The 57,671-nt window shown below is 41.0% G+C and carries 46 protein-coding genes and 2 pseudogenes (2 of these 48 running past the window's edge); 10 read left to right on the top strand and 38 right to left on the bottom strand.

The window, feature by feature from the left end:
• Both RVY80_RS01980 and RVY80_RS01985 read left to right on the top strand, forming a co-directional pair.
• Nucleotides 1–41, top strand: partial view of a glutathione peroxidase gene (locus tag RVY80_RS01980; protein ID WP_295190964.1) — the 3' end only. It extends 361 nt beyond the left edge of the window; 41 of the gene's 402 nt are visible here — the last part of the coding sequence; its start codon lies beyond the left edge, outside the window; it ends in the stop codon at nt 39–41.
• Nucleotides 42–144: 103 nt separating this feature from the next.
• Nucleotides 145–393 (top strand): hypothetical protein, encoded by a 249-nt coding sequence (locus tag RVY80_RS01985; RefSeq protein WP_295190921.1) that lies wholly within the window; start codon nt 145–147, stop codon nt 391–393.
• 162 nt (nt 394–555) lie between these two features.
• Here RVY80_RS01985 and RVY80_RS01990 read toward each other — a convergent pair whose 3' ends face one another.
• The 14 genes and pseudogenes from RVY80_RS01990 to RVY80_RS02055 all read right to left on the bottom strand — a co-directional run bounded on the left by RVY80_RS01990 (nt 556) and on the right by RVY80_RS02055 (nt 14,966).
• Nucleotides 556–2,475 (bottom strand): heavy metal translocating P-type ATPase, encoded by a 1,920-nt coding sequence (locus RVY80_RS01990; RefSeq protein WP_317329455.1) that lies wholly within the window; start codon nt 2,473–2,475, stop codon nt 556–558.
• A 321-nt stretch (nt 2,476–2,796) separates the two neighbouring features.
• Nucleotides 2,797–3,060 (bottom strand): annotated as a pseudogene (locus RVY80_RS01995) (ArsC/Spx/MgsR family protein); the annotation flags it as partial.
• Entirely contained in the window at nt 2,967–3,671 is a 705-nt protein-coding gene (locus RVY80_RS02000; RefSeq protein WP_411040692.1) for an ATP-binding protein, read from the bottom strand. The gene RVY80_RS02000 and the pseudogene RVY80_RS01995, both read right to left, overlap by 94 nt.
• On the bottom strand, nt 3,668–4,672 hold the full coding sequence (locus RVY80_RS02005) for an RluA family pseudouridine synthase (protein ID WP_295193137.1): 1,005 nt from the start codon (nt 4,670–4,672) through the stop codon (nt 3,668–3,670). Before RVY80_RS02005 ends, RVY80_RS02000 begins: the two co-directional genes overlap by 4 nt.
• Before the next feature lie 45 nt (nt 4,673–4,717).
• Nucleotides 4,718–5,980 carry a GNAT family N-acetyltransferase gene (locus RVY80_RS02010; RefSeq protein ID WP_295190937.1) on the bottom strand — a complete coding sequence of 421 codons (1,263 nt, stop codon included), beginning with the start codon at nt 5,978–5,980 and terminating at the stop codon, nt 4,718–4,720.
• A gap of 244 nt (nt 5,981–6,224) precedes the next feature.
• Nucleotides 6,225–7,142 (bottom strand): DUF2156 domain-containing protein, encoded by a 918-nt coding sequence (locus tag RVY80_RS02015; RefSeq protein ID WP_317329570.1) that lies wholly within the window; start codon nt 7,140–7,142, stop codon nt 6,225–6,227.
• A gap of 119 nt (nt 7,143–7,261) precedes the next feature.
• Nucleotides 7,262–8,389, bottom strand: coding sequence for an efflux RND transporter periplasmic adaptor subunit (locus RVY80_RS02020; protein ID WP_317329457.1), 1,128 nt, complete (start codon nt 8,387–8,389; stop codon nt 7,262–7,264).
• 130 nt (nt 8,390–8,519) lie between these two features.
• Complete coding sequence (locus RVY80_RS02025) at nt 8,520–9,905, bottom strand: sensor histidine kinase (protein ID WP_317329458.1); 1,386 nt, start codon at nt 9,903–9,905, stop codon at nt 8,520–8,522.
• A complete protein-coding gene (locus RVY80_RS02030) occupies nt 9,902–10,594 on the bottom strand; it encodes a response regulator transcription factor (RefSeq protein ID WP_295190945.1) in 693 nt (230 codons plus the stop codon). The genes RVY80_RS02025 and RVY80_RS02030 overlap by 4 nt, the downstream gene beginning before the upstream one ends.
• Before the next feature lie 246 nt (nt 10,595–10,840).
• The gene (locus RVY80_RS02035) at nt 10,841–11,473 is read right to left on the bottom strand and encodes a PhoU domain-containing protein (protein ID WP_295190949.1); all 633 of its coding nucleotides are present in this window, start codon (nt 11,471–11,473) and stop codon (nt 10,841–10,843) included.
• 17 nt (nt 11,474–11,490) lie between these two features.
• Nucleotides 11,491–12,240, bottom strand: coding sequence for a phosphate ABC transporter ATP-binding protein PstB (gene pstB / locus RVY80_RS02040; protein WP_295190952.1), 750 nt, complete (start codon nt 12,238–12,240; stop codon nt 11,491–11,493).
• Nucleotides 12,241–12,243: 3 nt separating this feature from the next.
• Nucleotides 12,244–13,113 (bottom strand): phosphate ABC transporter permease PstA, encoded by an 870-nt coding sequence (pstA, locus tag RVY80_RS02045; RefSeq protein WP_295190954.1) that lies wholly within the window; start codon nt 13,111–13,113, stop codon nt 12,244–12,246.
• Nucleotides 13,106–14,002: a phosphate ABC transporter permease subunit PstC gene (gene pstC, locus RVY80_RS02050; protein ID WP_295190956.1), complete on the bottom strand. Its 897-nt coding sequence runs from the start codon at nt 14,000–14,002 to the stop codon at nt 13,106–13,108. The genes pstA and pstC overlap by 8 nt, the downstream gene beginning before the upstream one ends.
• A 76-nt stretch (nt 14,003–14,078) precedes the next feature.
• Nucleotides 14,079–14,966: a phosphate ABC transporter substrate-binding protein gene (locus RVY80_RS02055; protein ID WP_317329460.1), complete on the bottom strand. Its 888-nt coding sequence runs from the start codon at nt 14,964–14,966 to the stop codon at nt 14,079–14,081.
• 440 nt (nt 14,967–15,406) lie between these two features.
• Here RVY80_RS02055 and RVY80_RS02060 point away from each other — a divergent pair, with 440 nt between their 5' ends.
• Nucleotides 15,407–16,042 carry a hypothetical protein gene (locus RVY80_RS02060; protein ID WP_317329461.1) on the top strand — a complete coding sequence of 212 codons (636 nt, stop codon included), beginning with the start codon at nt 15,407–15,409 and terminating at the stop codon, nt 16,040–16,042.
• A gap of 282 nt (nt 16,043–16,324) precedes the next feature.
• On the opposite strand, the pseudogene RVY80_RS02065 reads toward RVY80_RS02060, so the two are convergent.
• The 6 genes and pseudogenes from RVY80_RS02065 to gltB form a co-directional block, all read right to left on the bottom strand.
• Nucleotides 16,325–16,741, bottom strand: a pseudogene (locus tag RVY80_RS02065) (S-layer homology domain-containing protein); the annotation flags it as partial.
• 293 nt (nt 16,742–17,034) lie between these two features.
• A complete protein-coding gene (locus RVY80_RS02070; protein ID WP_310746431.1) occupies nt 17,035–18,465 on the bottom strand; it encodes a [FeFe] hydrogenase, group A in 1,431 nt (476 codons plus the stop codon).
• A gap of 283 nt (nt 18,466–18,748) precedes the next feature.
• A complete protein-coding gene (locus RVY80_RS02075) occupies nt 18,749–19,408 on the bottom strand; it encodes a tetratricopeptide repeat protein (RefSeq protein ID WP_317329462.1) in 660 nt (219 codons plus the stop codon).
• A gap of 189 nt (nt 19,409–19,597) precedes the next feature.
• Nucleotides 19,598–20,680 (bottom strand): autotransporter outer membrane beta-barrel domain-containing protein, encoded by a 1,083-nt coding sequence (locus RVY80_RS02080; protein WP_317329463.1) that lies wholly within the window; start codon nt 20,678–20,680, stop codon nt 19,598–19,600.
• 43 nt (nt 20,681–20,723) lie between these two features.
• Nucleotides 20,724–20,900 (bottom strand): hypothetical protein, encoded by a 177-nt coding sequence (locus RVY80_RS02085; RefSeq protein WP_317329465.1) that lies wholly within the window; start codon nt 20,898–20,900, stop codon nt 20,724–20,726.
• 605 nt (nt 20,901–21,505) lie between these two features.
• Nucleotides 21,506–26,086, bottom strand: a complete 4,581-nt coding sequence (gltB, locus tag RVY80_RS02090) for a glutamate synthase large subunit (protein WP_317329571.1) — start codon at nt 26,084–26,086, stop codon at nt 21,506–21,508.
• Between the two features lie 476 nt (nt 26,087–26,562).
• Here gltB and RVY80_RS02095 point away from each other — a divergent pair, with 476 nt between their 5' ends.
• A complete protein-coding gene (locus tag RVY80_RS02095; protein WP_295190662.1) occupies nt 26,563–27,135 on the top strand; it encodes a nitroreductase family protein in 573 nt (190 codons plus the stop codon).
• Between the two features lie 80 nt (nt 27,136–27,215).
• On the opposite strand, the gene hemQ is transcribed toward RVY80_RS02095, so the two are convergent.
• The 6 genes from hemQ to RVY80_RS02125 all read right to left on the bottom strand — a co-directional run bounded on the left by hemQ (nt 27,216) and on the right by RVY80_RS02125 (nt 36,153).
• Nucleotides 27,216–28,058: a hydrogen peroxide-dependent heme synthase gene (gene hemQ / locus RVY80_RS02100; RefSeq protein ID WP_295190659.1), complete on the bottom strand. Its 843-nt coding sequence runs from the start codon at nt 28,056–28,058 to the stop codon at nt 27,216–27,218.
• Complete coding sequence (hemG, locus tag RVY80_RS02105) at nt 28,058–29,602, bottom strand: protoporphyrinogen oxidase (RefSeq protein WP_317329467.1); 1,545 nt, start codon at nt 29,600–29,602, stop codon at nt 28,058–28,060. Before hemG ends, hemQ begins: the two co-directional genes overlap by 1 nt.
• A complete protein-coding gene (locus RVY80_RS02110) occupies nt 29,599–30,807 on the bottom strand; it encodes a ferrochelatase (RefSeq protein ID WP_317329469.1) in 1,209 nt (402 codons plus the stop codon). The genes hemG and RVY80_RS02110 overlap by 4 nt, the downstream gene beginning before the upstream one ends.
• Complete coding sequence (hemE, locus tag RVY80_RS02115; RefSeq protein ID WP_317329471.1) at nt 30,807–31,847, bottom strand: uroporphyrinogen decarboxylase; 1,041 nt, start codon at nt 31,845–31,847, stop codon at nt 30,807–30,809. The genes RVY80_RS02110 and hemE overlap by 1 nt, the downstream gene beginning before the upstream one ends.
• A gap of 87 nt (nt 31,848–31,934) precedes the next feature.
• Nucleotides 31,935–34,886: an ATP-binding protein gene (locus tag RVY80_RS02120; RefSeq protein ID WP_317329472.1), complete on the bottom strand. Its 2,952-nt coding sequence runs from the start codon at nt 34,884–34,886 to the stop codon at nt 31,935–31,937.
• Nucleotides 34,876–36,153 (bottom strand): metallophosphoesterase family protein, encoded by a 1,278-nt coding sequence (locus tag RVY80_RS02125; RefSeq protein ID WP_317329473.1) that lies wholly within the window; start codon nt 36,151–36,153, stop codon nt 34,876–34,878. Before RVY80_RS02125 ends, RVY80_RS02120 begins: the two co-directional genes overlap by 11 nt.
• 505 nt (nt 36,154–36,658) lie before the next feature.
• Between RVY80_RS02125 and bioB the strand changes: the two genes are divergently transcribed.
• Complete coding sequence (bioB, locus tag RVY80_RS02130) at nt 36,659–37,693, top strand: biotin synthase BioB (protein WP_295190641.1); 1,035 nt, start codon at nt 36,659–36,661, stop codon at nt 37,691–37,693.
• A 350-nt stretch (nt 37,694–38,043) separates the two neighbouring features.
• Here bioB and RVY80_RS02135 read toward each other — a convergent pair whose 3' ends face one another.
• From RVY80_RS02135 to pta, 5 genes are all read right to left on the bottom strand, one after another.
• Entirely contained in the window at nt 38,044–39,351 is a 1,308-nt protein-coding gene (locus tag RVY80_RS02135) for a DUF445 family protein (RefSeq protein ID WP_317329572.1), read from the bottom strand.
• A 77-nt stretch (nt 39,352–39,428) separates the two neighbouring features.
• On the bottom strand, nt 39,429–40,664 hold the full coding sequence (locus tag RVY80_RS02140; RefSeq protein WP_317329474.1) for a DUF445 family protein: 1,236 nt from the start codon (nt 40,662–40,664) through the stop codon (nt 39,429–39,431).
• Complete coding sequence (locus tag RVY80_RS02145; protein ID WP_295190635.1) at nt 40,657–41,424, bottom strand: MBL fold metallo-hydrolase; 768 nt, start codon at nt 41,422–41,424, stop codon at nt 40,657–40,659. The genes RVY80_RS02140 and RVY80_RS02145 overlap by 8 nt, the downstream gene beginning before the upstream one ends.
• Nucleotides 41,425–41,767: 343 nt before the next feature.
• Nucleotides 41,768–42,496 (bottom strand): hypothetical protein, encoded by a 729-nt coding sequence (locus RVY80_RS02150; protein WP_317329477.1) that lies wholly within the window; start codon nt 42,494–42,496, stop codon nt 41,768–41,770.
• A 189-nt stretch (nt 42,497–42,685) separates the two neighbouring features.
• A complete protein-coding gene (pta, locus tag RVY80_RS02155) occupies nt 42,686–43,684 on the bottom strand; it encodes a phosphate acetyltransferase (protein ID WP_295191342.1) in 999 nt (332 codons plus the stop codon).
• A gap of 250 nt (nt 43,685–43,934) precedes the next feature.
• Here pta and RVY80_RS02160 point away from each other — a divergent pair, with 250 nt between their 5' ends.
• Nucleotides 43,935–44,612, top strand: a complete 678-nt coding sequence (locus tag RVY80_RS02160) for a lactate utilization protein (protein ID WP_317329479.1) — start codon at nt 43,935–43,937, stop codon at nt 44,610–44,612.
• A gap of 95 nt (nt 44,613–44,707) precedes the next feature.
• Here RVY80_RS02160 and RVY80_RS02165 read toward each other — a convergent pair whose 3' ends face one another.
• The 7 genes from RVY80_RS02165 to RVY80_RS02195 form a co-directional block, all read right to left on the bottom strand.
• Nucleotides 44,708–46,111 (bottom strand): GntP family permease, encoded by a 1,404-nt coding sequence (locus tag RVY80_RS02165; RefSeq protein ID WP_317329480.1) that lies wholly within the window; start codon nt 46,109–46,111, stop codon nt 44,708–44,710.
• Nucleotides 46,112–46,264: 153 nt separating this feature from the next.
• The gene (locus RVY80_RS02170) at nt 46,265–47,404 is read right to left on the bottom strand and encodes an acyl-CoA dehydrogenase family protein (protein ID WP_295191348.1); all 1,140 of its coding nucleotides are present in this window, start codon (nt 47,402–47,404) and stop codon (nt 46,265–46,267) included.
• A 60-nt stretch (nt 47,405–47,464) separates the two neighbouring features.
• Entirely contained in the window at nt 47,465–48,244 is a 780-nt protein-coding gene (locus RVY80_RS02175) for an enoyl-CoA hydratase-related protein (protein WP_295191335.1), read from the bottom strand.
• 63 nt (nt 48,245–48,307) lie between these two features.
• Entirely contained in the window at nt 48,308–48,724 is a 417-nt protein-coding gene (locus RVY80_RS02180; protein ID WP_295191332.1) for a MaoC family dehydratase, read from the bottom strand.
• A 1-nt stretch (nt 48,725) separates the two neighbouring features.
• On the bottom strand, nt 48,726–50,282 hold the full coding sequence (locus RVY80_RS02185) for an acyl CoA:acetate/3-ketoacid CoA transferase (protein WP_317329481.1): 1,557 nt from the start codon (nt 50,280–50,282) through the stop codon (nt 48,726–48,728).
• Nucleotides 50,283–50,332: 50 nt separating this feature from the next.
• Nucleotides 50,333–51,286, bottom strand: coding sequence for a 3-hydroxyacyl-CoA dehydrogenase family protein (locus RVY80_RS02190; protein ID WP_295191325.1), 954 nt, complete (start codon nt 51,284–51,286; stop codon nt 50,333–50,335).
• A gap of 131 nt (nt 51,287–51,417) precedes the next feature.
• A complete protein-coding gene (locus tag RVY80_RS02195) occupies nt 51,418–52,782 on the bottom strand; it encodes a short-chain fatty acid transporter (protein WP_295191322.1) in 1,365 nt (454 codons plus the stop codon).
• Nucleotides 52,783–53,371: 589 nt separating this feature from the next.
• Between RVY80_RS02195 and RVY80_RS02200 the strand changes: the two genes are divergently transcribed.
• The 4 genes from RVY80_RS02200 to RVY80_RS02215 form a co-directional block, all read left to right on the top strand.
• The gene (locus tag RVY80_RS02200; RefSeq protein WP_317329482.1) at nt 53,372–54,307 is read left to right on the top strand and encodes a LysR family transcriptional regulator; all 936 of its coding nucleotides are present in this window, start codon (nt 53,372–53,374) and stop codon (nt 54,305–54,307) included.
• Nucleotides 54,308–54,440: 133 nt separating this feature from the next.
• On the top strand, nt 54,441–55,844 hold the full coding sequence (locus RVY80_RS02205) for an FAD-binding oxidoreductase (protein ID WP_295191317.1): 1,404 nt from the start codon (nt 54,441–54,443) through the stop codon (nt 55,842–55,844).
• A 123-nt stretch (nt 55,845–55,967) separates the two neighbouring features.
• The gene (locus tag RVY80_RS02210; protein WP_295191314.1) at nt 55,968–56,750 is read left to right on the top strand and encodes an electron transfer flavoprotein subunit beta/FixA family protein; all 783 of its coding nucleotides are present in this window, start codon (nt 55,968–55,970) and stop codon (nt 56,748–56,750) included.
• 24 nt (nt 56,751–56,774) lie between these two features.
• Nucleotides 56,775–57,671, top strand: partial view of an electron transfer flavoprotein subunit alpha/FixB family protein gene (locus RVY80_RS02215; RefSeq protein WP_310746243.1) — the 5' portion only. Its footprint extends 21 nt past the window's final position; only the first 897 of its 918 coding nucleotides appear in the window; the start codon lies at nt 56,775–56,777; its stop codon lies beyond the right edge, outside the window.

Here is a 57,671-nt window from a genome sequence, read left to right on the forward strand (position 1 = left end):
AAGAAATGGAGTCTGCTATCGAAAAATTATTGGCTGAATAATGTATAGCTAAATTTAGTATCCCCAATAGGCTATGATGGAATTGCGCAAGCTATCTATGATAATGCTGGAGAAGATGCTGCGCATGGTGGCAAATATTCTGCTATGCTAGGTGCTGGTCCAGACGATAAAGATAAATTCTTAGCCCTTGTGAAAAACTTCTATCGTCAAGAAGCACAAGCGGGAGAAACACTCACAAAAATGGCAGATCAAATCCGCGCCACAGGCGAAGAAGGCTCAGCTGAAATCGCTGATGAAATTTTGGAAACAATTCCAGAAGAAATCATGCACGCTAAACGTCTTGAAAAAGCCTTCGAAGCACACGGCATTCAATTCGATAAAATCGAATGCTAACATCCAACTATTTTTAACAATATATGAAGCAATCCCGTAGTACTGATGCATCTAGGCTCATTACTACGGGATATTTTTATGTGTATTTGATTATTTGTCACACTCAGTATACTCTAACTACTGATGACAATATCAAGCTGTTCCTTTTCGATAGACTCTTGTTTAAATTTTCGCGAGCTGTGGCGTGTTTTGAGACAATTCATAAGCTCCATAGTTATTCACTCCTTTATATGTCCATTTTAACAAAAGAGCGGAATTAGCCACAACTAGTAAACTGCCTGCATTATGAACCAAAGCACCTACTATTGGATTCAAGGTACCCACGATAGCGAGCACGATAGCCACAAAATTTAAAATCAAAGAGAAGGCCAAGTTGATTTTGATAGTTTTCATGGTACGTTTAGACAATGCCACCATATGAGGCAATTCTTTCACCGCATCATTCACCAATACGATATCTGCCGCATCCACTGCTACATCACTACCGATACCTCCCATAGCGATACCTACGTCAGATTTTTTAAGGGCTGGCGCATCATTCACACCATCGCCAATCATAGCGACCACTTCTTTTTTCGCTTGTAGTTCTTCAATGTGAGACATTTTGTCCTCTGGTAAGCAATTAGCTACCACATGACTAATGTGCAAACGACTAGCAATAGTTTTCGCTGTATTTTGGTTATCTCCGGTTAATAATACTGGCGTAACGCCGATATTATCTAACTCATCGATGACAGCGCGACTTTCATCACGAACCTTGTCAGCAAGTGCAAGGTAACCTTCAAGGACACCATTCACAGCCACGTATACGATGGAGGAACCTTGATCAAGGTAGCGATTAATCCGTTCTGCTACAGATTCGGATACAGCGATAGATTCTACGTTCATCAACGTTTCGTTACCAGCGATAACACGTTGACCGTTAATAGTAGCAGATAAACCTTTACCAGAAATCATTTTGAAATCGGATACATCGGATAATGCATCAGTATGGTTTTCACGGTAGCCTTTCACAATAGCCTTGCCCAATGGATGTTCAGAGCGTTGTTCTGCAGAGGCCACGAGGTTATAGAGACTTTCATTAGAAAGGGCTCCTACAGATTCGATACCAGATACAGTTGGCACACCATATGTTAATGTACCAGTTTTATCAAATGTCATTGTTGTTACCTCTGCAAGGCGTTCCATGATGTTACCACGACGAACGAGGAAGCCATGGTGGCTGGCATTACTGATACCCGCCATAATCGCTGCTGGTGTGGCAAGCACCAACGCACATGGACAGAACACAACAAGGATTGTTACGGAACGAATAATTTCGCCAGTTACAATATACGTACAAATAGCTGCGAGCAATGCAATCACAACAATCCATGTAGCCCAACGGTCTGCGATACCAACGATATTGGCGTTACCTGGATCTACGGATTGCACAAGTTTAATCATACGTTGAATGGAACTATCTTCACCTTGTTTTGTGGCACGCATATCGAACGCGCCGAATTGGTTAACTGTACCAGAGGATACGTCGTCGCCCACCATTTTATCAACCGGTAGGGATTCCCCAGTCATAACGGATTGGTCGATAGCCGTTTCGCCCACTGTAATCACGCCGTCCACGGGAATGGATTCACCTGGCAGCACGCGAATGATATCGCCTACCTCAACGTGTTCCGCCGGAATCACTTCTTCTTGATTATTGCGCACCACACGAGCTGTGGTCGGTGTCAATTTCACAAGACGTTCAATACCTGCTTGCGCTTTAGACACAGTCATTTCCTCTAGCATGGAACCGACTTGCATGATGAAAGCAACCTCTGCAGCTGCAAAGGTTTCGCCAATAGTTACAGCTGCGATGAGCGCCAAGGATACCAGCAAATCAGCCTTAACGTCGAAATCTTCCCACAACGCTTGAGCTGCACCAATAATAATTGGTAACCCACACAATACAATGGTGATCCATGCAAAATCAAAGCCATATAATGTAATATCCAATAGACTCAGTACGACACCAACGCCACCAAGAAACAACATAATATTATCCCTATTGACCCATTCAGGCCAAGATTTAGTGAATTTCATAATGATTACCTCCAATTTTTCTCTATATTGAAACCCTTATTACGACTACCTTTATAACAGCCAACTATATTCTCATTTTTGCGATATATTCTTAGTTAACATGTCCTGATTGTAATATCTGCTATATACCAATAGGGGTATATGTTTATTTAACTTAAATATACCCACATGGGTATCCCCTGTCAACTAAAAAATATTAATTCACCTAGAAATTACACGAATTGTGGAAACATGATTATGTATTCATATGAAATCAAAAAAAGAGTAGCAACTCATTACGAGTCACTACTCAATACATTCAAAAATGATAGAATTATCAGTTTACAGTTTTAATGTTTCTTTCCACTCAGCTTCTTTAAAACCTACCAAGACAATATCATCTAAGATCAAAATAGGGCGTTTTACCAACATACCGTTAGTAGCTAACAAGGCTACTTTTTCCTCTTCGCTCAATGTAGGCAATTTATCTTTCAATTGCTCTGCACGGTAAATCAAACCAGAGGTATTAAAGAACTTTTCAATCTTTTTACCGCTCTTTGGATACCAAGTTGCGATTTCTTCAGCTGTTGGATTTTCTTCCTTGATAATACATTATCTCGAACGATAAAATCGCATTCTAGCTTGCCAATTCGTCCAACGCTGACAGAGTAATCTTTGGACCGCAGATAGGTGTAGACAATATTTTCTAATGCTGGTCCATAATTAATTCGATTATCAGTGTTCATGACAAAATAAAACGATGTGTCTGAAAGATAATATTTTTTCTCCCCAGATAATGAGCGCTTGGACTTCATATCAAATCGGTTACATTGATAAAGAATTTTAGATGCTGTAAGTATATCAATATATCTAGCAATAGTTTGTCGTTTTACATTAAGTCCTGTGTTAGCAAGTGCTTTCTGGAGACTTTGACTGCTAAAGGTTGCACCAAAATTATTAATGATAAAGTCTCGCAAACGTTCAAACAACTCTATATTTCGTATCTGCACACGCCGTTTTATATCCTTCTCAAATATTTCTTTCACAACGGAAGTAACATAGGTCCGCTTATCTGCTATGGAGTCATATAAAACGGTTCGAGGAAATCCACCTTCATTAAGGTAATTATTGAGTTCTATCGCCATATTATATTCTACAGGTTTATTGTAGAATTGTTTCATTCCCAGATACTCTTCAAAATTTAAAGGAAGTATCATGGTAAAACCCACGTATTTTTCTTCTCTCGCCCAAAATTCTCAGGCAATTCTGCTTTCACAGAAATAACCTCAGTTTGACCAAAAGGCACAAACTGTAGTTCATAGGCATGCAAACATTGACGTGTATACGGTTTCTCGCGACGGCCGTACATCGCATCGCCGACCACAGGATGGCCGATATGGGCCATATGAACACGGATTTGATGTGTGCGACCCGTTGGAATAGTGAACTCAATATAGGTCGCATTAGCTGGAATCACAGGAACGGACCCGCGATCTGCTGTACCATCCACTGCGGAATCCACAGTACCACTTGAACTAGTGCCCACCGCTGCCTTGTCGGCGACTTCACATTTACCGCTCTCATCAAGCACTCGATACCGCGTCTGGGCCGCTTGTCCAAATTCATCCACACAACGACGATTATCATGTATAGGATCTACACCGATTGGCTCGTTTATCGTTTCCCAATCGGTATTCGTCAATTCACCTTGAACAAATCCACGGTATACACGAGCGATGTGACCTTGTTGCATTTGCTCCGAATAATATTGTTGAGCTTCCTTTGTTTTACCAAATAGAATACAGCCAGAGGTATCGCGATCAAGTCGATGAGCAGGACGAATCTTATGAACTACGCCTTTTTTTGCATAATAGCCAGCCACAAAGTTACTCAATGTATGCTCTTTCGTCTGTCCTGTAGGGTGGACGAGCATGAATGGTGGTTTATTAATGACCAAGGTATGTTTATCTTCATAAATCACGTCGATAGGGCCTTTTTCAACGGTCATGCCGTAGTCCTTATCCTGCGGTAATTGCACGGTCAGCACATCTCCCACCTTGAGAGGTCGTTTGGAATGGGCCACGCGACTATTCACCTTCACGCGCTTTTTGCGAAATAGACCTTGGATGTCACGACTAGACAGTTTGAATCGTCCCTTCACATAGGCCGACACGGTGAGGTCCGTTTTTTCTTTAATTGTATAGGTTTTCCAACTCATAATAGCGCCTCCTCGGCACCGCATAAATCATAGTCTGAGACCGATTTACCACCATTCATTAATATATGTATTTTGTTTTGGATACACCAAATCCAAATAATCGAGCCATTCTTGACCACCTTGGATTTTTTCCTCGAAGGCCAATTCGTTAGCACTCACAGCGCCCATGAGCAATAGGCTGAGCGCGCCTACCTCGATATATACATCGCTAGTTCCTTCACTGGAATCAGAGATTTTTTTCACCTTCGGCGTACCGCCATTCACTCCGAGCAAGCGCATCAAATCGTCCTTGTTTTGCACGTCTGCAATATCAAGAGCGGCGCTTGCACCGCCGAGGGTAATTTCATAGATGCCCTCGTTCCACGCGCACAATTCGTCGCGCACCGCGAGGGTGAAAGTAATTTCCATCATCGCTGCATCAGCGTCCACCGGAATGGATTCAACCGCCGTTTGCACATCTACAATACGGCTCATCATATATGGCATCGTTGTGTGGCCTGTCTTGCCATTCGGATGGAAGCGATAGCCCACATCATGAAGTCCCTCGTTCCAACGGATGCTTTCACCTTGGGAACGATGATTGTACAAATAGTTGAGCATAGATTTTTGTCCACGACGGGATATATATACTAGCTCAGATACCATAATTTCAGGCGCGCCAAGACGGTACACGCAATACGCCTCGATATCCCCCACCTCATTGCGAGCTACGGCTACGTTCACGCCCTCTGCAAAGAAGCTGCCAAGCAAGCGTTTCCATTCCGTTTCGCCACGCACCGCATAGCCAGAAAGACCTGTTGTATATTCATCGTATACAGGCGCAAGCAACGTCCATTGTTCCACGCTGTTAAGCAAGCCGAAATGCAAGGAACGGTCCGTCATAGGGCGCAACTCGTCAAGAGGCAGAGTTTGCACCCATTGATGAGCGTACAATTCCCAACCATACTGTTGGTAGAAAGCAGCCTTAGACGGCATCAAAATAGTAATACCTTGATCGCGCTGTTTCAATTCCTCAAGGGAACTCAACAACAACGCACCGCCGATACCGCCACGACGAGCGGCAGGATGTGTGGCCACGCCAATCATGTAGCTCGTTGGGATGGTTGTTCCACGGACGTTTAAATCGTACTGGCGAAGGTGAACAGTGCTGAGCAATTGACCTTCCTCGATACCTACCATCGTATTTTCTGGCTCGTAGCAATTTTCAAAATAATATTGGAAAAATGGATCTTCTTTTGGTTCAAAACAATAGGCCCATAAAGAGGATACTTCTTCCGTATCCGTCGGGATGGCTAGTCTAAATTCCATAATTATGTCCTTTCTAGATATAAGGTAATACATTGCACGTCTTGTATTCCTTGGATAAAACGTTGTGCCCATAGCATGAGTTCAGTCCTACGCGAGAGGCATTCTCCTTTACTTAGCAAACGAGCACCCCGCAGGGTGCTCAATGTAATACTGTATTCTCGCCGGCATCATAGCCTGCCACCACTAGGGCAGATGATACGCAGCCAATACTGCCGCCGGCGCTATTGAAACACCAACTCATTCATTATTTACCGCCAGTAGCGTTATCTTCTTCGTTTGCGTACACCGCATCGTATTTTTCAGCGAAGTGATCTGGATTATAGGATTCTTTCGCTTGGCGAAGACCAGGTAACCCCATGTCTTCTTCGCGATTGATAAATTCTACATCAGCAAACGTATGACGAATAAATTCGTTGTTGATTGCTTGATACAAACCACGAATGTCAGGATTTGCTTTTTCAATGTGAATCAACGCTACTTTGTCATTCAACTTTTCGCCGATACTAAAGGCCTCAACGCGACCGAATAATTTAATAGCGCCACCTTGCAATCCCAATGCATCCCAGTTATCAAATAACAAATTAATAGCTACCAACTCATCTTCGATACCTTCTTCGTGATGTGTTTCCACCCAGCTAGCTGCTGTTTCACGACACAATGGAATGATGTCTTCCGTAATCGGCACATATTCGTAGTTGGAATATTGCATGCGGAATTGGTTCAAATGGTTTTTCTTTTGACGGAACTTTTTACCAGAGAGATTAATCAAATCCTCGGATTTGTAAATATACTCGAAATTGTCGCGGTCGGATGTGAATGCATAACGACCTGGGCACAATTCCTCCATGCGCTTTTTCATCAAGGAACTAATCCCTTTGAAACGGAATGGTAAATTGTTTTCCACAAACCATTCTTTCGCACGAAGCAACCCGTCTAGGAATTTCGCATCTTTCCCTGCGAATGGTGGCAATAGGAATGGCTCGCGTTTACCGCCGCCTTGGATGTACAATACACCTTTTTCCTCAGCCCAACGGATACCGTATGGATCCTGCCACATGTACAATGTTGTGAAGCAATTGTCAGATGCTTCGTAATGATGTTGTTCAAAATATTTGTCGATTAACGGTTTATCCGATAATTCAAAACGTTTAAATTCTAAAATAGTACTCTCCTCCTATGGCTTATAAATCAAATGCTACTTTTCTATCTATGGACTCAGCCTCATGTTTTACCAGTGCTGATATCTACAAAATTATGATTGGTGAAAGTGACAAAACACTATCACTGTGTAACCTCTACCTTTTCTCCTAGTTCAAACACGCCGGAAGTCGTGATAACTTGTTCTCCTTCGTTCAAACCAGACAAAATGGCAGTATACTCATCTACAGTTTCACCCGTTTCGATAACACGTACATCTACGGTGTTGTCCTTAGTGACAACATACACGTATTTACCATCTTGATTTTCGTGAACTACCGATTTTGGAATAGACAACATCGATGCATTCACGTTGGATTCGATGAGTAATGTATAGAACTCACCAGGTTTGATGAAGCCTTGTTCGTTATTGAAACTTGCTTTTACCAACACACTTGGTGTACCTGCTGGTTGCGTTGTATCCACATAGGTTAATTCACCAGGGATGATTTGATCCCCCACCTTGAGGGATACTTTCATAGAGGATTTCGCCTCAGGCGCCGCCAATTTCAATGCCGCATCTTGAGGGATACTCAAGGACGCTACCACTGGGCTAGCCTGTTGAATCAACATGAAAGGACGATCTGCGATGGCCATTTTTCGGTCCTCATTATAAATCGTCGCCACAGTACCTGCGATAGGCGCTGTGATTTGAGCGGAATTAATTTGTGTTTGCACTTGTGCAATGGCCGCCTGAATGGCGCCGATTTGTGCACTACTAGCACCGCTCGTTGTGCCACCCGTCGTTACCGTAGAGGCTTGTGCACGGGAGGCAATGACATTGTATTCCTTTTGTGTAATAATGCCCGCATCACGCATTTGTTGTGCTTGTGCAAGTTGGGCACTATCTACAGAGGCTGCCACAGTCGTAGTCGTTTGCGCCGACACAGTCGTTGCAGCCTCCATCAATTGTTGATTTAATTGCTCTAATTGTTGTTGCTGTGCGGACATATCCATGACCGCTACGATTTGGCCTTGTGTGACCTGATCGCCAGTTTTTACCATGTAACTGGACACCTGCCCAGATACCGTTGTTGTAATGGTCGCCTTGTTAAGAGCCGACACATTCGCATCTGCGCTAATTTGGATTGGCATATCCCGATACGCTACAGATAACACGGCCACCTTGCTAGTGCCACACCCTGCCACAACGAGCACGAGGCCCATCATTAGGAGCATCAGTGGCCATAGCCATTGTTTATGTTGTTTCATTAATTCTCATCTCCACATCATTTGGATAGATAATTTTCAATATCTCATTATATCAAATATTGGGTATAAATTCCATTAAAAAAGCTAGAATCACATCTCCCACAAGAGGTGTAATTCTAGCTTTTATTCATTATTTAAATGGAATCTCCACGGTAAACGTTGTGCCATGGCCTTCTTCGCTAGCCACTTCGATAGTGCCTTTATGGACGTCTACGATGTGTTTTACGAGGGCTAGGCCTACGCCTGTACCGGAGACCTTCGCATTATTACGGCTTGGATCGACGCGGTAAAATCTTTCAAAGATTCGATTCACCTTATCCGCTGGAATACCGATACCTACATCTGTGAGAACCATCTTTGCCATACCACCATCTTGAGATAGTGTTAAATTAATCGCATTAGCATCGCCTGGTTTGCTATATTTAACAGCGTTATCCAATAGGTTCACTGCCATTTCGAGAAGCAATGATGGATGGCCTTCCACTTGTGGAATATCCCCAGCAATAGCAAATGTCACTTGATTTTGTTTGACTTGGTCCTTCGTTTCCAAAATTTTCCAAGCTTGTTGCCACACGGATTTAGCATCTACGGCAGTGAGCAAATCACCCCACATATCCGCTTCAATTTCAGAGAGATGGAGAATGCTTTCTATGGTACCCAACATGCGTTGTGAGGCATTATAAATTTTTTCTCCAAGGCTCAAAGATTCTTCAACGGAATTAACGTAGCCAGCCTTTAACAGTTCTGCATAACCACTAATAGTAGTAAGCGGTGTTTTTAATTCGTGTGCAATATTCGCCGAAAACTCTTGTCTACGCTTGGTCTCCGATGAAATATAGTCGTTTAATTCTGTTTGTTGTTTCTGCAATGTTTCTACCAATGGCTCTAGTTCCACATAGCTTTGTGACAAGTGTTTCAATACTCGAGTGCCTCGTTTATGTGTCCATCCACGAAAGGCTGCCTCTATTGGTTTCACAATGTCTTCCGACATGCGGCGGGCTACGTAGTAGAGACTAATAATATATATAACCGTTAGTAAAAAGGCTACGAGGAATCCACCGTACAAATAGGTTTGCAGACTTGAAGCCTCTGTAGCAACACGAATGACATAGCCATTAGGGGCTTTCACCGCGTAATAGAATGTGGATACGCCCATGGTAGCGGACATACGCTCGCCGTGGCTTTCACCAGTTTCAAAAGCCGCCTTGACCTCTGGACGATCCTTGTGATTATCCATCCCCGCTGCACTGCGTTCTGATTCATAAAGAACAGCACCGGATGGATCAATAATGGTTAACCGAAGATGACGATCATTGTGTTGTTGTATCGATTTCCAAGCCTCTGCATCATTGGCCACATTCGTACTAAATGCTGCCACCGTGCGTGCCTCGTGACCGATAGTTTCTAATACAGCATTACGGGTAAAGAAGAATATCCCTATACAGACGAGTATAGTGATAGACAAAATATACAGAACCCCCATACTGAGCAATCGTCTAAATATGGTTATTCTCATTCATCTAACCCCCTCCAGCGATACCCAATACCACGCGATGTTTCAATGTATTGTGCGGCATCCCCGATTTTTTGGCGCAATGTAGCAATATGCATATCTACGGTACGCGTTGTACCTTCAAAGGAAAATCCCCACACTTCGCTGAGAATTTGCTCTCGGCTAAGGACAATGCCCTCGTTTTCCAACAAATATTCTAATACATCAAATTCCTTAGCAGTTAACTCAACCTTTTTGCCGTCTACCTTAACCTTGTGTTTTTTGCGGTTCACTACCACGCCATGACATTCGATGCGATCTGGTTTTTCCGTTATCGTACCGACACGACGTAATAATGCTTTCACACGAGCCATCAACTCCACTACACTAAACGGTTTTTTGATATAGTCGTCAGCACCACTATCGAGACCTTGGACCACATCGAACTCACTAGTGCGTGCAGTTAATAGCACAACTGGCAATTCAGCAGTACGTGTTTGTTTTCGTAATTTTGCAAGGATTGTTTTGCCATCCTCATCGGGTAACATAATGTCGAGCAATACGAGGCTTGGCAAGTCCGTTTCGATAGCTTCCCAGAACTCAGCGGCTGCTGGGAATGTTTTTACCGTATACCCCTGTCCATTTAACACATAGGCGATGAGCTCGCGAATGGACTCCTCATCCTCTACGCAATAAATTACAGTGCCTGCCATAGTCATTCCTCCTCATTGTTCATACATCACGCTTACTGTGAGCGATGTGTTTATTATGTGTTCATCTACAACGGCCAATGCGAACTCTCATCATGGATTCGCATCATGTGCCACTATTTTTAAATGTTCTCTGTTCTTTTCTACATTTTTTACTATTAAGCTAATGAAAGTCTATGCCGTGCTAACAATAAATAACGCAAGGGATAGACTTTCACCAGAAAATGTAATGTTGTTCTTAGTACTATTTTACCACTTACGTTCAATTAAGCGAAGTTGATGACGAGCAATGGAGGACAAATGGTCGCCCATTTTCTCGAAGTATTTACCCATCAAGAGTAAATCTACTGCTACAGATGCATTAATCGTTTTTTCTTGAATATCAGTAACGATTTTTTCCTTCACTTCGAGGAACACTTCATCCACCAAATCATCTTGTTCAGTAATTTTACGAAGCACATCAACGCTGCGAGTTTCTACGCCGATTTGTAATGTTTTCGCCATTTCTACCACAAGGCCACCTTGTTTTTCAAGCAATGGATATTTACGATCTTCCTTTGGTAATTGAATCCAAAGTTTGTGACATTCTGTAGCTTGGATAGCGATACGCACCAAGTTACGGAAAATAGCCAAGGAACTAGTAAGGGCATGTAAATCATCCGCCACTGGTTGTTGACGTAATAACAACATCATAACTGCATGTTCTGCGGTACGATTTAATTGATGAGACTCATCTTCAAATGTTTCTACATTCTTCAATAATTCTACCCTGCCAGTTTTAATGTCTTCTACTAATTTTTCAACAGCTTCCGTATCTCGTGCTAATAGCTCTTGCACATTAACATTAACTTTTTCTAGCTGTTCAAGAAATTTTTCACGCATTGATCTTTATCTCCCTATTAACCGAAACGACCAGTAATATATTCTTCTGTTTTTTGTACAGCAGGTCTAGTAAACAACTCTTCTGTATCATTATATTCAATCAAATCACCAAGGAAGAAGAATGCCGTTTTATCAGCAATACGACTGGCTTGTTGCAAGTTGTGAGTTACGATAACGATAGTATAGTTTTCTTTCAATTCCATCGTTAATTCTTCGATTTTATATGTGGAAATTGGATCTAGCGCAGATGTAGGTTCGTCCATGAGGATTACATCAGGTTTTGTTGCCAATGTACGAGCGATACATAAACGTTGTTGTTGACCACCAGATAAACCTAAGGCAGATTTTTTCAAACGGTCTTTAACTTCGTCCCAAATCGCTGCTTGCTTCAAACTAGTTTCCACGATTTCATCAAGTTCGCTAGAGCTAGTGATGCCTTGCAAACGAGGGCCGTAAGCGATATTATCGTATACGCTCTTAGGGAATGGATTTGGTTGTTGGAACACCATGCCTACGCGGTAACGAAGGGCGATTAGATCCATTTCAGTGTAAGCATTTTTACCGTCAAAAATAACATTGCCAGTGATGCGTACGTTTTCTTCTAAATCATTCATACGATTTAGGGTTTTCAACAATGTGGATTTACCACAACCAGATGGACCGATGAAAGCAGTAATTTCGTTTTTCTCGATATCCATATTAATACCTTTTAACGCCTCAGTTTGGCCATAGAAAAGGTGTAGATCTTGTATATTAAAAATGCTCACAGTTTACCTCCCCATCATGCGATTTTGCCATCTACGGCTCAAATAACGCGCGACGATTGTGAATGTGCAAATCAAAACCATCAATACTGCTGCGGACAAATCAGCCATAGCGCTTGCATCAGCGTGCAACGCCTCTGTACGAGATGCCCAAATTTGTAATGCCAACGTTTCACCAGGTCGGAACGGGTTCCAAGGGTTTGTTGGGGATGCCAAGTTTGTACTAGCCCAGTTAATATCTGTAGCCATACCTGCTGTGTACAATAACGCAGCGGCTTCACCAAAAGCACGACCTGCAGCGAGGATAATACCTGTGATGATTTGTGGGATACAAGCTGGTAACAATACATTACGAATGGTTTGGAATTTAGTAGCCCCTAGACCATAGCTCGCTTTAGCGTAGCTGTCAGGAAGGGAACGCAACGCATCCTCAGTGATGGTTGTCAATACTGGTAACATCAAGATGGATACAGTTAACGCACCAGCGAACAAATTCCATTTCGCACCTGTTAACAAAATGAATACTAGGTAACCGAACAAGCCAATTACGATGGATGGTAAGGATGACAAAGTTTCAATGGAGATACGAATAAATTTAGTGAAATTACCTGGTTTTGCGTACATAGCCATGTAAATCCCCGCGAGGATACCGATTGGCATACTGATGAGTAACGCTAGTACTACGAGGTAAATGGTATTGAATAATTGGGCCCCGATACCTTCTGGTGAAAGCAAACGCAAGTTGCCACCGCCAAAACCGTTGTATAGGGAATAGCCTGTCATACATGCTAACAATAGGAAGAAGCAGCCCGCCACGATGTAGAATACGATGGTAGCTATGCGGTTCACGAAGTTAGCTCTATCTATACTAGTCATGAATGCTCTCCTTTTTACCTAGTGCATGAATTGTTACGATACATAATGCAGAAATGATGAATAGCAATAATGCCATTGTCCACAACGCCATGTTGTACTCGGAACCTTCCATGGCACCACCCATATCGGAGGCAATAGCAGATGTTAAGTTCGTTGTAGGTGCCAACAAGGAATCTGGAAGTGCCTTAGTTTTACCAATAACCATAGCTACTGCCAATGCTTCACCAAAGGCACGTGCCAAGCCAAGTACGATACCTGTCATGATACCGCTCTTAGCAGATGGTAACACGATTTGGTAGATAACTTGCCAACGAGTAGCACCGAGACCGTAACCAGCTTGACGGAAACTCTTTGGTACACTTTGGATCGCATCCGCTGCGATGGATGTGATGGTTGGGAAAATCATAACCGCCAACACAATCGCTGCTGCCAATACAGAGAAACCAAATTGTAAATTAAATACTTCTTTAATCCAAGGAACAAGAATTGTTAACCCTAACCAACCATATACTACAGATGGAATACCAACGAAGATTTCTACTGTTGGTTGTAATAATGTTTTACCTAGTCGCGGGGAAATTTCTGTCATGAACAGTGCCGCCCCAATGCTGAATGGCGTAGAAATGAGCAATGCCAAACCACAACTAATCAAAGAACCGATAATGAAGATGCCTGCCCCTACTTTACCACCGCCCACAGTGTCATCCGCTGGTGCCCACGCTGTGGAGAACAAGAATTCCATCACGCTATGACCGTACTGAGTGAAAGTGGCACTACCGCGCCACAGTAGGAACGCCCCGATGGCAAAGGTAATACCGATCATTAAGAGTGCGCCAACGCTGACTACATAACGAAAGGCATTGTCTTGCACCATAGTGCTTTTTTTCATATGCTTACTCCTGTCTAGTGAAAATTAGTGCCTGGTGAAAACACCAGGCACCATTTGTTTTCCCGTAATGAAATTATTAGCGGCTTACTTTCATTTTGGAAGTTACGCCGTAACCCATTTCTTCGATTTTTTTGCCGAACTCATCAGATACTACGAAGTCTAAGTAAGATTTAGCTGCGTCTTTTGCTTCGCCTTTAGTATACATGTGTTCATAACCCCATACTGGGTATGTGCCATTGTAAGTGTTTTCAAGAGTTGGAGCTACACCACCAATAGCGATAGGAGCTACTTTGTCGCTCTTACCCAAGTAGGACAATGCTACGTAACCGATAGCACCTTCGTTATCTGCGATTGTTTGAATCAAAGCACCGGAATCATCAGTTTCTAGAGATTTGTTTGTTGCTTCTTTAGCACCATCGAGTGCGAATTTTTCGAACAATGCACGAGTACCGGATGTTGCTGGGCGAGAAATCAATGTGATAGGCAAGTCAGGACCACCTACTGCACTCCAGTTAGTGATTTGACCAGTGAAGATGCCTTTTAATTGGTCTTTGCTCAATGTTTTTACGGTGTCAGCGATTTTTTTGTTAGCTACAGTTGCCATTGTTACAACAGCTACTTTGTGGTCAACTAATTGTTTAGCTTGTTCTGGAGATAATTTTTCTTCTGCTGCTACGTCAGAGTTACCGATTGTTACAGTACCGTCAAATACTTGTTTCAAACCAGTACCGGAACCGCCACCGTTGATTGTCATAGACACATCAGGGTTTTTAGCTTTGAATTGGTCACCTGCCAATTTAGCCAATGGTAAAAGTGCGCTGGAGCCAGATGCTGTAACTGTGCCAGTTACTTTAGATGCTGGAACACCACCTTCTGCTTTTTTAGTGTCTGCGCCGCAACCTGCGATTACGCCCATTGTCATAACACCCATTAAACCTATTGCAATCATTTTGTTCAGTTTCATGTCTACTGTTCCTCCTCGTTGTAAGTAGCATTTAAAAATTAGTACCCGTTACCCCATCTATTAGTGTGCCGATCAAAGCGTCAGCCGCCTCCCGATATATGTATGTACTCGGTACAAGTGAGTTATCTTTAACTTCTGAGATTATGATAACGAACGAACGTAAAGTCACAACCTTTGGTTTGTAAAGAAATTGTAAAGAATCTAGTGAGTGTACTTTGAATTTTACAAAAGCGGTGTTTTCTATAGAAACATACGCATATTTTTGTATTAATGCTAAATTACATGAGTTTTTAACAGATTTCTAACCGCCCCCTAACACAGTGCTCACACTTCTCCTACAAAATCGTTTTTATATGCAAAACATGTTGTATTTATTCATTTTTCATAATAATTTTGAGGGGAAGTTTTGTGTTTTCTGTGTGTTTAAAGTGCGAGGAATTATGAAAAGAAAATTACTTTATGCGGCGACTCTATTAGCTACGACGACGTTTATTTTTAATGTTCATGCAGGAGAGTATACATTAACGGGAAGGGCTGAAATAAGAGATAATGCCCATGTAGCAGTCATCCATATAGGCGAAACTGTATATAAAGGGGAGCAGACAGTAGACTTTGATTTGACCGGAAAAAGTGTGACCGGCCTAAATTGGGGGGCTACCAGCAGTGACCAAAATGCAACCACCATTAAGGATATTCAAAATTTAAATATTCATTTACGCTCCCAAGGTCATGATGCAACTAATCCAAATGCGATTCATCAAACTGTTGGTATCGGCGGTAATGTAGGCAACATTGAGGCCTCTAAAACAGCCATCAATCTCGATATCATCCAACAAAATGAAAGCAACGTGCCTGTTGTCGGCATTCTAAGTGGCGCGGATAAAGACAATACACATGTTTCAAACTTACCTAATTTTAAATCTACCAATTCTGTAGAAGTAAAAGTTAAAAGTACGAATATATATATTGATGCTAAAGAATGGGCCACCCCAGAATCTGGAATAGCGCTATTATGGTACAAGGCCATGCTGCTATCAAAAATGAAACTAAAACGACCATCGTTTCAATACCATTGATCAAACTGCTAATGTAACGCAACTTGGTATTGATGTATTTAATACATCTAAAATGAATGTCCACCACATGGATACCCTTCGCGTCGGTATTATGGGCGGTTATGCCAACATCCACACAGATGCAAAAGGTATGAAATATAATGCAAAAGGTATGAAATATAATGCCAAAGGTACATTCGCATTTTAATTAAAATCTGCTAAACAGAATCCTAATTCTGAAAGTCCTATTAAACGTAAAATAGAGAGGTCGGCTACTCCCGCGGGAGTGGCCGACCTCTCTTTCTAGTATCTACTGCTAGTCATGATAGGCTTATAGGACTTAGGATAGCCCTCTACAAGACCACTGCGAGACATAGCAGCTACTGCTTCATATGCCCAATGATTGCTTGGTACATCTGGGAACAATTTTGTAGTATCTACATTTGCATTAGTACCTGCAAAGCCATTCAACATAGCTGTTAATTTTTGAATTTGTGCATCTTGTTTAGCTACCACTTGTTTCAATTCTAATACTTCTTTACCGATAGCTACACGAGACTTGGAAACACCTTTCATACCGCCTACCTTTACAGATACGCCGGCATTCAACATATTTTCACCATTGCCCATAGTGCTACCAATGCTGAACATCAAGTCTTCATTAGGACGATAGTAAGCACCCAATGCTACGGCATTTTCGCCGCTATACTCAGCCCCATACGTGTGATTGGCCGAACTACCGCCTATAGTGACAGAACTAATACCATTAGAGATAAGTCCACCTGTACCAATTGTTATAGCAGCATTCCGCTCTAACATCCCCCCAGACGTTATTCAGGTTCTTTATCAACTGTTGAGATAACCTCAACAGTTAGCATAGATTCCTTATTCAGTAATATAAAAATATTCGGTAATATAAAAATAAGAACACCTCACCACCAACAGATTAATCTATTAGCAGTGGGGTGTTCCTCTACACAAGCAGACAATCAAGTTATGCGCTTGTACATTATTTAGTCTTTTTTAAACTTAGGTGATGTAGGGCAAGTTTCTGGCACTACGTCTTTGCGAACGCCAAGAATTTCACTACGATCCACATAAGTTGTATGTAACAATTCATGTGGTTTGTGAGCCAATGGTTCACCTAAGAAGTTTTTGTAAATTGCTTTAATTTCAGGGCTTTCAAAGCTAGAACGGAATTCATAATTAGCATCCGCATCATAAAGCCCAGCAATACGAGCTTCTTTAGTTTTTACAGCTTGAGGCAATTTTGTACGAGGTTGGCCACCGCCACCGATACAGCCGCCTGGGCATGCCATCATTTCAATGAAGTCATAATGTTTGCCACTAGTTTTCAAGTCATTCAAGAAGTCGCGGATATTTTTACCACCATGAGCTACGGCTACTTTTAAAGTAAGATCCCCAAGTTCTACGGTTGCCTCTTTTACACCTTGCATACCACGAACGTCTTCAAGATGAGTCAATGCTACTGGAGGTGGCTCTTGGCCCGTGACTAATTTATAAGCCGTACGCATAGCCGCTTCCATAACACCACCAGTGTTACCAAAGATAATGCTGGCACCAGTTTCTTGACCGATTAATTCATCAAATTTGGATTCTTCGATGCTTTCAAAATCAAGATTTTCATCCTTAATCCATTGAATGAATTCACGAGTAGTGATGGAAATATCTGTATCCATGCCGATTTCTTCGTCATTGTAATAACGAGCAGCAGCATTTTGTTCAGGACGTTTTGTTTCTGCTTTTTTAGCAGTACAAGGATTCACGCTGATAGACACGATTTGTTTAGGATTAAGACCTTTTGCCTCAGCGAAATATGTTTTTGCCACAGCCGCTTCCATAGCAATACAGCTACGAGTAGAGGAAATTTGAGGCAATAATTCAGGGAAATAAATTTCCGCAAAACGCACCCATGCTGGGCAACAGCTAGTAAATTGAGGTATAGGGCCACCAGTTTGTAAACGTTTTACCAACTCGGACGCTTCTTCCATGATAGTCAAATCCGCACCAAAGTTAGTATCTACCACATAGTCAGCACCTAATGCACGAAGGGCCCCAACCATTTTGCCTTCAAGGAAGCTACCTGGTTCATAGCCGAAACCTTCGCCCAATGCTACGCGAACTGCAGGAGCCGTTTGGATAACAACGATTTTGTTAGGGTCCGCAATCGCTTCTTTCACCAAATGAAGTTCGGAACGAGCATGCATGGAATCAAATGGACAAGCAGATGTACATTGACCGCAATGGATACACATTGGAACATCACCGGTAGATTCCAAATCATAATAATCAAGTACGCTCATCGTATCTGCGCAAGCGCGACGGCACAACGTACAGTTTTTACATTTTGAAATATCATGAATTATGGCAGGGTTGTCGAGAGCAATCGGCACACGTTTGTCAATAAATTCAAATTGAGACATAAGGACCTCCTCAGTAGTACAATAGGTTACTCAACTATTACAACTAGTCTGTATTACTTAATCAGTGTAATTTAAATTACAGTTCATTATTATTATCAGCTATATTGAGAGTAAAATCAAGGATGATAAATAAATTTTATAGCCCTGAAATCCTAGTAAAATATAAGGGATATTCACATTTCATCTTTCTCTACAAACTAAACAACACCTCTGCAATTGAGAATGGTACATACATTTAACAACCTGTCTGTTTAACCACTTATAAAATGAACGAACTCCATGTTTACGGTGCTACGAGATTTTCAAATGCTTCCCTTCCGTGAAAGCGCTCAAAATGATCCTGTGTCCGCGCTACATCTTTTACAGTTGGATCAATTTTGATGGCCCGTCCCAACCATTTGAGGGCCTCCTTATCTTGCTGCTGATCAGCGTAAATCGTAGCAATACCATAGACGGACCACGTATTATTCGGATCTTTTTCCAATACCTTATCAAACCAGCCTTTAGATTCATTTAATTGGCCCATTAATTTATACACCATGGCCATATTGTAAAAGTTCCCTACATTCTGTGGATTTAACTCATACGCTTTTTTAGTCATATCTAACCCCTGCGATGTATCTCCGTTGAGCGCGAGAGCAAAACCCTTGAGTGAATAGGCCTGATCATTCTGAGGACTCTTATCGACAACCAATTGAGCTGCCGCTATGGCACCAGGATAATCCCCATCGCTGAATAATTTTTGCGCCTCTGCGATTTCTGTAGTGTATTGCTTTATCTGTTCTACAGATTGAGTATTAGAATTCTGTGTAATTTCTATTGATGAAGAGGTATTTGGTTTAGATGAATCGGGTTGATTATGCGCAGACTCAGTTGCACAACCACTAGTAATTAGTAATCCGAAACTCAACACCAAATACATACTATAGTGTTTTAAATTCATTTTTAGTACCTCCTGCGTATTTATATTACAGCTATTATACAATGAAAAAAACAGAACACCTATTTCTCGTAGTGACATTCGGCTATGCCGTAAGGAACTAGAGAAATAGGTGTTCTGCTTTTACTGTGCCTACTCAAAAGCTATTCATTTGTTTGTTAGGCAATACGTAAAGCTAATATAGCTTTCACATTAGAATTTGTATTGACCCCCAGCATTGAAACGATAGGTTTGTTCAAAATCGTTACCAATTGCTTTTTCAAAGTCGATGAACACAGATGTTTGATCGTTCAATTGAGTGGAACCACCAAGACCAACTGTCATCCAAGTGCCTTTGTTAGTTTTTTCGCTGCGGAATGCACCGGAGTTATCGTATGCGAACACACCAGTTTCACCCATGAACTCATGAAGAACATTTACATAACCGTACATTTGATGACGATCATTGCCACCGAATTCACGGCCTACGCGAATGCCCAAACGACTGATGAGGCTGTTTACGCTATCAAGTTCAGCACGCGTATCATTGCTATCGGAGAATTTCGTACCATTAATACGAGTGTATTGCAATTGAGCTTGCGGCTCGAAGAACCAACCTTTGTTACCATCGTATTTTTTACCAATTTCTGCACCCGCTTGGATGAAAGTAGCATCCGCGGAACCAGATACATTATCTACACCTACGGAGTAGTCAGCTTTGGAGCGACCAGCACGTAAGATGTAATCATGGTAGAAACCATCGTTACCAAGGAATGTATCGTAAGCACCTAAGCTCCAAGTTTTCATTTCAGAATCACGGCTAGCTAAATCACCAAATGTTACATCATCCCAAGTGTATTTGAAGGAAACGCCACGGTGGTATGTACCACGTTTGGAATTAGTTTCTTCAGGATTTTTCTTCCAGTCATAACCAAGTTCAGCCGTTTTGCCGCGTAGACGGAATTGACCATCCTTGCCCATGCGGTCATAACGCAAACGTACCCATAAACCATCTTCTTGATCGATAAAGCGCGCTTCGCCAAGACGTTTATTAAGATTATCCATATCAGTGATACGTCCATACATAGCTTGTGCTAAACGAGGTAATACTTTACCACCATCCATCAAAATATCTTCAGATTTAACGATGTATACATTAGTTACATCAGCTGCTTCACCATAATTAGCCAATACATATTGGTTACCTGGCTTGTTGGCTGTCCATTCTGTGCCATTGTACGCTTCGTTATAAGCAGTATCGCTGTCATAGCTTACACCATTGTTGGAATATTTCAAGTAAATACGGTTAGAATACAAGCTAGTGCATCATTTACTACAGTCATACCATCATCGTTGAGATATGTGTCTCCATATCAATGGATCCAGATGCACCTAAATCAAGATCCTCAGATAGCTTTACCGTTAATTTTGAGCCGTCAGACACAACACCAATATTATCTCTTAAACTGCTTTCAGCCGCACCGCCATCAATAGTGAGAGTTTCACCAGCCGCCACATTTTTTATTTGTCGCTCGTAACCGACTCTACCAATAGAAACTTGATCACCTGCTAAGGTTGTAGCACCGCCCGCAAAGTAATAAGTAGTTCCATTTAAAGTCGTACTAGGTACTGCTGTCGCAGCCCTAGATGTATCAGAACCAGCACCAATAGCAATTGCTTGATTACCTTGTGCTGAAACCGATCAGCCAATAGCAACGTTGCCATTATCGTATAAAACCTAATCAAATCCAATAAAATCAAGCTACATTTAAAATTCTCGAAATAAATACAATTTTAATTCTATACTATAATTTTAGATATATTAATATGCCAACTTATTTTATTTTAATCATTTTATTTATTTTTCATTTTCAATAGGCTATACACTCCAGATTCTGTTAATGCGAAACGACAGCATTTAAGGAATAAATACGGCACTAACGTAGTTGCTGACCTGTAATCGTACAAACAATACACCTCTAGAGAAATGCATAAAAATAGAACCGTTGTGTTCTCGCAGCGACATTCGACTTTGCCGTCAGGAGCAAGAGAATACAACGGTTCTATTTTTACTAGTTTACACTAGACATATGTGATTGTTTGTACGATTACAGGAATCGACTATTTAACGTATTTATCTTTGAAGGCTGCTAATTGAGCATCTTCTTTGGATAATCCTTGTGCTTCATATTGTGCGATAGCATTATGCATTTCTTCATAAGCTAATGGCACCACTTTTGTGAAGCGTTTATTGAATGTTTGCCAGTTATCAAGAATATGACGACCTTTTTTGGAATTTGTATGCAATACGTGTTGTTCAATTAATTCTTTAATACGAATCAAGTCTGTAGCACTAGCATCACGTGTTTCTACGAGACCAGTATTGCAATATCTTGTATCGAAATCAAGAACGTATGCGTAACCACCGGACATACCAGCTGCAAAGTTACGACCTACTTTACCAAGCACGAGCACTTCGCCACCTGTCATGTATTCGCAACCATGATCGCCTACGCCTTCAACAACAGCAGTAACGCCACTATTACGAACGGCGAAACGTTCACCGGCCATACCATTGATGTACGCTTTACCAGATGTAGCACCGTAGAATGCTACGTTACCAATAAGGATATTTTCATCCGCTTCGAAAATGGATTTTGCTGGTGGATATACAATGATGATACCGCCAGATAAACCTTTACCGAGGTAATCGTTCGCATCGCCTTCGAGTTCTAATGTCATACCTTTTGGAATGAAAGCACCAAAACTTTGTCCAGCGCTACCAACAAAGTTCAATTTAACTGTGTTTTCTGGCAGACCACTTTCACCATATTTACGAACGATATCGGAACCAACGATAGTACCAACAACGCGATTCGTGTTATCAATAGCGAGTTTCGCACGGATTTGTTTTTGTTCCTCAATGGCAGGACGACACATACGAAGCAGTTTTGCCATATCCAGAGTATGAGTCAAACCATGATCTTGTTCGATAGCATGTTTATGACCAATGGAAGCATCTGTGTAAGGGCGGAACAAGATACGTTTCAAGTCCACACGAGACAATTTATAGTTATCGCCTTGAGATTTCGCACGAATCAAGTCAACGCGACCAACCAATTCATCAACGGAGCGAACACCAAGACGAGCCATGATTTCTTGTACTTCACGAGCAATGAACAAGAATAGACGTTCTACGTATTCAGGTTTACCAGTAAAGCGAGCACGTAATTTTTCATCTTGTGTAGCAACGCCGTAAGGACATGTATTCATGTGACATACGCGGGCCATTTTACAACCTACCGCAACGAGTGGCAATGTACCGAAGCCGAAGATTTCAGCCCCCAAAGCAGCCGCTACCACAACGTCAAAACCAGTCATCAATTTGGAGTCTACTTCCAATTTAATGCGGTCACGCAAACGGTTGAGCATCAATGTTTGGTGAGTTTCGGACAAACCTAATTCCCAAGGAATACCAGCATGTTTTACCGACGTACGACCAGCCGCACCAGTACCACCGTCATAACCGGAGATTAAGATGTTATCAGCTTTTGCTTTCGCAACGCCCGCAGCGATAGTACCAACGCCTGCTTCAGATGTCAATTTAACGGAAATACGAGCATAACGGTTCACGCATTTCAAATCGTAAATCAATTCCGCCAAATCTTCGATGGAGTAAATATCATGATGTGGTGGGGGGGACACGAGTTCTACACCTGGTGTAGAGTGACGAGCACGCGCGATGTCAGGATATACTTTTTTACCTGGCAATTGACCGCCTTCGCCTGGTTTCGCACCTTGGGCACATTTAATTTGCAACTCACTAGCATGGATGAGGTAATTCGCAGTTACACCGAAACGACCGGATGCAATCTGCTTAACTTCACTATTCATGCTATCCCCATTAGGTAATGGTTTGAAACGATTGATATCCTCGCCGCCTTCACCAGAGTTACTGGAGCAACCAAGACGGTTCATTGCTATGGCAATTGTTTCATGCGCTTCTTTACTAATGGCACCATAACTCATCGCACCAGCTTTGAAGCGTTTTACGATGGATTCTACAGATTCTACCTCTTCGATAGGAATCCCACCACCTACTGGATAATTCATTTCCATCAAGGAACGTAATGTTACATGATAGTTTTCTTGAATATCCTTCGCGTATTCTTTATATTTCGCGTAATCGTTCTCGATCAAGGATTTTTGCAATGTGTCGATAGATTTAGGGTTGAATAAATGTTCTTCCCCGTTTTTCACCGGGCCATAGAAACCGCCTGGTTCGAGAACTGTTTCGTTTTCTTTGAAAGCTCGATTATGGCGTTGTACGCTTTCAATAGCGATACCACCAAGACCAATACCACCAATACGTGTTGGAGTGTTAACGAAGTATTTTTTGATAAAGTCTGTATTAAGGCCCAATGCTTCGAAGATTTGCGCGCCATGGTAACTACGTACAGTAGAAATACCCATTTTGGACATAACCTTCATGATGCCACCAACAGCTGCTTTGATGTAGTTTTTCTCAGCTTGTTCAGGCGTCAAATCACCCAAACGTTTATGAGCTTGCAAATCGCGAACAGTTTCAAATGCCAAGTATGGGTTGATAGCTGTTACACCATAACCAAGCAATGTACAGAAATGATGTACTTCGCGAGGTTCACCGGATTCAAGGATTAAGCCTACTTCTGTACGAAGCACTTTGCGAATCAAGTGATTATGAACTGCTGCTACGGCAAGCAATGCAGGGATTGGCGCGTGTTCAGCATCTACTCCACGGTCAGACAAGATGATAACATTTTGATCTGTACGTGCCACTTCTTCTGCTTTTGCACATAATTCATCTAGTGCCTCTTGTAAACCTTCGCGACCTTTACTTGGGTCAAAGAAGATTGGCAATGTTACCGTTTTCATACGACGACAATCTAATTGTTTAATAGACGCCAACTCTTGGTTTGTCAAAATAGGTGTACGCATGCTGATCGCATAAGTACCTACTTTGTTAGGGTCCGTAAGGTTACCACTGTTGCCAAGCATTACGCGAGTGGATGTGACCATTTCTTCGCGGATCGCATCGATAGGTGGGTTTGTTACTTGAGCGAACAATTGTTTAAAGTATGTATATAACAATTGTGGTTTATCGGATAGAATAGCCAATGGCGCATCGGCACCCATGGAACCAGTAGGATCTTTACCTTCTTGAGCCATAGGAATGACCATACGAACAAGGTCCTCTTGGGTGTAGCCAAATGCTTGTTGCAATGTGAACAAGTCTTCTACTTTTGGTACAGCGCTTTCATCAGCCTGTTGAATTTCGGACAAATGAATAACGTGTTCTTTTACCCATTCAGAGTATGGCAATTCTGTAGCGATTTTTTGTTTGATTTCTTCGTCAGAGATAATGCGTTGCTCTTCTGTATCGATGAGAAGCATTTTACCTGGTTCAAGACGACCTTTCGCACGGACATTTTCCGCACTTTCATCCACAACACCCACCTCGGATGCCATGATAACGCGATCATCAGTTGTTACATAATAACGTGCAGGGCGCAAGCCGTTACGGTCAAGCACACCGCCGATCACAGTACCATCAGTGAAGCCCATCGCAGCAGGCCCATCCCATGGTTCCATCATGAAACTGTTGAACTCGTAGAAATCGTGTTTTTCTTGGCTCATCAATGTGTTGCGTTCCCAAGGTTCAGGAATCATCATCATCATTGCATGAGGTAGGCTACGGCCTGTCATATGCAAGAATTCTACAGTGTTATCGAACATAGCAGAGTCAGATCCAGTGTCATCTACTACAGGGAATACCTTTTTGATATCTGGGAACAATGGAGATTCTGCTTTACCTTCGCGGGCATTAATCCAGTTTACATTACCACGGATTGTGTTGATTTCACCATTGTGCACAAGAAAACGGTTAGGATGCGCACGAGCCCAGCTTGGGAATGTATTCGTACTGAAACGGGAGTGAACCATTGCCAACGCAGATGTGAAATCAAGGTCATTCAAATCCAAATAGAAATCGCGCAATTGGCCTGGTGTTAACATACCTTTATATACGATAGTTTTAGAGGACAAGGAAGCAATGTAGAAATCGCTACTCAATTCTTTGCTCAATGGAATGATGCGTTTTTCTGCAACCTTACGAATCATATATAATTTACGTTCAAATTCTTTATTGTTTGTTACTTCAGGGCCTTTGCCGATGATAACTTGTAGCAACCAAGGACGAATTTGTGCCGCTTCATAACCTACTGCCGTAGAATCCACTGGCACTTCACGCCATCCCAACAATACTTGACCTTCTTCACGAACGACTTCTTCCAAAATACGTTTTTGCTCATTCCGAAGGGATTCGTATTTGTGTGCAAAAATCATGCCCACACCGTAGTCACCAGCTGGTGGCAAACTAATTCCTAACACTTCACATTCACGCTTGAAAAATTCATGAGGAATTTGCACCAAAATACCAGCGCCATCACCTGTGTCTTTATCTGCACCAGCCCCTCCGCGGTGCTCAAGACGTTCTAGGATACGCAAACCATCATCGATAATATCATGAGATTTTTTACCCTTAATATTAACAACAAAACCCATACCACAGGCATCTTTTTCAAATTGACTGTCGTACAAGCCATTTGCTTGCATCATAACGCGTTCCTGATTCTGCTGCTCGATAACGCTATCTGTACCCATCTTTTTCATAGCTCTTGCACTCCTTCATATACACATAGTCTTCTATGGAACTATTGGCTACTATTTACTAAACTATTACAACAATTCGCCCTATAAAATAAAACAGATGATGCACAAATGCATCATGTGAAAGTTAATTCTATAGAATTAAAAAGTCTACTGTCAGTATACCACTGTCCATCTGAAATTGATAATATATAAAATTCATCATTCTATGCAATAAACTCATGTATACATGATATTTTTGCAAGTTTGTGTATTGTATACAAGATTCAACACCATATATTGTGTTACAAATGCCTTAACCATAGGCTATTTTGTTTTTTATGCATAAAATGCAATGTATTGTGTTTTTAATTCCTACTATTTCCCTATGGACTTTTCTATTTTTTGTGCTATAATAAAGCCATAATAAGTATCTCGATGTAGATATATTTTACAAAAAATATACATATCAACTATAAAGGAGACCAACAATGAGAACTACAGAATTATTACAAGAACGCAGAACCTATTACGCAATTGATAAGAACATCCCTGTATCCAACGACGACGTTGTTCGCTTCGTAGAGGCAGCTACTGAACTCGTTCCAGATTCTTTCAACATGAAGAGCTCTCGCGTAGTGGTAGCGTTAGACGAAAAACACGATCAACTTTGGGATGCTATCTACGATATGTTCGAAGGTAAAGTGCCTCGCGAAAAAATCGATAGTTTCAAAGCTGGCCGTGGTACAATCTTGTACTTCATCGACGAACCAACTGTAGCTGGTTTACAAGAACAATTCCCTGGTTATGCTGGTAATTTCCCAGGTTGGGCTAATCAAGCAGTAGGCATGTTACAATTCTCCATCTGGACTGGTTTACGTGAATTGAACATCGGTGCATCCTTGCAACATTACAATCCAGTAATCAACGATGTAGTACGCAAATTATTCGATGTTCCAGAAACATGGACATTGAATGCACAAATGCCATTCGGCGGTATCATAGCAGAACCTGATGCAAAAGCAAAAGAAGATATCTCCGCTCGCGTAAAAGTATTCCGTTAATACATCCGCAAATAAAACTCCAAAACCTAATTCTCTCAAAAAAAGAAGCAACCCCTGCGGGCTGCTTCTTTTTTATATAATTAATCAAATGTTGTTTCCAACAACGTATCATCCATAATAGTGCCTACATAAAAATCACTAAAGATGCCGAAACGAGCGCTAGCTTCTTCAAAACGCATATCGTAGACGATTTTTTTGAATTGAATGTCATCATTACCCATCAAAGTAATGCCCCATTCCCACATATCGAGACCACAACCACCAGTTGTATACTCACTCAATACATCAAGGTATGTTCTTCCCAATTGACCATGAGCACGCATCATTTTACCACGTTCTTCCATCGGTAAAATGAACCAGTTTTCACCATGTTCACGTTTTTTACTCATATTGTAGAAGCAAATATATTTGTCTTTTGGAATATGAGGATATAGTTTTTTATGAACTTCTGGAGATGCCATATTATTTTTCAAATAATTGCTTAATTCCGTTACGGATGTATAGGAGAATGTATATTCCAACACTTCTGCAATTTTCAATTTACGGAAACGAAGTTCCCATACATAGATATCTTCCAATGTTGGTTGTAATAACCACAAGAGAATGTCACCCTTTTGGCCATTGATGCTATAGAATGCATAGCTACTTTTTTCAGCTACATGTTCTGCTTCAAGATCCGCAATATATGCTTTTAATTCAGCTTTCGCTGCAGCTTTATCTTCAGAAGACCATTTTTTCCACGCATTAAAATCGATGCGGAAAATCATGTGTTGACTATGCCAACCTTCAGCAGTGCGAACGGCTTTGCTAAGACCTTCACCATGAGTACCTTCTGCCCCCACTTGGCCATGAGGATGTCCACCTGGATGTCCTACTGGACCCTGTCCACCATGAATTTGTTGTTCTTTTGTTTCTTCAGACATTATAGTTCCTCCTGTTCATTATGTAATAACTGTACAAGTTCTTTCGCTTGTTTTACACCATCAGGAATGCCAATTCCATCAAATGGTGTTCCAATTAAATATAAATTTGAATAGTTTTCTAATACATGGGCACGCACGGCTTTCACCATGGCGCGATGCCCCACATTATATTGTGGCATGCAATGAACGAGACGATTCACCTCTACCCAAATTGGTTCACTGTGAAAGCCCATAATACGTTGGATTTCACGAGTTGCCAATATCGCTAGTTCCTCATCAGAACTGGATTCGACAGTAGTATCACCAGGTTTCCCAATGAATACACGAAGTACAACCTTGTCATCTGGTGTCGTTTGTGGCCATTTCTGGCTCAAATTCGTACAGGCTGTAAGGGGTGTTTTCGTTTTTCTCGTAATCAACAGGCCAGAACCATGCAAATCGCCATCGAAGGTAGCTTTATCAAAGGCCATAATGGCAATAGCGCATGTGGATTGTTCCATGTCACGCAAACCATCAAAACCCGCATCATCACGGAACCATTGACGATACGATGCAGGTGGTGTACTGATGATAACGGTGTCGAATTGAACGTCCTGATGTTCTACAGCTACGTCAGAGCCAGTAAAAATACCGTCAGAATTGCGATGTTTCAGTTGTAATTCATAAGAAAAATCAGCTTGTTGCTGAATATCCTCTATCAATACATTATTATGAATCGTCACATTCCTTGGCATTTGTTCCACGATAGCATCAATGACACTAGCAAGACCACCTGTTAATTGGCGGAACATACCATCCTGTGCTGCTGTGCCTTTGCGAGATTCAAATTCCTTATCAGTCTTTATGCCCTTACCCGCTTGTGGCACATCCCCTACATTGGCACTAGGGCCTTTGGCAGCCACGGAAACGCCCGCTTTTTTATGCGCCCCTTTAGCGGCTATCATGCCTTTAACCATATTACCATGTTTTTGTTCTACTTGAATAAAATGTGGGAACGTAGACAATAGACTGATTTTATAAATATCACCACCATAAATTCCCGCTAATAGCGGTTCGATGAGTTTATCCATCATTTCTTGACCCAAATGGTATTGGAAAAAATGACCGATAGACACATCACCATGCTCATCCAGTTTATATGGTGATTTAAATAAATCTAGGGCCGCTCGAATCTTGCCAGGCCAAGAAATTAACGTGGCTTTCACAAAGGGCATCATTTCCGTAGGTACACCCATGATAGATCCACCTGGAATAGGATGTGTCGCCCCTTGATCATATACATAAGCCTGCCCCGTCGCATTGGCCACAATGGTGTCACCCAGTCCCAGATTACGAATCAAATCGGTCATCTCTGTTTTGCGCCCCAAATAGGAATCCGGACCTAACTCGACCACAAAGCCATCCACCCGTTTCGTTTGAATTTTACCACCACAATGGTCCGCTTGTTCATATATATGAATGTCTACATTCGGTTGTTCCTGTGCCAAATAATAGGCCGTCGAAAGCCCCGTCAGGCCGCCACCGATAATTGCTACACGATTCACTGTACTATCCTCTTTTCTACGGCACTCGCCATGGCAAAAATATACATTTCATTATTGTTAGGCATTGATGCACGATAATACTTAGCCCCTTGAGACTCTACTTGTGCTCTACACACAGTGTCATTATCATATAATACCTCTACATGGTCACTGACGAATCCGATAGGGGCAAATACAATATGTTTATACCCGTCCTCGATTAATCCATCAATCACCGTTTCTATGCTAGGACCGAGCCACTCACCATGCGGTCCAGCGCTTTGCCATGCTTGGGTCCACACCGTAGGATTATGATAAGCCTCGTACTCTAAACCCGATGCATAGCCTTGATGAATCTGCCCATCCATCTCTACAGTAATGATATGTCCACTCCAAGAGCGCAATATTAAAGATTCTGCCAGTTCACAGGAGAACCTTTGAATAGATGTCACATATGGATCTAGCTGATTCTGCATGGGTGCGATGGGCAGACTATGTGCTGAAAGTACCAACGCTACATCATTGACTCTATCTTTATATTTCTGGAGGTCCTCATAATACTCCCTAGAAATCAGCTCATCAATGATGCGCTCATAGTCATCAAGCAAGTCTTCCACAGAAAGGAACGTTACGTCATTTTCATCATAACCCAGCACAATCGACTTTGAACCGTAGGGCAAATTAGGACCTACTTGCTCAATTAACGTTTTTTCGATAGCAATCCGCCAATAATCGGCAAATCCGACTTCCTTCCACCATTCACGAACCATCCGTAACTCAATACCTACTTGATCTGCTGCACGTTGTGCTCGTTCCTCGTATACAGACGTTCCTATTTTAGAATAAAACGGCGCCGTCACAATTGCAATAGCAATATCAATACCATCTGATTTCATTTGTGATACTGCGTCCTCAATGGAGGGGGGCATATGCTGATATCCGATGTAGACATTCTGAATGATAGATGGCTGTTCATCTCGGCACTTCACCATGCGTTGCAATACTTTCACCAGCGCCCTGCCCTGCTGTTCCGTCATAGTGCGCAGATTTTCATTATCCCATTGGCCGATAGTTGTATACCGATCCTCAAGGTTTGCGATGTCCTGTTCACTCGGATCATGACCGCGACGAATACTCGTCATATAATCACGCAAATCATCCGGGATTTGAGGCGTGCCATAGGACATCAACAATACACCGATAGTAGGTTCTTTAATTTTATTCATTATTTACTCACCCATAATTCCTGGCTACGTTCATGTACATACTCAGTAATCCATTTTAATACATCTGGATCAGCCTCAGGAAATACACCGTGACCTAAATTAAATATATGTTTACCATGGCGAACACCTTGCTCTAAAATGGTATCTAATTCTTGTTTTATAACGGCTTTATCAGCATACAGGTATGCCGGATCAAGATTACCTTGTAAGGTCTGAGTAATGCCCATCGCACTAGCCACATCAATAGAGCATCGCCAATCAAGAGCGATAACGTCCAATGGTAAATCTTTCCACAACTCAATTAAATGACCATTTCCAACACCATTCATGGCCATTGGTAAATCTGGAAATTTAGCTTTCACAGTGTGGATAATCCGTTCCATATGCGGAAATATACCTTGTTTATATTGGTCCTCGTTAACAGCGCCAATCCAGGAATCGAAGATTTGTAGTGCGTTCGCACCCGCCTCAGCCTGCATGGATAGATACGCAATAGTCATATCCGCCAAACGTTCCATCAAAGCATTCCACAATGTAGGTTCCCCGACGAGCATCCCACGAGTCTTGTTATAACTCTTGGTAGGACCACCCTCGATGAGATAACTAGCAATCGTAAAAGGTGCACCACCAAAGCCGATAAGAGGTACATCCAAGACCTCTGTAGTCAACAGTTTGATCGTGTCCCCTATATAACTCACCTTCGTTGGATCAAAGGGATGTAGTTGTTCCACATCTCGTTGTGTGCGGATAGGATTCGGGAATACTGGTCCAACACCAGGTTTCAATTCCACCGTCACATCCATACCTACCATAGGACTCATAATGTCCTTGTAGAGGATGGCCGCATCTACACCGTATTCCTTAACCGGCAATTCTGTTACAAAAGCACAGAGCTCCGGTTGTTTTGTAATTTCAAAGAGCGAATATTTTTCTTTAATTTTCCGATATTCCGCTTGGCTGCGACCTGCTTGTCGCATAAACCACACAGGTGTTGTGCCTGGTTGTTTGCCGCGAATCATATCTAAGTAGTTTGAATTCAAACCTGTCACTCCTTTACTTGTTTATATGCTTATTTTACAGGCAATATCACTTGATATTCTATACCATTGCTCACAGGATTACGCAGATTAAACTGCTGTCGCCCCCTGTGCATTCATCATATATGTATCGATACCACCTTGTTGTTTCCCCATACGGAGCAATTCATGTTGGCACGTAAATACCCACACTTGTTGTTCCTTGCCAATGTCAGATAACAATGCCAATGCACGTTTTTGACGTTCTTCATCAAAACGAACGAGAATATCATCAAGGACGATTGGCAATGGTTCTACTTGGTTCGAGAACGCTTTGGCAAGACTCAAGCGAAGGGCCAAATACACTTGGTCCCCCAGTCCACTACTCCAGTGCTTACTTTCTAGACGAACTCCATTAGCATCCTTCAATGCCACGGAATCACTAGTCATAGTGTCAAGAGTATATTTATTGTCTGTAAGCACCTGAATATATTTGGATGCAATATCCATCATATGCGGTTGCTTTTCTTGTTCATAGGTCTGCTGCGCCGTATCCATGCAATGGCTGATTAACACCTGCGTTACCCAATCCTCAAGGGCTTGTTCTAATTGGCCCTCTAAATCCTTGCGTTCCTGCAATGCCTCAGCTTGCTCTTGGTCATTTGCTAAATTACGCATCGTCTCTATAATCTGCCCACGTTGCTCGTACACAGACGCCAGTTTTTGTTCAATGCTAGCTATCTCTAGATCGCTATGTTGCACTTCATCAATCCATTTGTCCTTGTCCCCACCACGGAGGCGACGATAGAACAAATCCTTATTTTCCGCCTTTGGCGCCAACAAATCAAGCTGCACTTGGCTCTGTTTGTAAATGGTTTCCCACTGTTTTAACTGGTCCTCTAGCAATAATTGCTGACGATACTCAGTGGCAGACGCGATGCCGGCCTTCTCGAGCAATTCCTTCTGACGCAACAACAAATCCTTTTCCTTGCGATGCCATTGGTCGTATTCCTCGCGGAAATTTTTGCGCTGTGATTCCTTTTGCTCCCACCGAATTTTATTTTGATGAAAGTTCTTTAACTGCGCGTACAATTTACGGATTTCCACAGGTGCCACCGGTTCTGTAATGCCTAAATTATCCCATAATGTTTGGCCTTGGTCCTCCAGGGCTTGCAAATCATCTTTATGGGCTTGCAATGTCTTTTCGTAGCCTTCATAAACCTTTACCTGTTCTTGGTATTGATCATATTCTTGCTTCATGCCAAAGAAATCGGTATCCGTTAATGTTTTGGCTGCGCCTTGCGGTAACCACGCTTGCCATGCATCCATAGCCTCAGCACCAATTTGTTCAAGACGTTTGTTTTCCGTTTCCCAGTTCCTCAATTGTTCAGAGTAACCAAAGGAACGAAGTTGTGCCAAATTATCTGCTACGGACTTCGTTTGTAATTGACTTTCCAAAGTGCCTTGTTTGGAATCTAGCAATTGCATGTCATATTCCACGCGCGTAATATCGGATTCTAAAGTCTTTTTGGAGCAGAAACTATAGCCAATCATTCCAAGGCCTGCTAATAACAGTACTGCTCCAGCACCTGTCATGGCCATAGTAAATAATACGGAAAGGCCCACAATCATGAGCACGATACCAATAACACTGGCGCCAATGCCTACATAGAGGAATTTCTTCTCACTGCCCTGTTGGGCCACTAAGTTTTGATGGCGCACCTTTGCTCGTTCCCGTTGGATGTTGATGTCCTCTAGGCCTTGTTTTTGAGCACGGACTTCGTCTTCAGCGGATTGGGTATCAGCTTGATGACCCGATTGAATGCCACCACGCGCAGCGGATTGCATACTCGCCAACGGTGTAGTTTGTTCCACATCAAATGCGGATACTACATTACTAGGTTCTACACCATTCTCACCGTCTACTGCCAATGGTTTACGTAACTGCCACGCCTGATACTGATCACGAGCGCTCCGTAAGCGTTGTGCCAATCGTTCACCTTCATACCAATTAATATCTGTAGCCATGTCTTCATCATCACGCCAAGCCGTATGCATACGGCGAGATAGTACTAATTGATTGCGTACCTTTTCGAGGTATGCCTCACCTTGTTCACATTCACGGCGCAATTGATCCCATTTTGAGACTTGTTGGTATAAATCTTCAATGTCTTGTGCATATACACCCATTGGGCTATCAGGGCTAAAGTTTTCTGGCATCAAGCCTTCTTCCTTCCCCTGCCAAATGCGCATATGCTCGTGGCAACGATTCAATTCCTGATCAAGCTCGTAGAAGGCCTGCCGTTCCAATGATTTACCACCATTGAATTGATGAATTTTAGCCTTCGCCTCTTCAGAACGGCGATACGTATCCCACGCACGAAGCACGATATCGATGCTTTCACGATAGTCACGCCATTCTTGCAATTGGTCCAATAATTCCTGTTCTGTCCGTTCCGTACCCGTTAGGGTGGATTGTAATGATACGTACTCCGTTTCGTGCCCTGCTAGGGCCGCTACCTTCGCACGATTTTGTTTCAACTGTTCCATGAGAACGTTAATTTTACGCTTGCCATTAGCGGAGGCTACGAACAAATCGTTTGTCGCCTTTTCGATGTCTTTCACCACCGAGCTGAGGCGTTCGCCCCCTTCGGCGCCAAAGAAGCGCGTACGCACCTCTACCTCATTCAAGATATCCGCACCTTGCAAATCCGCTAGGGTTAAGGCAAATATGCGATTATATGTTTTTTTGTCCAGCCCATGCCACCATAATTGGTTCGGCTCCATATTGATTCGTGGCTCGCCTTGGGGGTAGAAATCTAGCTTCTTCCCATTACGACCTACGTGATATTCCTTGCCATCTTGTTCTAGCACCATGGAACCTACGCATGTATCATAATGTTTGGCCTTACCCCCAAACAGGACCGTTCGTATACCCTCTAGGAGGGATGTTTTGCCACTTTCATTAGGGCCATAAATTAATTGCACACCCTGGTCACCAGGCGTGAATGACCAATCCTTGTGAGGCCCAAATTCTTGTAGATATATATCCTTAATCTTCATCATTGGCCCCCATTAATTTTGTAACACCCTCAATTTCAGCGCGTCGCGCCGCCCGTGAAAGCACCTCATCACTGAGGAAATCTGCGTATCGGCCTAACCGTTTAAATTCAGGACGTTCCGCGAGAATAGCACGGATATTGGTAACGTCGTGATGAATCGTTTCATCATAGGCAGATAAATAATCGCCCACCATATCAGACAATTTACGGCGTTCCTCTAAATCGATGGCCGGACTCGTCTCATCAACGATAACATAAGGCATGATAAACACGCTACGCCCCTTATCCTCCTCTTGGGAGTCCGCTAACCACATTTGGCGCACATCCTCTTGGGCACACAAACGATGTAAAGCGCCTGTCCCAGTGAGTACGATTTCCAAGAGTACTGGTTTCTTGAGATTATTACGGAGCATATCCTTTTTATGACGAATCATTTCCATCATATCCGCCTCGTTTTTCAAGGACGAAATATCGATAGTCGCTCGTTCAAATCGGATAGCACAAGTTTCCTTGAATTCCAATTCACAATGTCCATTGTTCGACACAGACACCAAATAGGCTCCTTTAGGACCGCGTTCTTTTTTATGTAATCCTTGCGGATTGCCTGCGTACACGACGTACGGTTCCTCATTTACAATTTGGCGTTTATGGATATGACCGATAGCCCAATAATCCATGGCCGCCTCTGTGAGGTCTGATACATTACAAGGGCCCACAGAAGTGTTGATTTTCACTTCACTGTTTTCCGTAGCAGCACCCACGGTGCCGTGCATAACAGCAATGGAGAAATCGTCGCTTTCAAAGGCCTTGTACTGTTTGGCAAAGTTCGTTGTTTCATTGCCTTCGCCACAGCTCATGCCGTAAATACCACCGATTTCCAGATTGTTAACCATTAGTGGAAACCGTTGCACTTGTTTTGAAGAAAACACATGCACATTCTCTGGTAATGTGATTTGGGCGCGCCAGCTTTCAGCTGGATCATGATTACCTTGCACCATGTACACAGGAATCCGAGCCTCCGCCAATCGTTCCACTGCACGCAGGAATCGCACCTGCGCCTCGAGATTGTGGTCCTTGCTGTTATAGGCATCGCCAGTGATTAGAAATGCCTGCACACGTTCCTCAATAGCCCAATCAACAATAGCCTCGAATGATCGATAAGTCGCCAACGCCACCGCTTGATCCACGGACTTGCCAATGGATTTTAAATAATGAAATGGTGCCCCTAAATGCAGGTCACCACATTGTATAAAACGAAATGGTTGCATAGTCGTCAATCCTTTCCATGAACGATTAACGCGAATATATTGATGCTGAGTTTCTGGCTTGGTGAAAACTCAGTGTTAGTTGATTTTTAGCGTATACCGATGGTCACTGAAATCAAACTGTCGGTCTGTGCCACAAGTTAATTTATCGACAAGTTTTGCCAACATTCATCAGGTTATTGAAGCAATTTATGTTGCGGCAATGTGTCGATCCGAATGAAAACCAACTGAGTATACGTTTACACTATATATAATATCAAATAATGCAGTATATATGCTAATGAATTTGGGTATAAATCATAAAATAATTTAACCATTTAATTGTTAACCATATCATTTGTTAACTTTATATAATTTTTGAGTTGACTAGAATAATTATCCGTTTTATAATGACTTCATCAGATAATTATTTGTTAACCACGACAGAATTATATACCATAGATTGACAATCTGTTTTGTGGCTTTCACCAATGGAATCATGAATTAGATAACCACCAGGAGGGTTATGATGGCTCAAGTTGCAATGGAAACACAATCTCATGTGGGAACATCCTACGAAAAAATTTTGACCTATGCGAATCGCGTGTTAAACGGTGGCGAAATCACGCCAGACGAAGCGATTGAATTAATTCATACATCTGACGAGGACACTATGATTCTCCTCGCTATGGCAGACAAAATTAAGCAACAATTCAACGATAACACCGTAGATCTTTGTGCTATTGTTAACGCACGTTCTGGTAAATGTCCAGAAAACTGTAAATTCTGTGCCCAATCCGCGCATCATGATACAGGTGTTCAGGAATATCCATTTATGGATGATGAAAGTATCCTCAACGCTGCACGTAAAGCAAAAGAGGCCGGTGCTATCCGTTTTTCCATCGTAACATCTGGTCGTAATACTAGTAATCCAAACGAATTTGCTCAAATCATTCGTGTATTGAAGAAAATCCGTGAAGAAATCGGTCTTGAAATTTGCTGTTCTCTAGGTTTATTAACCTATGATCAAGCTGTTAAATTGAAAGAAATCGGCGTCACACGTTACCATTCCAATATCGAAACGGCGCCAAGCCATTTCAAAGATATTTGTAGCACTCACAATTACCAAGATAAAATGTCTACCATTTCCAATGCGAAAAAGGCAGGCATTCGTGTGTGCTCCGGTGGCATCCTTGGTTTAAACGAAACATTGGAACAACGTGTAGAAATGGCCTTTGAATTAAAACGCCTCGGTGTGGATTCTGTGCCACTCAATATTTTGAATCCCATCAAAGGGACTCCATTTGAACATAATAAAGCATTGGCACCATTGGAAATCCTTCGTACCTTTGCCGTATTCCGTTTCATTTTGCCTAAAGCATTAATCCGTACTGCTGGCGGTCGTGAAGTAAATCTTCGCGATTTACAAGCCTATGCCCTCACAGGTGGCTTGAACGGCTTGATGGTTTGTGGTTATCTCACAACAGATGGACGCTCACCACAAGACGATTTGCAAATGATTCAAGACTTGGAATTGTTGCGTAATACAGCGCAACTTTCCTAATATCGCTTCGTTACATATCTGTATTCTATTCGCAGTGTATATTCGCAGTGTATTTGATTCAAGTGGGGGTGCTTGTAGGGAATATTTTGATGCCATCGCAATAGAATTAGCAAACTGTAACACTGAATTTTATCATCTTACAATTTTACATACATATAATAAAAACAATCGCCGAATACCCGTGGCGATTGTTTTTTGTTGCAATGTATTAAATTATTGTATAAGTCGTCCACTAGGACAACCTTAGTGGGTCGTGCACATTAATTAGAAATACCCTCATAACCTCAATTAGATACATTATGTAATTTTATTGGTCGAATCCAACTCATTCTAACCAAATGCTCATCATACTAAAAGAAATGCACCACCAAAGGCGTATACACGTATTCCAAGAATGTCCATGTCAGCAATCCACATGTGGCACCAACGATGGCACCGTTGATACGAATCCAGCTGAGGTCATCTTCTACTTTGGATTCAATAAAGTAGATGAACTTTTCAGTGCTCAATCCTTCCAATACTTGTCGAATAATATTTTCGATTAAATCGTAACCTTGTTCCAATAAGTATTGGCTAATATTTTGTAATGTATATTCAATACGATTGCGCAAGTCTTGATCTGTGCCATATACTTGCCACAATTCTAGGGCGATATTTACAAAAATCTCTGCAGGAGTTTCACCACGTTCATCTCCTGCGACGAGAAGGTCCTCAATATGTGGGCATACGTGATTTAATAATACTTCTTCCCAATCTTGCTCATGAATCCAACGACTCCAAGCATTATCCAGAGCCACACAAACCTCACGGTTTTGCTCTAAATCTTGCACCGGCTTTACCCATTGACTAAGCCAAGCAATCCGTTCAGGACTGTTCGGTTGTTTCCAGGCTTCAATCATCAAATAGGCTTCACTGATGATGGCCTGTGCCAATTCGCGATGATTGATAACATCTGTAGCTTCCGACACGGATAGAAATAAATCAGACAAGAAACTACGACGTTTCTTAAGATGTACTTCCTCCGCCACAACAGCGGTGAGCCACGTGACCATGGCTGGATGATTGATACGTTCTTGCACTACTTCTAGCACTTGAACGACCATGTTTTCATATTTATTCTTTTCACATAAATCAAGCAGCACATGCTTGAGCGCTGGTACTAAGGAATGTTTTCCCAGGAATTGGCGGATGCGATCAGCACCCCAGTTTGACCATTCCGCTGGTGTTCTAGTCCCCCACAACAAGTGTAAGCCTTGATGTAAGACGAGACGAACCACCCGTTGCCCTTCCGCAGAAAGCATAAAATTCTCAATGAGGGGTACAAACTTTACATTCTCCAAGAGTATACGACAACGGTCTTTGGTGAGCATTTTCGTTTCCACCAACTTGATAACACCATCGATAAGGCGTTCCTTGTTACGAGGGACCAATTCCGTATGATACGTAATACCTAAAGGTTTACGGAATAATGCGGTCACCGCGAACCAGTCCGCCACACTGCCGATGAGGGCCGATTGTACGCACCAGTACAGCGGTTGAAACCAGCTTTCACCATCGTAGAAAAATTGTGCAATAAATACAAAAACATATAAAATAGCAGTGACTGTCAAAATGCCATTCGCCCGTTGACGGTAGGTACTCTTGTGAAAGCGCCCCACCACGTCGTACCACGGCAAATTATGGTGGCGATGCAAATGTTTGTGCGCCATATCGTAATCGTATTTTTTATCTGGACTCATAGCATCACCCCCTTAATGAAGAGGGTGGCACCATAAAAGAGTCCACCTAGCACAGCGCCCACGAGAGAGCCGTTGATACGCACCATTTGAAGGTCATAATACATTTTTCCACGTATGATATTTGTCATTTCGTCTGCAGAGTAACGAGATAATTCAGAACCTACCACCTTATCAATGAGGGGGTTCAATTTTTGCAATAACGGAATTGAACGAAGTAAGAAAAATCGTTCAAAAGGCGCCTGTTTTCCAGGATTATCGAGGATATCTCGCCCCAATAATTGCGCTTTTTGTATCAACATATCAAAGAGCATATCCCAATCAACATGTTTACCGTCAATGAGTTTACCTTCCCACTCCTCAAGAGCTGTCCGAATCCATTTATTTTTATGATGCTCAATAAAGTCCTGCCACTCCTTATTTGTCTCTAGGCGATTAAAGAACAAAATCGCCTGCCCCCACACATAGCGCCCCAACGCGGAGTCGATGGACTCATTTTCACGAAGGAATTTCACCGCCTTGGATTGCACCGTATCCACCAAATGTTCCGGTGTCAAACCTTCACCACCAAAGGCGATGGCCAATTCGCGGAAGAATGAATTTTTCGTGTACCGCTTCATAATCGCTACCATCACACGATAGAGATATGGGTACACCGCATCAGATCCGATAACGTGCTGACAGGTTCTATTGAAATAGAACCAAAACACAGATGCCGTATGACGTTCAAGCATACAACGACCGAACAAAATTACAAGAGGTGTCATTTTCCAGTCCGTGCTGCCCTTGTAAATGGCTTTGTTAATCTCCTTACGCATTGGCTCGATGTCCATATGAGACAACACCTGTTTACCCACGCCTTGGAGCATATGGCGAATCTGAGACTGTCCTTTATCGCTCATAACGTACTCGATGATGCGAACCATCACCTTTTCGCGCTTGATCGCATAGTACATCTGTGGTACCCGCAATAATTCCTCACTGAGCATAGTTCGTCCCATCTGAACAAGACGATCCTTACTGCGAGGCAAAATTGCCGTTTTATACCCTATGCCAAGAGGCTTTGAAAACAGTGCGGTTACAGCATACCAATCGGCTAAGCCACCAATCATGCCGGCACCGCTGATATGCATCACAAATGCCCACCACACATCGTGTCGTTGAGGATATGAAATTAAAAATATAATGGTCATTACCGCTAGCAGTAACGTAGCCATCGGTTTAGTTTTAAACATTCAAAAACTCTTCCCCTTCACTCGAAGGATTCAATATAGGTACATCTGGGAACAAGGCCTTGAAATACAAGGATGGTTTCCATCGGGGTCCATTTAAATGCATAGGAATCACCGCTCTTGTCACTGTCATGCGGCGCAAGAACTCAATAACGCCCCATTCCATCGCGTCTTCTAGACGATTATCTACCGGGAACATCCCGATATCTACTGTTACGCCCTGTAATGGTGAAAGCTCACGCCATGCCATGTCTTTGGCTTCACGAATATTTTCTGGTGTATCACCGAGCCAGTGCCACCAGTTCAAATCGCCAGCGTGGAAGAAAGTATCACGTGGTGTTTTTACAAGGAAAGAGCCACCTTCATCAGTGCTGCCGAACATCGTGATTTCAGTATCTTCGATGGTTACAGTTTCGCCTGGGAGCATAGCTGTTAGAAGTTCTTCATTAATACGCGTTCTATTGTCAGTGTCGGCAGTTTGATTTACCATTTCAGACTGGTTCTGGGCCACAGCGCGTGCCGTCAAATCACGGACCACAGCCACATCCTTGTGGAAAATATATCTCGTCGTTGATTGGTTAAAATTCAATATAGCTGGATTATAGTGATCCCCATGCGTATGCGTTACAAAAAACCACATCTCACGCCCCGCTGCCACCATTGCATCCACACGTTTTTCAGGATCTTTAAAATAATCAAATACGTAGCAACGAATACCATCATCAAGCATAAAACCACTATGGTTTAAAAAGTATATATTCATACTATCGCCTTCTCTCATTTAGAAGAAATAATTGATAACTTATATCATAAAGATTAATCTTTATTATACCATATATGTGTAAAGATTTTGAAAAGATAACATATTAAAAAGGTACGCAAATGTACAACCTCAGTATAAATACCAAGCCATACATCTGTGTACCTTATATATAAACTATATACTATTAAAAATTTTCCCTACATTTGTACATTGTCCATCAAAAGAGATTTCTGCTATAGGCTCTGCATTTTTTATAGCAATCTCATAATTTGAAGCAATTGCATCTAACTGCTTACTATCACTTTTTTATAAGTAGTATGCAAATATTGCCCTAATTTTGTATTTAACATTTCTGTTGAAAGTTTACTCCCAACACATCTTCTAACATTGGATAGTTAATAATCTGATCAGCACCATACACGCCTTGTAAATATCGTTTTTTATAACCATAATCCTGACGCCTGCAATCTGGTGAGTCAAAATCAAATTTTGTACCCGCGCTTTCGTCCTTATAATGAAGCCAAAATAATTTTCCCTCTCGATTCTTATGTGCCAAGTAAATATCAGTAACCTTTTCGTCTACAGTCTGTATAGAGGTACTAATCTCTCCATTGACATCCTGATTGATGGTAACTTTTTGTTGCGGTTGCAACCGTTCCCTAAGCTCAATATCATAAATATTAAAATCTGCTGCTCGTAAAAAAATAAGCATTTTTTCTTTATTGGTTTCATCTCCAAAGAATGGAATAAAAGGTTTGGCATTAATATCTATATTTTTATTGATAATAGTAACATCACTAACTATCCATGAAAATGCATTCTTCGCTTCAGTTACATTATTCATTTGGGCAAAAAATAGCAATAATTGGTTTTTACGAACTTGACTCATACTTTTAGCGATTGATTTTGGAACCACTTTAGCTACCAATTGTTTTAAAAGTGCAAACGCATATAGTACATTATTCACATGCTGTACCCCATCATAGTCTGCATTGATATCTCTATCCGTAGAGAGCACTAGTTTAGGATAGCTATCTTGTATGGCATCAAGGGGCCATAATTCAAAATCCATAATCTGCACCTCCCTTTATCTGTATTATACCGAAAAGTTTTTATAATAAAAAACAGAAACTTTTTATTTTTGACAAGTTCTTATTATTTATTATAAAAACTTTTACAATTCATATCTCATATCAAAAAAAGAGGCAATGCCTACACATTACCTCTTTTCTAACAAGCCTTAACTCATATGTAGTTTTGATTAGATGCTTTCAACAGCAGCGATAGCCGCTACATCTACAACGTCTTGTGCGGAGCAACCACGGCTCAAGTCATGGATTGGAGCAGCCAAACCTTGAATCAATGGGCCAAGAGCATCAGCGCCTGCGAAACGTTGAACCAATTTGTAACCAATGTTAGCAGCTTGAAGATCAGGGAAAATCAAGATGTTAGCTTTACCAGCCACGTGGGATTCTGGAGCTTTTTTAGCTGCTACGGAAGGAACGATGGAAGCGTCCAATTGTAATTCACCATCGAATTTGAAGTCTACATTACGTTCTTTCAAAATGTTAACAGCTTCTACTACTTTGTCTACTTCTGGAGTGGAAGCGGAACCTTTAGTGGAGAAGGACAACATGGATACGCGAGGATCAGCCATTTCAGCAATTTGACGAGCTTTTTCAACGGAAGATTCAGCGATATCAGCCAATTGTTCGGATGTTGGGTTAGGCAACACGCCGCAGTCGGAGAATACTAACATGCCGTCATCACCGTATTCTTTTTTGTCAGTGAACATGAACATAGCGGAAGATACAGTTTTAAGACCTGGTTTAGTACCAACAACTTGCAATGCTGCACGAAGAACGTTAGCAGTTGGGCTAGCGGAACCAGCTACCATGCCATCAACAGCGCCCAAACGAACTAACATAGCGCCGAAGAATAATTCGTCGCCTTTCATAGTTGCTTCAGCTTTTTCAGGAGTCATACCTTTTTTAGCGCGCAATTCAACGAAAGTATTTACCATTTCGTCAAAACGATCATAGTTGTTAGGATCGATGATTTCAGCACCAGCGATGTTAGCGCCAACTTCTTTAGCTTTTGCTTCTACTTCAGCAGGGCTACCAACTAATACAGGTGTGCAGAAACCTTCTTTTACGATGATTTCAGTTGCTTTCAATACGCGTTCGTCATGGTATTCTGGCAACACGATTTTTTTACCTAATGGTTTTACTTTTGCTTTTAAATTTTGAATTAATTCCACTGTTTTTGCCTCCTTAACAATGGCGAGAATTCGCCTTTACCTAACTGTATTATAGCAAATTAGACATACTGGTGAAAGTAAGAAAACACGAATACTAACTATGTATATATTGCATAGATATCTATTACATGGAACTCTAAAGGATTCGTATTCAATACATCGCTATTTAAACAGTAACTAAAACCTATGTAATTATAATTGCCTTCACTACCATTCAGTGTTATAAATGAATTATACAAGGAGGTGCACCATGTCCAATACCGAACAAACTATCAACGCAATTACAAATCCTATCGATAATACCACACCCATCGACATTCAAAGGACCATTAAAAATTTAGAACGCAATAGTTTCATAGTTCACTATTTTGAAACATCTGCTGACGCCGTTCTGTATTTACAAGAACGCATTCAACATAAATGCGTAGCCATCGGCGATTCTCGAACGCTCCAACAAATCCACTTATACGAGGCCCTCGAACCGAATAACATAGAGGTTACAGATATCCAACGCCCTCTCGATGGTGAAAGTTTCCGCCAAACCGCCCTTCGAACCATGGGACGAGACGTTTTCCTTACCTCCGTCAACGCCCTCGCCCAAACCGGTGAAATGGTGAATATCGATGGTACGGGTAATCGTATTGCCGGCTCACTATTTGGCTCTGAGGAAGTATTTTTCGTACTAGGCATCAATAAAATCACCCCAGACTTAGCCTCTGCCATTTACCGTGCTCGCAATGTAGCAGCACCAAAAAATATTTTGAAAAACAAACATATTGGCACTACACCATGCGCCATCAAAAAAGATAAGTGCTATGACTGTGGCTCCCCTGATCGGATTTGCAACGCCTTGACAATTTACTACAAGAAAATGCGCAATATGGATATCATGGAGGTTATTATTATTAACGAAGACTTAGGCTTTTAAAATGGCTGATAGCCTCCAATACAACTTAAAGGCCTGTAGCAGATTATGCATCCGCTACAGGCCATATTAGTAAAATTCAATTATAAATTCCTATCCTAGTAAATACCCGTCATAGTATAGAATAGGATAATAACGAATACCGTTAATGTTTTAATACATGTAATAGCAAAGATATCTTTATAAGATTCTTTATGTGTTAAACCACATACTGCAAGTAATGTAATAACGGCACCATTATGAGGCAATGTATCCATCCCACCAGATGCCATAGAGGCTACACGATGTAGAATTTCAGGAGACATACCAATTTGGTTCGCCCATGCTAACCATTGTTGGGACATAAGATCAAGTGCTATAGACAAACCACCAGAAGCAGAACCAGTAATACCAGCCAATGTTGTTACACTCACGGCCTCGGACATCAATGGATTGCCACCGAATTGAATGCTTAATAAAGCACTGGAGATATGTTTAAAGCCATCTAAAGATGCAATAACATTACCATAACCAACTTCAGAAGCAGTATTCATAATAGCCAACAAGGATCCAATCGCACCAGCATTTAATGTTTTAGTAAATTTAGGCACTGTATTAAGGGCACGTCTACCAATAATCATCGCAAGAACAATACCTATTACCAAGGCAATAATAAGAGACCAAATACTTGCTACATTTTTGATTCCTGCTGCTACCAATGGAGTTTTACCTGATGCCTTGAACGTCTCAAGCAAAGATGGATCCCATTTCACGTATTCAGTAATACCAAAGTTAACAATTAATACAGCTGCTAATGGTACAACCGCAAGATACCATGGTGGTAAATATTCGTCCTCAGAAATAACTGGTTCGTTAAGTGTATGATTACCATAACCTTCACCTTTTGCCACTGCTTTTTGCAAACGATGATTCAAATACCATAAGCCTACACCATAAATAATAAGACTCCCTAAAATCCCGGCAATTGGCGCTGCATACGCATTTGTACCAAAGAAATTAGTAGGAATCAGATTTTGAATCTGTGGTGTCCCAGGAATCGCATCCATAGTTGGGGCAAACGCACCTAACGCAATAGAGGCAGGAATGAAGTGTTTAGGTAAATTACCTTCTTTAAACAATGCAGCTGCGAAAGGATACACCGCAAATACCACTACAAACAAACTAACGCCACCATAAGTAAGAATACTTGCAGCTAATACAATAGATAAAATAGCGCGTTCTGCACCTAAACCTAAAATCAACCATTTCGCAATACTTTTAGCAAGGCCTGTATCTTCCATTACCTTACCAAAAATGGCACCTAATAAGAAAACCGGAAAAAATGACTTAATATAAACTACAGCTTTGCCCATAAATAATTCTGTATAAGAGGGCATAATTGGCAAGCCAGATAAAACAGCTGCACAAAGTGCAAAAATAGGGGCTACTACAATAACTGAAAAGCCACGATAAGCAAAGGTCATCAGTAATACAAGACTTAATATAATGCTTATAACATCCATAATATCCTCCATGCATATACTTGTATCGATTACTTATAAAAAAGGTTGAGTTTCGAAAATCTATTAGCTCGAAACCCAACCTCTTTTTATTCTTCCATCTTAATTAGAGATGCAGTAACTATGCCTATTATTCAATATATAGCATCTTTAGAACTAGCGTAAAACAGCTCCACTGACTACCATTTTTTGTACTTCATTTGTGCCTTCGTAAATTTGAGTGATCTTAGCATTTCTGAACAAACGTGCCACAGGATAATCTTCACTATAGCCATAACCACCGAATAATTGAACTGCATCTGTAGCTACTTCCATTGCTACATCAGAACAGAACATCTTAGCCATTGCTGCAGAAACAGTATAAGGGCGACCAGCGGCTTTATCATTAGCTGCATTTAATAACATCAAGTTTGCTGCTTCAACTTTTGTAGCCATTTCAGCTAATTTAAATTGAGTATGTTGGAATTTAGCAATTGCTCTGCCAAATTGTTCACGTTGTTTTGTATATTCAACAGCATGTTGTAATGCAGCTTGTGCAATACCTGTTGCTTGAGCAGCTACACCAATACGACCACCATCTAATGTATGCATAGCAATTTTAAAGCCTTTGCCTTCTTGTCCAAGCAAATTAGCTGCTGGTACATGAAGATCTTTAAAGATTAATTCACGAGTAATAGAGGTATGGATACCCATTTTATGTTCTTCTGGACCAAATGTGAATCCTGGCATACCTTTTTCAATAATGAAAGCAGAAATACCTTTTGTACCTTGAGATTTATCTGTCATAGCGAAGATAACATATACATCAGCTGGGCCAGCATTAGTAATAAACATTTTGCTACCATTGATAATATATTCATCACCAACTTTTTCAGCCACTGTTAATTGACTAGCTGCGTCAGTACCAGCATTTGGTTCTGTTAATGCAAAGGCTGCCAACGTTTTACCTTCTGCTACTGGACGAAGATATTTTTCTTTTTGTTCTGGTGTACCGAATACGTCAATTGGGCTAGCACCTAATGATACAGATGCAGAATAAGTAATACCAATACCATCATCGTATTTACAAATATCGCGTAATGCAAGAATGTAGTCAACATAACTTGCACCAGCCCCGCCATATTCTTCAGGGAAGCAAATACCTTGTAAACCAAGGTCAAGTAATTCTTTTACTAAGCTTTCATCAAACTCATTCGCTGCATCACGTTGTAATACAGTTGGTGCCAAGCGTTGTGCGCCAAATTCATTGACAGTTTGAAGTAATAATTCTTGATCTTCAGTTAATTGATACATAATGATGTCCTCCTAAATAAAATAGATATATAAGTAAGTCATATGACCATAACATCTAAACAATTAACGGTTTGTAAAATTCTTTTCTTTACGTTTTTCAAGAAATGCAGTCATACCTTCAGTTTGGTCTTCCGACAAGAAGCAATCACCAAAGATATTAGCTTCTAAACGAAGGCCTCTGTCAATATCCATTTCAATACCTTCATTGATAGCACGTTTACAATTTCTAACAGCGATTGGTGCTTGTGCAGCAATATCATTAGCTAATTTATTAGCAGCTGCCATCAATTCAGCTTGTGGATATACAGCACTAACTAAACCAATGCGCAATGCTTCTTCTGCTTTAATATTACGAGCAGCATAAATGATTTCTTTAGCTTTACTCAAAGAACCAATAACACGTGCCAATCGTTGTGTACCACCAAAACCAGGAGTAATGCCTAAGCCCACTTCTGGTTGGCCAAAGACAGCATTATCACTAGCTAAACGAATGTCACAGCACATGCTAATTTCATTACCGCCACCTAATGCATAACCATTAATAGCTGCAATAACAGGAATTGGGCATAATTCAATTTTTCTGAATACTGCATTCGCAAATGTACCCCAAGCTTCGCCTTCTGCTTTGGTCATATTTTGCATAAATCCAATATCTGCACCAGCTACGAAAGATTTTTCTCCACCGCCAGTTAAAATAATGGCTCTTGTTGTTTCAGGGCTAATCGCATCAAAGGCTTCTTCTAGCTCTTTTATAACTTGTTCATTCAGTGCATTTAATGCTTTTGGTCGATCAATAGTAACAGTTGTAACAAATCCATTTTGGCTTACTTTTACAAATTCCATGTGAACACCCCATTTTCTAAAATAAAATGCTTATGCTTTAATCTCACTGATTTAAAAGTCATCTTACTTCTTCATAACTAAAGCTTCGCCTTTGATCACAACTTTTCCTGCTTCATTGGTACAAATTGTTTCAAATTTCATACGATGTTTTTCATCATTTTTTTCTGTACAAGTAACAGTAGCTGTAATAGTTTCATCCAAATATACAGGTGCCAAGAATTGAAGTGTTTGTCCCATATAAATGGTATTCGCACCTGGCAGTTTTGTACCTAGCACAGCAGAGATTAAGCCAGCACCTAGCATGCCGTGAGCAATACGGTGTTTAAACATTGTAGTTTGTGCAAACTCTTCACTCATATGTACTGGATTAGTATCCGTACTTACTTTAGCAAAGGCTTCTACATCCTCTACAGTTACTTTTTTGACTACACTTGCAGAATCACCAATCTTAATATCTTCGTATTTAACGTCAGCTACCATGCTATTCTCCTTCTTTTAAACCCATAATATCATCTTTAAAAATACGTTCATCCATTAATTTTAAATCTGGACTAATGATAGGTTTGAAATCCATCAATGCTAATACATCTTTTTCAAGATCAATACCAGGAGCAATTTCAGTCAATTCTAAGCCCTTAGGTGTCAATTTAAATACAGCCCGTTCAGTTACGTATAATACTGGCTGTTCTACGCTTTGTGCATATTTACCAGAGAAAGTAACTTGTTCTACTTCTTTAAGGAACTTTTTGTTCGTCCCTTCTTGAACAATGACTAATTTGCCATCTTGTACTTCTGTTTTTAGGCCTTTTGCGGTGAAAGTACCACAGAATACAACTTGTTTCGCATTTTGTGTAATATTGATAAAACCACCACAACCAGCAACACGGCCTTTAAATTTACTTACATTGATATTACCGATTTCATCAGTTTCTGCTAAGCCTAAAATTGCTAAATCAACGCCGCCACCGTCATAGAAATCAAAATGAGATGGTTGATCGTAAATACCAGTTGGATTATAGGCTGCCCCAAAATCAGTGCCCCCTGCTGGTACACCATCAATAGCGCCTGCTTCAATGGATAATGTTAAGAAATTACCGATACCTTCTTCGTTGGCTACCAAGGATACACCTTCTGGCATACCAATACCAAGATTTACAGAGGAATCAGGAGTTAATTCCATAGCACAACGGCGAGCGATAATTTTACGATTATCTAATTTCATTTTTGGTAAGGATGCTAATGGTTTTCTAGTGATACCACAGAAGGATGGTTCCAAAATTGATCCATCGGTTTGACGATGATATTTCGCAATATCAGAGCATTCTACTACATAGTCAACGAGTAGCCCCGGTACACGCATAAGATGTGGATTAATACTGCCTACTTCAGCGATGCGTTTTACTTGTGCAATAACGATACCACCAGATGCTTTCGCTGCTTGTGCAATGCCTAATACTTCGCCAGAGGCAATTTCATCTTCACAACTAATATTGCCTGCTGTATCTGCAGTAGTACCACGAATAATAGCTACATTAATTGGGAATTGTTTATATCGTAGATATTCTTCCCCATCAATATTCATCAACTCTACTAAATCTTCAGTAGATTTACTAGAAATTTTACCCCCATCTAAACGAGGATCCACAAAGGTTTGTAAACCAACCTTTGTAATCAGGCCTGGTCTACGACCACCAACGGCACGGAACCATTGAGAAATCGTACCTTGCGGTAGATTATAGGCTTCAATAGCATTGGAATTCACCAAGGCACCCAATTTAGGAGCAAGGTTAAAATGACCTGCTACGATACGTTTAATTAATCCTTCATGCGCTACATGGTCCATAGCGCCACCATTACCATTACCTTGTCCAGCTGCATGAACAAAGGTTAAGTGATTAGGTTTACCTGTTTCCAAAAACTTATTTTCTAACTCTGTTAAGATTTCTTCAGCTACTTGTGCCATAACAAAACCAGAAGTAGCTATAGTGTCATTGTCCTTAATCAGTTCAATGGCCTCTTTTGCTGTTACAAATTTCATTTCTGATCAACTCCTAAATACACTTTCACAATAGATACAACTCATCACTATTAAAATTTTGTAGTTTTATCCTTTTGTAGGAACTCTAACAAGATTTCTTCACGGCGTTGTTTGATAGCCGATAAAGCCTCAGGAGTCCATTGATACATACCTGTACCAGTTTTTGCACCCAATGTTCCCGCAGCGACACAATCAGCCATTAATTTTTGTGGTTCTTTAGTAGCACATAAATCTTCATATAAATATGTGGAAATATTATAGAAAATATCTAAGCCACCAAGATCGGCTGTTTCAATAGGGCCCGTAGCGCCTAACCGACGACCGATACTATATTTTACGGCATCATCAACAGCTTCTGGAGTCGCAATACCTTCTTCTACAATATAGATAGCTTCTCTCAATAATGCTAATTGTAAACGATTGCCGATAAAGCCTAATGCTTCACGTTTTAAAGCTACTGGTTTTTTGCCAATTTTTTCAATTAATTTCCAAGTAATATCAACTACTTCTTGGCTTGTTTGTTTACCTGGAACTACTTCTACCAATGGAACTAAATGTGGAGGGTTCCAGAAATGAGCCACTACGAAACGTTCAGGGTGTACCAAAACTTCTTGAATTTCGGTAGGGCTAAGGCCTGAAGTACTAGTAGCAAAAATAATATCTGGACCTACATAGTCTTCAATTTCTTTCCAAACTTTACGTTTCACTTCTAAATCTTCAGCGATGGCTTCAATAACAAAATCACAACCTTCAGTGGCTTCTTTGATAGTAGTAACACCTGTAATTCTTCCTAAAATTTCGGGAATTTCATCTTCTTTTACCAAGTCATGATTTTTATACATTTCCAAAGCGGCTTTAATGTTTGTGAGTCCTCGATTAACGCTGTCATCAGAGCGACCAAACATTCTAACAGTGTAACCATTCATAGCATATAACAAGGTAATGCCATATCCCATGGTCCCTGTGCCTAGACTTGCAACTACTTTAATGTCTTCTAATTTCATAATAACTTTTCCTCCTTAATGGAACTCAAGATATTAATATAGATTTGTTAATATGTGTTTGGTGAAAGCCCTAACTTTCACTAAGCAACATTATGACTGACCAAGATGTTACAATATATGCCATATGCCGATTAGAATGGAACGAACGTCAATCCTAATAGCATGAATATACCGAGTACAATATATACGATAAATGTATATCCAACGAAGTCTTTAAATTCTAAGCCCGCTACAGCAATGAATGGAACGGCAAAGAATGGTTGAATCAATGCTACCCAGTCACAACCAAACATGTAAGCAATAACTGTTTTAGCATCTGGAACACCTAGCGCTTGGCCTGCAGGGATCAAGAATGGGGCTTCAATAGCCCATTTACTACCGCCAGAAGGAATGAAATAACCGATTACATTACTCAAAATAGCCGCAATAGCTGGGAAGGATTCGGGAGTGCTGAAACTAATAATCCATTGTGCAAAAATATCTACTAAACCACTATATTTCATAATCCCAAAAATACCGGCATAGAACGGGAACTGAATAATAACACCCCAAGATGCTGGCGTTGCTGCTTTAACACCTTTCAAAAATTTGGCTGGTGTTTTATAAAGGAACATAATAAGCAACAAGAACATAAAGTTCAAAACGTTGATATCAAGAGATTTTCCTAACGCCACAAAGTGATAGAAAAGATATACTGCAAACATGATAACTACAATATACGTACACCAAGGAGTATGTGTCATCCATTGACTTGGTGTTTTAATTTCAATCGAATCATCTGCATCAACCACTGCTGGTTGCATAAGATCAGGTCTCAAGTCTGCCATCGTTTTAATATTTTTGTTGGATGGAATGACCACTGTAAACATGAACATAATGATAATAACTGACGCTATAGTAAGAATTAAGTTATAGCTACTAAAGATAGTTTGGCTAACAGGGATAACACCCATTTCTTTCACCATAAAGTGATCTGGTGTAGCTACTAATAATGGTGCAGATCCAGATAACCCCATATGCCAAATAAAGAACATTGTCCACGTAGCACCACATAGTACTCGATAATCGACTTGAATACCTTTGTTATGTGCTTGGATGGCTAGTTCTTTTGTTACAAGTGCTGCAAATACAAGACCAAATCCCCAGTTAAGATAATAGGCAATGCCTGATAATACCATGCCCCACACATATACTTGTGTTACGGATGTTGGTTTACTACACAATTTAACTAATAATTTCTGACATAAAGGTGTAGTAGCCAATGCATATCCAGTGACAACAATTAGTACCATTTGCATTGCGAAGGTTAACAAAGACCAAAAGCCTTTTCCCCAATCTTGTACCAACTTGTAAGGACCTTCATCTGTGAATATGAGCGCTAATCCATAAGCAAGAACAGTCAACACTAATGCAATTACATAAGAATCAGGCACCCACTTTTCAGCAAATATTGTAAAGTGGTCCGTTAATCGTTTTTTTTCGTTAACTTCTGTCATTACAATCGCCTCCTAAATGTATTAATACATTATCAAATGTAAGCTCTTTCTAACTCACCACCTTCCTTAAAAAGGTTTACGTATAATCATGTATTTACTACAATCAAACACCTTAACTTAACAATATATCAAATGCTATTTAATGAAACTTTGCAATCCTGTTTTATAAATCTAAGATATGCAATTTTACTCAGAATGTTAAATACATTAAACTCATTATTTCTATAACCTAAAGTTATATGTTTGACTAAAATTCTCTATTTACCAATCATTTAGGGCATCTTGTAAATCGCACATTTTTGACATCATTCTTCAATACTACAAAGGTTCAAAATTCGAGATGTATGTATATGAAATTTGTAGTATAATTTATCTATAAATACTGAAAAAATAATCTTTATTAAAATAAACAAATCTACATCGAAGCAAGTGAATCTATATCGAAATAAATAAATCTATATTCTTTTATTTTTAACGCTAGTACCATAAATATTTCCCCATAAATTCTCACTATCAATGCAACATAGATATAAGTATTATCTTCTTTTAAGAAGTTCGTACTAACTATATGTTATTTAAGGAGTTAACAATGGATGTAAAACACTTAGAGTACTTTATCACAATTGTGGAAAGCCGTTTTAATATATCGAAAGCGGCTGAAGCGTTATATATTTCTCAACCAGCACTCACTAAATATATTAAAGAGTTTGAATCTGCAGAACATGTCCAACTATTCATTAGATACAAAGGTCGTCTCGTTGACTTAACACCGGCAGGCCATCTGTTCTATGACAAAGCCAAAGATGTAGTAAAACAATATCATAAACTAATGGATCAACTGCACCAGCCGCAAGGTCTTATTCGTGGTACAGTCCGTCTAGGGATTCCATCACTAGTTCTTACGTCCTTATGTCTCACCATTATCCCTAAGTTCATCAAAGAAAATCCTAACATCAATTTAAAAATCACTGTAGATGGAGCCCAAAAATTACAAGAGCTCCTATTGCTACAGGAAATTGATTTAGCATTTTTAATTGAACCTATTACGCATCCAAACTTAGCACATACGAATATTTATACTGATCAAGTAGCAGCTGTATTTAATTCTAATCACCGCTTAGCACAAGCTACTAAACCACTCAGCTACAAAGATTTGGAGCACGAAAAACTATGCATCTTTGATGAATCATTTTTACTGCATAATCAAATCATTAAGAACTTTCATCTCGCCGGAATTACGCCAAATATCTTTTTTAAATCAAAAGAATGGGATTTATTAGCCAGCCTCTGTGAGGAAATGGATACCGTAGCGTTATTACCGCATCCTATTGTAAAATTTTGTGATAAAAATGCTACGCTCCCTAATCCATCTGGTCAAGGCTATCAACGTGGAACCATTGTATCAAGACCCCTGGACCCTAAATTTCTTTGGACTATAACATTAGCGAAAATTAATAATGTATACCATAATGAAAGTATCAACTTAACGGAGCAGTACTTCATAAAACATTTCCAATCCAATTAATGCAATCTCACATTCACATAAAGTTATATATTTTATAAGAAACAGATACTTCTCCAAAATATCATCAAATGCTAGACTAAAAATAAATTAATACTTTATCGATTTTATTAATTTCTATTAAGGAGAGACTTTTATGACACAGTACAATTCCGTAACACAAGAAATTATTGAACAAATCGTAGCGGCTATCGGCGCTGAAAATGTGTACACTGACGAAGTAAAAAAAGAGCCCTATTCCCATGATGAATTAGTTGGTAAAAAATACAACAAAATTCCTGAACTCGTTGTATTACCTACGACTCCAGAACAAGTAGCGGCGGTTGTAAAAATTGCTAATGAACACACAATTCCAGTCATCGCTCGTGGCGCAGGTACTGCATTTACAAGTGCTTCTGTAGCATTATTCGGTGGTATTGTTATTTCCACTGAACGCATGAATCAAATCCTTGAAATCGACGAAGAAAATATGTTTATGGTAGTGGAACCAGGTGCTACTACAGCCACAGTACAAAAAGCGGCCAATGAAAAAGGCTTCTTGTATGCTGGCGATCCATGTTCCGGTGACAGCTCCTTTATCGGTGGTAATATCGGTACTAATGCAGGTGGTAACAAAGCCGTTAAATATGGCACAACTCGCCAACAAGTAGCCGGCGTTGAAATCGTTACTGCTGAAGGTGACATCGTAACATTAGGGGGTAAACTCAAAAAAGATTCCTCCGGATACAATTTATTCCACTTAATCATCGGCTCTGAAGGTACATTGGGTATCGTTACTAAATGTTATCTTCGTCTAGTGCCATTACCTGAATCTCAAATGGACGTATTAGCTGTATTCCCATCCTTGAAAACAGCTATTGAAGTAGTACCTAAAATCATGAGTGCTGGCGTAAATCCAGTATGCGTAGAGTTTATGGATAATGGCTCCGTTCGCAACTGTGAAGCCTACCTCAATGAATCCCTTCCTGACTCTGAAAATGGTAACTACATCATCGTATCCATCGAAGGGGATAACGAAGAATTACTAGAAGAACAATTGGGTACTATTGATGAAATTTGTACTGAAAATGGTGCATCTAGCGTATTAATTGCAGATCCTGAACGTATTTGGAAGGCTCGTAAAATCTATGCCGAAGCTGACCGTGCTATTAGTATTGTAACGTCCATGGAAGATATTGTAGTACCGACTACTCATATTCCAGAAACTATTGAAACCATTGCCGAATTAGGTGAAAAATATGGCTTGACCATTCACTGTGCAGGCCATGCTGGTGACGGCAACATCCATGCGAACATCTTGAAAAAAGATTTATCCGATGAAGAATGGGATGAAAAATTACATGCTATCCAAGAAGAAATTTACGCTAAAGTATATGAATTAGGCGGTAAACTATCTGGTGAACATGGTATTGGCTATAAACGTAAAGCCGTATTGGCACAATATACAAATCCTGTAGAAATTAAATTGATGCAGGCTGTTAAAAAAGCATTGGATCCAAAAAATATCTTGAATCCTGGTAAAGTAATCGACGTTGAGTAAATTTGTCTAATACATATTTATATAGATAAATTGATGCCAACAGAGGCAGGAATACAACCTCCCTTTATAGAATTTAAAGATATAGGATGAAATATATTAGAGTATTTGAATGGAGTGACAGCGATGCCGAAAATTATTGTTTGTTATAAATGGGTTGTGGATGAACAAGATATCCGCGTGAATCAAGGAACGCAAGAATTAGACTTTAGTCGTACGAAAAAGAAAATCTCCGATTACGATAAAAATGCTATCGAAATCGGTACTCAAATTTGGGAGAAAAACGAAGGCTCTACATTAGTAGCTGTATCCTATGGTGATGGAGATGTAAAAAGCTCCCTTAAAGATGCCTTATCTCGTGGACCAGAAGAAGCGTTCTGGATCAATGATGACAATGCTGCGCAAGCTGATTCCTATGTAACAGCGAATGCCGTAGCCGCTGCTATTAAAAAAATTGGTGACTTTGACATGGTACTCTGTGCAGATGGTTCCTCTGACGTAGGCAACCAACAATTTGCTAACCGTGTAGCTGCCTTATTAGATGTGCCAGCGATTACAGCTACTGCTGAATTAACGGTAGAGGGTACGACTATCACTGCTAAACGTCGTTTAGGCGACCAATTTGAAACTGTATCTGTAGCTGGTCCAGCCGTATATAGCGTACTTCCAGAAGTAGCAACTCCACGCTTCCCTTCCATTAAACAATTAATGGGGGCTAAGAAAAAACCTCAAACTGAATTCTCTGTAGCCGATCTTGGCCTTGATGCAACTCAAACTACACCTAAAACTACAGTATCTGCCGTAAAAGGGTATACTATGGTTCGTAAAAACATCGTATTTAACGAAGGTGAAGTGGCTGATCAAGTTAAACAATTGGCAGATGCCTTGGCAAAAGAAGGCTTGTTATAAGCGATAGAAAAGGAGAATATACAGATGGCTAATATTTGGGTTTATAGTGAAGATGTATCCTTAGCAAAAGAGCTAGTCACTGCTGCCAAACAATTGGGTGGTGAAGTAGGCGCTATTGCTATTACTGAAGAAGTGGCTAATGGCGTAGCTGCCACTGGTATTAATAAAGTTGTATACCTAAAAGGCGAAGCAACTTGGGCGGAAGCCTATGGTAAAGAAATCGCTGCAGTTCTTACAGAAGAAGGCGCACAAGTAGTTCTTGTAGGCGCTACCCCAAAAGGACGCGCAGTGGCAGCAGAAGTATCTGCCTTAATGGGCACAGGCCTTGTAAGTGATGCTGGCAACTTGGCTATCGCCGGTGACACACTCGAAGTAGAGCGCTTCATCTATGGTGGTTTAGCGGTATCTCATGAAGCAGTAGCGTTCCCTGCATTTGCTACTGTACCAGCTCGTTCTAATGATCCAGCTGCTGATGGTGCAGCCACAGCTGTGACTGTAAAAGAAGTAGCCGTAGCTAACACAGTAACAGTTGTATCCGTTGAATCTGCTAATAAAGGTGGCGTAGACCTTAACAAAGCAGATAAAGTAGTAGGCTTTGGCCGTGGTGTAGAAGGCGAAGAAGGCTTGGCAACGATGAATGCCTTAGCCGATGTTCTCGGTGCAGAAGTAGGTTGTACTCGTCCAATCGCGGAAGAAGCGAAATTGCTTCCTGTAGAACGCTACATCGGTATTTCCGGTAAACAATTAAAAGGTTCCTTATACATTGGCGTTGGTACATCTGGTCAAGTACAACACGTAGCTGGTATCCGTGATGTAAAAACAGTAGTAGCTATTAACTCCGATGAAAATGCACCAATTATGGCTGCCGCAGACTATGCCATCGTTGGTGATTACAAAACAATCGTACCTGCATTAGCAGAT

It is taken from the genome of Veillonella absiana (assembly GCF_032970865.1).
GTDB classification, from domain to species: Bacteria; Bacillota; Negativicutes; order Veillonellales; family Veillonellaceae; genus Veillonella; species Veillonella absiana.

Coding starts and splice junctions, on each gene's coding strand:
- RVY80_RS02125 (WP_317329473.1), bottom strand. CDS start 36,153: ATGCAACCATTTCGTTTTATACAATGTGGTGACCTGCATTTAGGGGCA.
- RVY80_RS02175 (WP_295191335.1), bottom strand. CDS start 48,244: ATGGAATTTGTAAAAGTAAGCCAAAATGGATTTGTTACAACTGTTACT.
- RVY80_RS02180 (WP_295191332.1), bottom strand. CDS start 48,724: ATGGTAGCTGACGTTAAATACGAAGATATTAAGATTGGTGATTCTGCA.
- RVY80_RS02075 (WP_317329462.1), bottom strand. CDS start 19,408: ATGAATTTAAAACACTATAGTATGTATTTGGTGTTGAGTTTCGGATTA.
- RVY80_RS01990 (WP_317329455.1), bottom strand. CDS start 2,475: ATGAAATTCACTAAATCTTGGCCTGAATGGGTCAATAGGGATAATATT.
- RVY80_RS02200 (WP_317329482.1), top strand. CDS start 53,372: ATGGATGTAAAACACTTAGAGTACTTTATCACAATTGTGGAAAGCCGT.
- RVY80_RS02025 (WP_317329458.1), bottom strand. CDS start 9,905: ATGAGAATAACCATATTTAGACGATTGCTCAGTATGGGGGTTCTGTAT.
- RVY80_RS02145 (WP_295190635.1), bottom strand. CDS start 41,424: ATGAATATATACTTTTTAAACCATAGTGGTTTTATGCTTGATGATGGT.
- RVY80_RS02205 (WP_295191317.1), top strand. CDS start 54,441: ATGACACAGTACAATTCCGTAACACAAGAAATTATTGAACAAATCGTA.
- RVY80_RS02070 (WP_310746431.1), bottom strand. CDS start 18,465: ATGTCTCAATTTGAATTTATTGACAAACGTGTGCCGATTGCTCTCGAC.
- bioB (WP_295190641.1), top strand. CDS start 36,659: ATGGCTCAAGTTGCAATGGAAACACAATCTCATGTGGGAACATCCTAC.
- RVY80_RS02030 (WP_295190945.1), bottom strand. CDS start 10,594: ATGGCAGGCACTGTAATTTATTGCGTAGAGGATGAGGAGTCCATTCGC.
- hemQ (WP_295190659.1), bottom strand. CDS start 28,058: ATGTCTGAAGAAACAAAAGAACAACAAATTCATGGTGGACAGGGTCCA.
- RVY80_RS02190 (WP_295191325.1), bottom strand. CDS start 51,286: ATGAAATTAGAAGACATTAAAGTAGTTGCAAGTCTAGGCACAGGGACC.
- RVY80_RS02020 (WP_317329457.1), bottom strand. CDS start 8,389: ATGAAACAACATAAACAATGGCTATGGCCACTGATGCTCCTAATGATG.
- RVY80_RS02165 (WP_317329480.1), bottom strand. CDS start 46,111: ATGGATGTTATAAGCATTATATTAAGTCTTGTATTACTGATGACCTTT.
- RVY80_RS02035 (WP_295190949.1), bottom strand. CDS start 11,473: ATGCGTGAAAAATTTCTTGAACAGCTAGAAAAAGTTAATGTTAATGTG.
- gltB (WP_317329571.1), bottom strand. CDS start 26,086: ATGGGTACAGATAGCGTTATCGAGCAGCAGAATCAGGAACGCGTTATG.
- RVY80_RS02120 (WP_317329472.1), bottom strand. CDS start 34,886: ATGAAGATTAAGGATATATATCTACAAGAATTTGGGCCTCACAAGGAT.
- RVY80_RS02210 (WP_295191314.1), top strand. CDS start 55,968: ATGCCGAAAATTATTGTTTGTTATAAATGGGTTGTGGATGAACAAGAT.
- RVY80_RS01985 (WP_295190921.1), top strand. CDS start 145: ATGCTAGGTGCTGGTCCAGACGATAAAGATAAATTCTTAGCCCTTGTG.
- RVY80_RS02095 (WP_295190662.1), top strand. CDS start 26,563: ATGAGAACTACAGAATTATTACAAGAACGCAGAACCTATTACGCAATT.
- RVY80_RS02000 (WP_411040692.1), bottom strand. CDS start 3,671: ATGATACTTCCTTTAAATTTTGAAGAGTATCTGGGAATGAAACAATTC.
- RVY80_RS02195 (WP_295191322.1), bottom strand. CDS start 52,782: ATGACAGAAGTTAACGAAAAAAAACGATTAACGGACCACTTTACAATA.
- RVY80_RS02185 (WP_317329481.1), bottom strand. CDS start 50,282: ATGAAATTTGTAACAGCAAAAGAGGCCATTGAACTGATTAAGGACAAT.
- RVY80_RS02010 (WP_295190937.1), bottom strand. CDS start 5,980: ATGGAATTTAGACTAGCCATCCCGACGGATACGGAAGAAGTATCCTCT.
- pstA (WP_295190954.1), bottom strand. CDS start 13,113: ATGACTAGTATAGATAGAGCTAACTTCGTGAACCGCATAGCTACCATC.
- RVY80_RS02005 (WP_295193137.1), bottom strand. CDS start 4,672: ATGAGTTGGAAAACCTATACAATTAAAGAAAAAACGGACCTCACCGTG.
- RVY80_RS02110 (WP_317329469.1), bottom strand. CDS start 30,807: ATGAATAAAATTAAAGAACCTACTATCGGTGTATTGTTGATGTCCTAT.
- RVY80_RS02160 (WP_317329479.1), top strand. CDS start 43,935: ATGTCCAATACCGAACAAACTATCAACGCAATTACAAATCCTATCGAT.
- RVY80_RS02140 (WP_317329474.1), bottom strand. CDS start 40,664: ATGTTTAAAACTAAACCGATGGCTACGTTACTGCTAGCGGTAATGACC.
- RVY80_RS02060 (WP_317329461.1), top strand. CDS start 15,407: ATGAAAAGAAAATTACTTTATGCGGCGACTCTATTAGCTACGACGACG.
- RVY80_RS02055 (WP_317329460.1), bottom strand. CDS start 14,966: ATGAAACTGAACAAAATGATTGCAATAGGTTTAATGGGTGTTATGACA.
- pstC (WP_295190956.1), bottom strand. CDS start 14,002: ATGAAAAAAAGCACTATGGTGCAAGACAATGCCTTTCGTTATGTAGTC.
- RVY80_RS02150 (WP_317329477.1), bottom strand. CDS start 42,496: ATGGATTTTGAATTATGGCCCCTTGATGCCATACAAGATAGCTATCCT.